Origin of the sequence: Curvibacter gracilis ATCC BAA-807 (assembly GCF_000518645.1) — a bacterium.
GTDB classification, from domain to species: Bacteria; Pseudomonadota; Gammaproteobacteria; order Burkholderiales; family Burkholderiaceae_C; genus Curvibacter; species Curvibacter gracilis.
Window position 1 is genome coordinate 1 of sequence record NZ_JADZ01000028.1, and the last position, 57,671, is coordinate 57,671.

Annotated in this window: 48 protein-coding genes (1 of these 48 running past the window's edge); 24 read left to right on the forward strand and 24 right to left on the reverse strand. The window is 66.9% G+C overall.

Annotated features, from left to right (window positions below; translation table 11 throughout):
* The 5 genes from L880_RS0119590 to L880_RS0119610 form a co-directional block, all read right to left on the reverse strand.
* A partial coding sequence (locus tag L880_RS0119590) for an electron transfer flavoprotein subunit beta/FixA family protein (RefSeq protein ID WP_027477178.1) occupies window positions 1-360 on the reverse strand: 360 nt, incomplete at its 3' end.
* A 231-nt stretch (window positions 361-591) separates the two neighbouring features.
* The gene (locus tag L880_RS0119595; protein WP_019574335.1) at window positions 592-918 is read right to left on the reverse strand and encodes a transcriptional regulator; all 327 of its coding nucleotides are present in this window, start codon (window positions 916-918) and stop codon (window positions 592-594) included.
* 39 nt (window positions 919-957) lie between these two features.
* The gene (locus tag L880_RS0119600; protein WP_027477114.1) at window positions 958-2,259 is read right to left on the reverse strand and encodes a mechanosensitive ion channel family protein; all 1,302 of its coding nucleotides are present in this window, start codon (window positions 2,257-2,259) and stop codon (window positions 958-960) included.
* A gap of 7 nt (window positions 2,260-2,266) precedes the next feature.
* The gene (locus L880_RS0119605) at window positions 2,267-3,070 is read right to left on the reverse strand and encodes an enoyl-CoA hydratase (protein WP_027477115.1); all 804 of its coding nucleotides are present in this window, start codon (window positions 3,068-3,070) and stop codon (window positions 2,267-2,269) included.
* A 16-nt stretch (window positions 3,071-3,086) separates the two neighbouring features.
* Window positions 3,087-4,040 carry a histone deacetylase family protein gene (locus tag L880_RS0119610; RefSeq protein ID WP_027477116.1) on the reverse strand — a complete coding sequence of 318 codons (954 nt, stop codon included), beginning with the start codon at window positions 4,038-4,040 and terminating at the stop codon, window positions 3,087-3,089.
* A 45-nt stretch (window positions 4,041-4,085) separates the two neighbouring features.
* Here L880_RS0119610 and L880_RS0119615 point away from each other — a divergent pair, with 45 nt between their 5' ends.
* From L880_RS0119615 to mltB, 4 genes are all read left to right on the forward strand, one after another.
* Window positions 4,086-5,006: an AAA family ATPase gene (locus L880_RS0119615; RefSeq protein WP_027477117.1), complete on the forward strand. Its 921-nt coding sequence runs from the start codon at window positions 4,086-4,088 to the stop codon at window positions 5,004-5,006.
* Window positions 5,003-6,016, forward strand: a complete 1,014-nt coding sequence (locus L880_RS0119620) for a DUF58 domain-containing protein (RefSeq protein ID WP_051443443.1) — start codon at window positions 5,003-5,005, stop codon at window positions 6,014-6,016. The genes L880_RS0119615 and L880_RS0119620 overlap by 4 nt, the downstream gene beginning before the upstream one ends.
* Complete coding sequence (locus L880_RS0119625) at window positions 5,989-8,073, forward strand: transglutaminase TgpA family protein (protein ID WP_051443444.1); 2,085 nt, start codon at window positions 5,989-5,991, stop codon at window positions 8,071-8,073. The genes L880_RS0119620 and L880_RS0119625 overlap by 28 nt, the downstream gene beginning before the upstream one ends.
* An 88-nt stretch (window positions 8,074-8,161) precedes the next feature.
* The gene (mltB, locus tag L880_RS0119630) at window positions 8,162-9,286 is read left to right on the forward strand and encodes a lytic murein transglycosylase B (protein ID WP_027477120.1); all 1,125 of its coding nucleotides are present in this window, start codon (window positions 8,162-8,164) and stop codon (window positions 9,284-9,286) included.
* 37 nt (window positions 9,287-9,323) lie between these two features.
* On the opposite strand, the gene L880_RS0119635 is transcribed toward mltB, so the two are convergent.
* The 4 genes from L880_RS0119635 to L880_RS0119650 form a co-directional block, all read right to left on the reverse strand.
* On the reverse strand, window positions 9,324-10,205 hold the full coding sequence (locus L880_RS0119635) for a pirin family protein (RefSeq protein WP_043330019.1): 882 nt from the start codon (window positions 10,203-10,205) through the stop codon (window positions 9,324-9,326).
* A 56-nt stretch (window positions 10,206-10,261) separates the two neighbouring features.
* On the reverse strand, window positions 10,262-10,585 hold the full coding sequence (locus L880_RS32945) for a putative quinol monooxygenase (protein WP_043330021.1): 324 nt from the start codon (window positions 10,583-10,585) through the stop codon (window positions 10,262-10,264).
* Window positions 10,585-11,331 carry an SDR family NAD(P)-dependent oxidoreductase gene (locus tag L880_RS0119645; protein WP_027477122.1) on the reverse strand — a complete coding sequence of 249 codons (747 nt, stop codon included), beginning with the start codon at window positions 11,329-11,331 and terminating at the stop codon, window positions 10,585-10,587. Before L880_RS0119645 ends, L880_RS32945 begins: the two co-directional genes overlap by 1 nt.
* A gap of 78 nt (window positions 11,332-11,409) precedes the next feature.
* Entirely contained in the window at window positions 11,410-12,171 is a 762-nt protein-coding gene (locus L880_RS0119650; protein ID WP_027477123.1) for an isochorismatase family protein, read from the reverse strand.
* 186 nt (window positions 12,172-12,357) lie between these two features.
* Between L880_RS0119650 and L880_RS0119655 the strand changes: the two genes are divergently transcribed.
* Entirely contained in the window at window positions 12,358-13,293 is a 936-nt protein-coding gene (locus tag L880_RS0119655; protein ID WP_245615260.1) for a LysR substrate-binding domain-containing protein, read from the forward strand.
* Here the strand turns inward: L880_RS0119655 and L880_RS0119660 are convergent.
* The 4 genes from L880_RS0119660 to L880_RS0119675 all read right to left on the reverse strand — a co-directional run bounded on the left by L880_RS0119660 (window position 13,278) and on the right by L880_RS0119675 (window position 21,719).
* Complete coding sequence (locus tag L880_RS0119660) at window positions 13,278-16,520, reverse strand: EAL domain-containing protein (protein ID WP_051443445.1); 3,243 nt, start codon at window positions 16,518-16,520, stop codon at window positions 13,278-13,280. The two genes, L880_RS0119655 and L880_RS0119660, sit on opposite strands and share 16 nt — an antisense overlap.
* Before the next feature lie 112 nt (window positions 16,521-16,632).
* Entirely contained in the window at window positions 16,633-17,592 is a 960-nt protein-coding gene (locus L880_RS0119665) for an alpha-E domain-containing protein (RefSeq protein ID WP_027477126.1), read from the reverse strand.
* Window positions 17,593-17,605: 13 nt separating this feature from the next.
* The gene (locus L880_RS0119670) at window positions 17,606-19,051 is read right to left on the reverse strand and encodes a circularly permuted type 2 ATP-grasp protein (protein WP_027477127.1); all 1,446 of its coding nucleotides are present in this window, start codon (window positions 19,049-19,051) and stop codon (window positions 17,606-17,608) included.
* 91 nt (window positions 19,052-19,142) lie between these two features.
* The gene (locus L880_RS0119675) at window positions 19,143-21,719 is read right to left on the reverse strand and encodes a DNA internalization-related competence protein ComEC/Rec2 (protein ID WP_027477128.1); all 2,577 of its coding nucleotides are present in this window, start codon (window positions 21,717-21,719) and stop codon (window positions 19,143-19,145) included.
* Window positions 21,720-21,982: 263 nt separating this feature from the next.
* Here L880_RS0119675 and L880_RS0119680 point away from each other — a divergent pair, with 263 nt between their 5' ends.
* From L880_RS0119680 to L880_RS0119695, 4 genes are all read left to right on the forward strand, one after another.
* Window positions 21,983-25,495: a transglutaminase family protein gene (locus tag L880_RS0119680; protein ID WP_027477129.1), complete on the forward strand. Its 3,513-nt coding sequence runs from the start codon at window positions 21,983-21,985 to the stop codon at window positions 25,493-25,495.
* Between the two features lie 97 nt (window positions 25,496-25,592).
* Window positions 25,593-28,226 (forward strand): circularly permuted type 2 ATP-grasp protein, encoded by a 2,634-nt coding sequence (locus L880_RS0119685; protein WP_027477130.1) that lies wholly within the window; start codon window positions 25,593-25,595, stop codon window positions 28,224-28,226.
* Between the two features lie 4 nt (window positions 28,227-28,230).
* Window positions 28,231-29,133 (forward strand): transglutaminase family protein, encoded by a 903-nt coding sequence (locus tag L880_RS32950; protein ID WP_043330023.1) that lies wholly within the window; start codon window positions 28,231-28,233, stop codon window positions 29,131-29,133.
* A gap of 112 nt (window positions 29,134-29,245) precedes the next feature.
* Window positions 29,246-29,701 (forward strand): RidA family protein, encoded by a 456-nt coding sequence (locus L880_RS0119695; protein WP_027477131.1) that lies wholly within the window; start codon window positions 29,246-29,248, stop codon window positions 29,699-29,701.
* Window positions 29,702-29,795: 94 nt separating this feature from the next.
* Here L880_RS0119695 and L880_RS0119700 read toward each other — a convergent pair whose 3' ends face one another.
* From L880_RS0119700 to L880_RS0119715, 4 genes are all read right to left on the reverse strand, one after another.
* On the reverse strand, window positions 29,796-31,544 hold the full coding sequence (locus L880_RS0119700) for a methyl-accepting chemotaxis protein (RefSeq protein ID WP_043330025.1): 1,749 nt from the start codon (window positions 31,542-31,544) through the stop codon (window positions 29,796-29,798).
* 155 nt (window positions 31,545-31,699) lie between these two features.
* Entirely contained in the window at window positions 31,700-34,042 is a 2,343-nt protein-coding gene (gene parC / locus L880_RS0119705) for a DNA topoisomerase IV subunit A (protein WP_027477133.1), read from the reverse strand.
* Entirely contained in the window at window positions 34,039-34,911 is an 873-nt protein-coding gene (locus L880_RS0119710) for a lytic transglycosylase domain-containing protein (protein WP_027477134.1), read from the reverse strand. Before L880_RS0119710 ends, parC begins: the two co-directional genes overlap by 4 nt.
* Window positions 34,889-36,868: a DNA topoisomerase IV subunit B gene (locus L880_RS0119715; protein ID WP_027477135.1), complete on the reverse strand. Its 1,980-nt coding sequence runs from the start codon at window positions 36,866-36,868 to the stop codon at window positions 34,889-34,891. The genes L880_RS0119710 and L880_RS0119715 overlap by 23 nt, the downstream gene beginning before the upstream one ends.
* A 122-nt stretch (window positions 36,869-36,990) precedes the next feature.
* Between L880_RS0119715 and L880_RS0119720 the strand changes: the two genes are divergently transcribed.
* From L880_RS0119720 to L880_RS0119750, 6 genes are all read left to right on the forward strand, one after another.
* Entirely contained in the window at window positions 36,991-38,202 is a 1,212-nt protein-coding gene (locus L880_RS0119720; RefSeq protein WP_027477136.1) for an MFS transporter, read from the forward strand.
* Between the two features lie 242 nt (window positions 38,203-38,444).
* Entirely contained in the window at window positions 38,445-39,260 is an 816-nt protein-coding gene (locus L880_RS0119730) for an SDR family oxidoreductase (protein WP_027477137.1), read from the forward strand.
* Between the two features lie 3 nt (window positions 39,261-39,263).
* Window positions 39,264-39,842: a class I SAM-dependent methyltransferase gene (locus L880_RS0119735; RefSeq protein WP_051443446.1), complete on the forward strand. Its 579-nt coding sequence runs from the start codon at window positions 39,264-39,266 to the stop codon at window positions 39,840-39,842.
* 67 nt (window positions 39,843-39,909) lie between these two features.
* A complete protein-coding gene (dapA, locus tag L880_RS0119740; RefSeq protein ID WP_027477139.1) occupies window positions 39,910-40,806 on the forward strand; it encodes a 4-hydroxy-tetrahydrodipicolinate synthase in 897 nt (298 codons plus the stop codon).
* A gap of 44 nt (window positions 40,807-40,850) precedes the next feature.
* On the forward strand, window positions 40,851-41,969 hold the full coding sequence (gene bamC, locus L880_RS0119745) for an outer membrane protein assembly factor BamC (RefSeq protein WP_051443447.1): 1,119 nt from the start codon (window positions 40,851-40,853) through the stop codon (window positions 41,967-41,969).
* A 117-nt stretch (window positions 41,970-42,086) separates the two neighbouring features.
* Window positions 42,087-42,860, forward strand: a complete 774-nt coding sequence (locus L880_RS0119750; protein WP_027477141.1) for an MBL fold metallo-hydrolase — start codon at window positions 42,087-42,089, stop codon at window positions 42,858-42,860.
* Between the two features lie 91 nt (window positions 42,861-42,951).
* On the opposite strand, the gene L880_RS35130 is transcribed toward L880_RS0119750, so the two are convergent.
* The 4 genes from L880_RS35130 to L880_RS0119765 all read right to left on the reverse strand — a co-directional run bounded on the left by L880_RS35130 (window position 42,952) and on the right by L880_RS0119765 (window position 47,011).
* Entirely contained in the window at window positions 42,952-43,218 is a 267-nt protein-coding gene (locus L880_RS35130; RefSeq protein ID WP_043330029.1) for a hypothetical protein, read from the reverse strand.
* Between the two features lie 254 nt (window positions 43,219-43,472).
* Window positions 43,473-44,012, reverse strand: coding sequence for a hypothetical protein (locus L880_RS0119755; RefSeq protein WP_051443448.1), 540 nt, complete (start codon window positions 44,010-44,012; stop codon window positions 43,473-43,475).
* A gap of 5 nt (window positions 44,013-44,017) precedes the next feature.
* Window positions 44,018-45,151, reverse strand: a complete 1,134-nt coding sequence (locus L880_RS0119760; RefSeq protein WP_027477143.1) for a cupin domain-containing protein — start codon at window positions 45,149-45,151, stop codon at window positions 44,018-44,020.
* A 108-nt stretch (window positions 45,152-45,259) separates the two neighbouring features.
* Window positions 45,260-47,011: a diguanylate cyclase gene (locus tag L880_RS0119765; protein WP_084461473.1), complete on the reverse strand. Its 1,752-nt coding sequence runs from the start codon at window positions 47,009-47,011 to the stop codon at window positions 45,260-45,262.
* Window positions 47,012-47,307: 296 nt separating this feature from the next.
* Between L880_RS0119765 and L880_RS0119770 the strand changes: the two genes are divergently transcribed.
* Window positions 47,308-47,832 (forward strand): FKBP-type peptidyl-prolyl cis-trans isomerase, encoded by a 525-nt coding sequence (locus L880_RS0119770; protein ID WP_027477145.1) that lies wholly within the window; start codon window positions 47,308-47,310, stop codon window positions 47,830-47,832.
* Window positions 47,833-47,903: 71 nt separating this feature from the next.
* On the opposite strand, the gene dut is transcribed toward L880_RS0119770, so the two are convergent.
* From dut to L880_RS0119785, 3 genes are all read right to left on the reverse strand, one after another.
* The gene (gene dut / locus L880_RS0119775; RefSeq protein WP_027477146.1) at window positions 47,904-48,350 is read right to left on the reverse strand and encodes a dUTP diphosphatase; all 447 of its coding nucleotides are present in this window, start codon (window positions 48,348-48,350) and stop codon (window positions 47,904-47,906) included.
* Window positions 48,351-48,379: 29 nt separating this feature from the next.
* Window positions 48,380-49,591, reverse strand: a complete 1,212-nt coding sequence (gene coaBC, locus L880_RS0119780; protein WP_027477147.1) for a bifunctional phosphopantothenoylcysteine decarboxylase/phosphopantothenate--cysteine ligase CoaBC — start codon at window positions 49,589-49,591, stop codon at window positions 48,380-48,382.
* A gap of 141 nt (window positions 49,592-49,732) precedes the next feature.
* The gene (locus tag L880_RS0119785) at window positions 49,733-51,256 is read right to left on the reverse strand and encodes a CoA-acylating methylmalonate-semialdehyde dehydrogenase (RefSeq protein ID WP_027477148.1); all 1,524 of its coding nucleotides are present in this window, start codon (window positions 51,254-51,256) and stop codon (window positions 49,733-49,735) included.
* 112 nt (window positions 51,257-51,368) lie between these two features.
* Between L880_RS0119785 and L880_RS32960 the strand changes: the two genes are divergently transcribed.
* The 8 genes in view from L880_RS32960 to L880_RS0119825 are tightly spaced (at most 47 nt apart) and all read left to right on the forward strand, a layout consistent with a single transcriptional unit that may run on beyond the window.
* Window positions 51,369-52,385, forward strand: a complete 1,017-nt coding sequence (locus tag L880_RS32960; RefSeq protein ID WP_043330031.1) for a LysR family transcriptional regulator — start codon at window positions 51,369-51,371, stop codon at window positions 52,383-52,385.
* Between the two features lie 45 nt (window positions 52,386-52,430).
* Complete coding sequence (locus L880_RS0119795) at window positions 52,431-54,077, forward strand: CTP synthase (protein ID WP_019574291.1); 1,647 nt, start codon at window positions 52,431-52,433, stop codon at window positions 54,075-54,077.
* A gap of 17 nt (window positions 54,078-54,094) precedes the next feature.
* Complete coding sequence (gene kdsA, locus L880_RS0119800) at window positions 54,095-54,949, forward strand: 3-deoxy-8-phosphooctulonate synthase (RefSeq protein WP_027477149.1); 855 nt, start codon at window positions 54,095-54,097, stop codon at window positions 54,947-54,949.
* Window positions 54,946-55,233, forward strand: a complete 288-nt coding sequence (locus L880_RS0119805) for a DUF1330 domain-containing protein (protein ID WP_027477150.1) — start codon at window positions 54,946-54,948, stop codon at window positions 55,231-55,233. The genes kdsA and L880_RS0119805 overlap by 4 nt, the downstream gene beginning before the upstream one ends.
* 47 nt (window positions 55,234-55,280) lie before the next feature.
* Window positions 55,281-56,564, forward strand: a complete 1,284-nt coding sequence (gene eno / locus L880_RS0119810) for a phosphopyruvate hydratase (RefSeq protein ID WP_027477151.1) — start codon at window positions 55,281-55,283, stop codon at window positions 56,562-56,564.
* Between the two features lie 31 nt (window positions 56,565-56,595).
* On the forward strand, window positions 56,596-56,871 hold the full coding sequence (gene ftsB, locus L880_RS0119815) for a cell division protein FtsB (RefSeq protein ID WP_019574287.1): 276 nt from the start codon (window positions 56,596-56,598) through the stop codon (window positions 56,869-56,871).
* 34 nt (window positions 56,872-56,905) lie between these two features.
* Entirely contained in the window at window positions 56,906-57,562 is a 657-nt protein-coding gene (pnuC, locus tag L880_RS0119820) for a nicotinamide riboside transporter PnuC (protein WP_027477152.1), read from the forward strand.
* Window positions 57,555-57,671: the 5' end (the start) of an AAA family ATPase gene (locus tag L880_RS0119825; RefSeq protein WP_027477153.1), read on the forward strand. The gene runs 564 nt beyond the window's last position; 117 of the gene's 681 nt are visible here — the first part of the coding sequence; it begins with the start codon at window positions 57,555-57,557; its stop codon lies beyond the right edge, outside the window. Before pnuC ends, L880_RS0119825 begins: the two co-directional genes overlap by 8 nt.

The following is a 57,671-nucleotide window of genomic DNA, read 5'->3' on the forward strand; positions in this document are numbered from 1 at the left end:
TTGCTTGCCCAGGATGATCAGGCCCGGTTGCTCCTTGGCCACCAGCGCGTTGAGCAGCTTGGCCACGGCCAGGGGCTGCAGTTCGAGGTCGGCGGGGGTTTCGACCAGGATGGCCCGGTCCGCACCGATGGCCATGGCCGTGCGCAGGGTCTCCTGGCACTGGGCCACGCCGCAGCTCACCGCGATCACCTCCGTGGCCACGCCTTTTTCCTTCAGGCGCACCGCTTCTTCGACGGCAATCTCGTCAAAGGGGTTCATGCTCATCTTGACGTTGGCGATGTCCACACCCGTGTTGTCCGACTTCACCCGGACCTTCACGTTGTAGTCCACCACGCGTTTGACGGGGACCAAAACCTTCATTGCTGCGGCTCCAAATTGATTGATTGAATTGACGTGCACGTAAACCAAATGATCCTATGCGGCGCAACGTCGATTGACTGAAATGGTTCTCGAAATCGAGTGCCCATCGCGACAAAGCACAAAAAAGTACGACCGTGCTTTTTTCGGATTATACAAGGGGAAGATTGACGTTACGTCAATCACCAAGTCAGATTGGAGGGGCTTTCAGAAAAGGGGCCCTGTGGGCCCCGGTCAGTGAGGCGGGCTGCCCGTGGCCTGGGCGGCTGCGGCTTCAATGGCGCGGCGGCCGGATTCGTCGGCGGCGTCGAACAGCCTCAGCAAGGCCTGCTGACGCGGGCCGGGCACCGAGTGCTTCACCGGCAGGCGCTCGCCCGTGATCACGTACAAAACATCCAGGCCCGAGCGGGCCCACACCGCCAGGGCCTCCGTGGCCACGTGCCCGGCGCCCGACTCCCAATTGAACATGGTCTTGCGGGTGACGGGCACCAGGGCGGCAAAATCGTTCTGGCTGAAGCCCAGCCGTTCGCGTTCTTCGCGCAGGCGTTGACCTGAGTTCATGAGAAACCTCCTGATGGATCCGGTGGCCCCCCAATGGGCTCAGCCCCCAGGCGACACTGCAGGGGCCACAGCAGTGGCCGACAACAACGCGGCAGCCTCGGGGCCTTGCACCCGCAGCACCCGCTGCGGATAGGGAATTTCGACCTTGGCCGCCCGCAGACCCGCCAGCATGGCCAGGTTGACGGCGGAGCGGATGTTGACCTGCCCACTGGCGGGATCACTGATCCAGAAATGCAGACTGAACTCCAGCCCGTCGGGCGCGAAGTTGACCAGGTAGGCCACGGGTGCCGGGTCGGCCAGCACCCGCTCTTGCGCCTTGGCCGCGTCGCACAGGATCTGCTGCACCTGGCTCACATCGCTGTCATAGCCCACCACCACGTTGGTCGTGAGGTTGAAGCGCAGATCCGCCGCCGACAGGTTCTCGACCCGCTGCGACACCATGGTCTCGTTGGGCACGATGGATTCGCGCCCATTGGTGGCCCGCAGCAGGGTGTAGCGCGTCTTGATGTCGGTGATCTTGCCCTCGAAGCTGTCGACCCGCACGTTGTCACCGATGCGCAGCGAGCGCTCCAGCAGGATGACAAAGCCACTCACGTAATTGGCCGCCAGCTTTTGCAGACCGAAACCCAGGCCCACGCCCACCGCACCGCCCAGCACCGACAGCGCCGTCAGATCGACCCCCACGGCCGACAAGGCGAACAGCAAACCCATGAGCAACAGCACGGCGCGCATGGCGTTGACGGCCACGCGCCGCATCGACAGGTCGCTGATGGCGTGGCTCAGCACCTTGCGCTCCAGGGTGGACGACACCCACAGGGCCACCACCAGCACCAGGCCCGAGCTCAGGCAGCCCTCGATCAGGGTGCGCAGGCTGATCGAGGTCTTGCCGAAGGCGAGGTGGATCGCATCCAGTTCTTCGAGCACCGAAGGCAGCAAATCGACGATCCAGAGCACCGCCGCCAGCCAGGCCACCCACGAGAACAGCCGCTCGACCAGGCGCATGGCCCCCGACTCTGGAAAGGCGGCCGACAGCACCCGGGCAAAAAAGCGGATCACCGCGAGCGACACCAGCACCGGGATCGCGATCTTGAGCAGAAAGACGCTCTGATGGTGCGCCACCACGGCCCGGGCCGCGTAGACCAGGGCCAGGGCCAGCGCAGGGAACAGCAGGCCATCCAGGGTGCGGCGCCCGAACCAGACGGAATCCCCCGCGGCCCGTGCCCGGCGCCCGGCCCAGAAAGAAACGCCAAAGGCCACCACCAGGCTGCCCACCAGGCAGGCCAATTCGATCCAGGCGCGCGAGGTCTGGAACTCGGCCTGCAGGTTATCCAACAAATCCATCAATGCTTCACTCTCCGGTAGGCACCCAGCGGGGCGCCCGTTTCTCTGCAAAAGCCTGCGCGCCCTCCTGGGCGGCAGGGTCCATCATGTTGAGGGCCATGGTCTGGGCGGCCAGCTGGTAGGCGGCCTCGACACCGGCTTCGCGCTGACGGTAGAACAAGGCCTTGCCCATCGCCAGCGCCGCCCGCGGCTTGTGCAGCAGGCTTTGCACCAGAGTCTCCACGGCCGCATCCAGTTCCGCAGGCGCCACCACCCGGTTGAGCAAGCCCTGGGCCAGGGCCTCCTGGGCGTCGATGAAATCACCGGTGAACAGCATCTCCAGCGCCTTCTTGGCCGACACATTGCGTGCCAGAGGCACGCTGGGGGTCGCACAGAACAGGCCATAGCGGATCCCGCTGGTGGCAAAGCTGGCCTCGGTGCTCGCCACGGCCAGGTCACACTGGGCCACCAACTGACAACCCGCCGCCGTGGCCATGCCCTGCACCCGGGCCAGCACGGGCACCGGCAGGCGCTGCAAAGACATCATGAAGCGGCTGCAACGGTCGAACAGGGCCTGGTGATCAGCCTGCGCCAGACCCGGCTCAGCCATGGCCTTGAGGTCATGCCCCGCACAGAAGGCCCGGCCGCTGGCGGCCAGCACCAGCACACGCAGGCCCTCATCGGCGGCGGCCGCATCGAGCGCGGCCTGCAGGGCGATCAGCATCGCCTCGCTGAGCACATTGAAGCGCTCCGGCTGGTTCAGGGTCAGGGTCAGCACACCGCGGGCATCGCGCCGGGTGAGCAGCAGGTCGGGTGGCGAGGCTTCAGGCATGTGGCAGACCCCGGGCTCAGATGTCGGCCAGCACCCGCACGTGGGCTTCCACGCTGCGAGCCAGGGCGGCCGGGTTGTAGCCGCCCTCCAGGCAGGACACGATGCGGCCCTTGGAGAAGCGGCGCGCGATGTCCTTGATGCGCAGGGTGATCCAGGCGAAGTCCTGTTCGGTCAGGCCCAGCTGGCCCATGTCGTCCTCGCGGTGGGCATCGAAGCCGGCGCTGATGAAGATCATCTCGGGCTTGAAGGCCTCCAGCCGCGGGATCCACATCATTTCGATGATCTCGCGCAGGTCCATGCCCCGGGTGTAGGCCGGCACGGGGATGTTGAGCATGTTGTCGGCCGGGTGCTGGTCGCCCGAGTAGGGGTAGAACGGGTGCTGGAAGAAGCTCACCATCAGGGCCCGCGGATCGCCCGAGAGGATGTTTTCGGTGCCGTTGCCGTGGTGCACATCAAAGTCGACGATGGCCACCCGCTGCAGGCGGTAGCGCTCCAGTGCGTAACGCGCCGCAATGGCCACGTTGTTGAAGAAGCAAAAGCCCATGGCCTTGTCGCGGCAGGCGTGGTGGCCCGGCGGGCGCACGGCACAGAAGGCGTTCTCGAGCTCGCCGGCCATGATGGCGTCGGTGGCCGCCAGGGCGGCACCGGCGGACCGCAGGGCGGCCTGCCACGTGAAGGCGTTGATGCTGGTGTCCTGATCGAGCTGGGCATGGGGCGGGCCACCGGCCTGGATCTCATCGACCAGGCGATCGGTCAGCCCGCGCAAGGCGGCGATGTGCATGCGGTCGTGCGCCAGCTCGACGTCGGCCAGGGCGGCCGTGGGGGCCTCGCGGCGGTCCAGCGCATCGCTGACCCCCGTCATCAGAAGGCGGTCCTCGATGGCGTCCAGGCGGGCCGGACATTCGGGGTGATCATGGCCCATCTCGTGTTTCCAGCAATCACGATGGGTGTAGTAACCGGTTTTGTTCACAGGCGATCTCGTGTCTCTCATATTTTTGGGATAACGTCTCGGGCCATGCACACTCAGCAAAAACTCAAGGCGCTGCAAGATCAGCTTAACACGGTGATTGCGGGCAAACCCGCGCAGATCCAGGACAGCCTGGCCTGCCTTTTGGCCGGTGGACACCTGCTGATCGAAGACGTTCCGGGGGTGGGCAAGACCACCCTGGCCCACGCCCTGGCCCGCACCCTGGGCCTGCAGTTTGCGCGCGTGCAGTTCACCTCGGACCTGATGCCCAGCGACCTGACCGGCGTGTCGGTCTACGAGCGCGGGCGCGAGGATTTCGTCTTCCACCCGGGCCCGGTGTTCGCCCAGGTGCTGCTGGCCGACGAGATCAACCGCGCCAGCCCCAAGACCCAGAGCGCGCTGCTCGAGGCCATGGAAGAACGCCAGGTGACGGTCGAAGGCCAGACCCGCCCCCTGCCCGCTCCGTTCTTCGTGATCGCCACGCAAAACCCGCACGATCAGTTGGGCACCTACGCCCTGCCCGAATCCCAGTTGGACCGCTTTCTGATGCGCATCTCGCTCGGCTACCCGGAGCGCGAGGCCGAACGGGCGCTGTTGGCAGGCCAGGATCGTCGTGACCTGCTGGAACAACTGCAACCTTTGCTGACACTGCCGGAGCTGCAATCGCTGCAGCAGCAGGTGTTGGCGGTGCACGCCGCCCCCTCCCTGCTCGACTATGTGCAGGACCTGCTGGCCGCCACCCGCAACGGGCGCTGGTTCATCCAGGGCCTGTCACCGCGCGCCGGCCTGGCCCTGCTGCGGGCCGCCAAAGCCCAGGCCCTGCTGTGCGGGCGCGATTACGTGGCCCCGGACGACGTGCAGGCGGTGCTGCCACAGACCACGGCTCACCGCCTGGTGCCGGTGAGCGAATCCGGCCGGGGTGCCCTCGAACAGGTGCGAGCCCTGCTGGAGGCCGTGCCCCTGCCATGAACACCCCCCTGGCAGCCTTGCCCGGCGGCTGGGCCCGCTTCAACCCTGCCAGCCAGGCCCGGGCCCGGTTCCGGCGCTGGTGGCAGGGGCGCCTGCCCCTGAGCGATCTGATGACGCTGAGCCAGCGCAACGTCTACATCCTGCCCACGCGCCCGGGCTGGATGCTGGCGGCCACCCTGCTGGTGCTGCTGCTGGCCTCGATCAACTACCAGCTCAACCTGGGCTATCTGCTGACCTTTTTGCTGGCCGGCTGCGCCGTGGCGGGCATGCATGTGGGGCACGCCACCCTGAGTGGCCTGTCGATGCGCCTGCAGCCCCCCGCCCCGACCTTCTGTGGCCAGGTACAGTCCCTGGAGGTGGTGCTGGACAACCCCCGCAAGACGCCCCGCCACGGCATCGGTCTGGCCGTGCTGGACAGCGCCGACTGGGTCTGGACCGACGTGCCGGCCCAGGGCCAGAGCGTGCTGCACCTGGCCTTCTGCCCAAGCCAGCGCGGCCTGCACAGGGTGCCGGTGCTGAGCGCGGAGACCCGCTTCCCCCTGGGCACCTTCCGGGTCTGGACGATCTGGCGCCCGGCCGCGCAGGTGCTGGTCTACCCGCGACCTGAAGCGGCCGCGCCCCCGCTGCCCCCGGGCCAGGCCCGGGACCAGGCCCCCGCCCTGGCGGCGGGCCTGACCCGCGGCCAGGAGTACGACGGTGTGCGCGCCTACCGGCGGGGCGACCCGATGCGCCAGGTGGTCTGGAAGAAGGCCGCCACGGCTCTGGCCACCGGCTCAGCCGTCCTGGTCAGCCGCGACAGCGCGCCGGCCCCCTTGCACGAACTGTGGCTGGACCACGCCAGCCTGTCGGCCCTGCCGCCCGAGGCACGCTGGTCCAGGCTGTGCGCCTGGGTGCTGGCTGCCGACACCCTGGGCCTGCATTTCGGGCTGCGTCTGCCCCAACGGGAGATCCCGCTCGGCACGGGCCCGGCCCACCGCCAACAATGCCTGGAGGCCCTGGCCCTGTGCTGAACCGCCCGCTCCCCACGTCCCAATTGCCGCGTGACAGCCGCGACACCCTCTTTTTGCTGGCCGTGGTGGCCTGGGTGGTGCTGCCTCATGCGGCCAACCTGCCGGCCTGGACCCTGCTGATGGCCTGCCTGGCCCTGGGCTGGCGGGGCTGGCTGGCCTGGCATGCCCGGCCGCTGCCGGCGCGCTGGTGGCTGCTGGGCCTGTTGCTGCTGGCCATGGCGGGCACCTTCTGGAGCCACAAGACCTTGTTGGGGCGCGATGCGGGGGTCACCCTGGTGGTGGCCCTGCTGGCACTCAAGACGCTGGAGATGCGGGCCCGGCGAGACGCCTTCGTGGTGTTCTTCCTGGGCTTCTTCACCATGCTGACCCACTTCTTCTTCTCGCAAAGCCTGCTGGTGGCGCTGGCCATGCTGCTGGGCCTGCTGGGCCTGCTCACCGCCCTCATCAACGCCAACCTGCCGGCGGGCCGGCCGCCGCTGGCCACCTCGGCCGGCCTGGCGCTGCGCATGACGGCCTGGGGGGCCCCCGTGATGGTGGCGCTGTTCGTGCTGTTCCCGCGGGTGGCCCCCCTGTGGGGCCTGCCGGCCGATGCGCAGGGGGCCCGCAGCGGCCTGTCCTCGCGCATGAGCGTGGGCGACGTCACCGAGCTGGCCCTGGACGATGCCATCGCCTTCCGTGTGCGCTTTCTGAATGCCAACGGCGCAGCACCCGAGCAAAGACAGCTGTACTTCCGGGGGCCGGTGTTCTCGAGCTTCGACGGCCGCGAATGGAAGCCGCGCCAGCCCGAGGAGCTGGTGAACCAGGTGCTTTACCGTCGGCCGCCCGCCAGCCTCAAGACCCAGGGCACGCCGGTGCCCTATGAAATGACCCTGGAGCCCAACAACCGGCCCTGGCTGCTGACGCTGGATGCCACCGTCGAGGCACCGCGCCTGGGCCCTCAGATCGCCTATGCCACGCCCGAGCTGCAATGGGTGATGGCCCGCCCCGTCACCGAATTGCTGCGCTACCAGGCCGTGGCCTACCCCGACTTCAGCTATGGCCCGACGGCCGGCGACCCCTTGCTGCGCCAGGAGACCGAGCTGCCCGCCGGCTACAACCCGCGCACCCTGCAACTGGCCAGCGAGATGCGCCGCGACCCGAAACTCGCGGGTGCTGACGATGGCGCCCTGGTGCAGCAGGTGCTGAACCGCCTGGCCACCGGTGGCTACAGCTACACCCTGGAACCGGGCCTGTATGGGCGCGACACCGCTGACGAGTTCTGGTTCGATCGCAAAGCGGGCTTTTGCGAGCATGTGGCGTCTTCGTTCGTGGTGTTGATGCGGGCCCTGGACATCCCGGCGCGGGTGGTCACCGGCTACCAGGGCGGCGAGCGCAACCCGCTCGATGGCTACTGGACCCTGCGCCAGAGCGATGCCCACGCCTGGGCCGAGGTCTGGCTGAACGGGCGCGGCTGGGTGCGCATCGACCCCACGGCGGCCATTGCCCCCGGGCGCGTCGGCTCCATGCAACGCCTGGTGGCGCCGCGCGGCCTGGTCGCCAGCGCCCTGGTGACCATGAGCCCAGGCCTGATGCAAAGCCTGCGAGGCCTCTGGGAGGCCACCAACAACCGCTGGAACCAGTGGGTGCTCAACTACACCCAGGGGCGACAGCTCGACCTGCTGCGCAAGCTGGGCTTCGAGGCCCCCAGCTGGGAAGACCTGGTGCTGCTCCTGGGCGGCTTGCTGGCCGCCTCGGCCCTGGGCGCCGGGGCCTGGCAGTTGTGGGACCGCCGCCAACACGACCCCTGGCTGCGTCTGCTGAACCAGGCCCAGACCCTGGCCCGGGCCCGTGGCCTGGAGACCCCAGGCGTGGCCACGCCACGCACCCTGGGCCGCCTGGCCCTGGAGCGCTGGGGCCCCGCCGGCCAACCCTTGCACGATTGGCTGTTGCAACTGGAGCGGCTGCGGTATGCACCGCCAGCACCACCGGCTTCGATCGGTCGTCCCCCGACGGCGAGCGCCTTGAAAGACCTGGAACGGCAATTGAGGCGCCTGAATTGGCCGACCCGTCCAACTTGATGTCATCGCCCGCAATTTTTGCGGCCCCGCTCGGCCACGACCCCTTGGGGTCGGCTTGACTGCTGTGACAATGACGATCATGCACGCAATGACCCGAACCCTGGCCACGCTGATCATGGCCAGTCTTCTCCCCACCCTGGCCATCGCGAGCCACGAGCCCAAGGCTGGCAAAAAGCACCATGCCAGTGCAAAAGCCACCAAAGCCAGCCAATCCAGCTCGGCCAGCCGCAAGAAATCCGAGGCGGTGGTGGGCACCACGCCCTATGCCCAACGCAGCGACGCCATGGCCTTTGCCGACGATGTGGCCGACCGGCGCCAGCTGGACCGGGTGGCGCTGCGCGACGCCCTGGGCCAGGCCCGGCTGTTGCCCGGCGTGCCCAGGCTGATGCTGCCCCCCAGCAGCCCCAGCGCCAAGAACTGGCAGGCCTACCGGGCGCGCTTCGTGGAGCCGGTGCGCATCAACGCCGGTGTGGCCTTCTGGCAGCGCCACCGTGACACCCTGGAGCGGGCCGAGCGCGAATTTGGCGTGCCGGCCGCGGTGATCGCGGGCATCCTGGGGGTGGAGACCCTGTACGGGCAGCACATGGGCAACTACCGCGTGATCGACGCGCTGGCCACCCTGGCTTTCGACTTCCCCGCCGGCCACCCGCGCGCGGCCGAGCGTCAGGCGTACTTCCGCGGTGAGCTGGAGCAGTTTCTGGCCTACCACCAGCGCAGTGGCACCGATGCCCTGCAGCCGCGGGGCAGTTACGCAGGCGCCATGGGCATGCCGCAGTTCATGCCCAGCAGCTGGGCCCGCTACGCGGTCGATTTTGACGGCGACGGTCGCATCGACCTGTTCAACAGCCCGGCAGACGCCATCGGTTCGGTGGCGAACTACTTCAAAGGCTACGGCTGGCAGACCGGTTTGCCGGTGCGCTATGCCATGCACTTCGACCCGGAGCGGCTCGACAAGGAAGCCCTGCTGCTGCCCGACATCCTGCCCACCTTCAGCCCCGCCCAGTTTGCGGCCAAGGGGGCCGTGCTCGACGAGGGCCCAGTGGCGCCGGGCACCAAGCTGGCCTTGATCGAGCTGCACAACGGGGGCGCCCAGCCCAGCTATGTGGCCGGCACCGACAATTTCTACGTGATCACCCGCTACAACTGGTCCAGCTACTACGCCATGGCGGTGATCGAGCTGGGCGAGGCGATCCAGGCAGCGCTGCCACGCTGAGGACGACAGCGCCCTCCCCCGGAGCGCGCGGCCGTCGTCAGGAGGGCATGACCAGTTGGCCGAACTTGCCCGCCTGAAAGTCGCGGATGGCCTGCTGCATCTGCTCGACCGTGTTCATCACAAACGGGCCCTGCTTCACCAGGGGCTCACGCAGAGCGGGGCCGCTGAGCAAGGCAAAGTGCAAGGGGGTCGAGCCCTGGGCCTGCAGCTGCAAGGTCTCCTGGGCGGTGGCCGACTCGGCCGGCAATTGCAGGCCCAGGCCATGCTCGGCCTTCAGGCTGCGCTGCTCGCCGCCGGCCGACAAGGCCAGTTCGCCCGACACCACATAAAGCAGGCCACCCCAACCGCGCGGCAAAGCGTGCTCGAAGCGGGCGCCCGGCTGAACAAAGCCGTCCAGCAGGGTGAAGGGTTCGGGCAACTGGTGGGTGGCTGGTGAGGCCACACCCTGGCTTTCGCCGAGCACCACCCGCACCCGCACCCCAGGGGAGCGGATCTCGGGCACGTCGGCGGGCTCCAGGTGCACGGCAAAAGGTGCGTGGCCCTTCTTGGCCGCCGGCAGGTTGACGAAGATCTGCAGCGCGTGCACGTGCGGGTTGGCCCCCTCGGGCTGCTCGGTGTGCACCGCGCCGCGGCCGGCAGCAAACCAGTGCAGCGCACCCGGGTGGATGGGCCCATTGTTGCCCATCGAGTCGTAGTTGACATGGGGCGAGGTGGAGTCCTCGAACATGTAGGTGACCGCCGAGATGCCCGCATGCGGGTGGGGCTGGAAGGTGGGCGAGGTCATGTGAAAGTGGTCCACCATCACCACCGGGTCGATCAGGCCCTGAAACGCATCCTCAGGCAGGTGCTTGGCCGTGAAGCCCGAGCCGATGCGCATGTCGTGGCCGGCCACGGGCTTGGAAATTCTCAAGGAACTCATGAAGGACTCCAGTCAGATTCGAAAGCAGAAGATCGCAGCAGCAGCGCCCGGCAGCATCAGGTCTGGCGCGCCAGGGCCTGCCAATGCCGGATCGGGCGCACGCCATCCAGCCAGGGGTCGATGCGTTCAAAGTAAGGGTCGTAGTAAGCCTTCTTCAATTGCACCTCCTGCACGAACTCGCGGCTGGGCCAGACCTCGTACAGCAGCAACTCGTTGGGCTCCTCGGCATTGGCCAGCACATCGAAGCCCAGGCACACGCCCTCTTGCAGGATCAGTTGGCGCAAGGCCAGCAGCTCGCGCAGCAGGTCGTCCCGGCAGCCGGGCTTGATCCGCAGGGTCACAGTGATGACCCAGGGCTGGGCGGCATCGCCGGGCTGCATCACAGGGCGTCGGTGAGGCCACCGTCCGTCAGCAAGGTGCGCCCGGTCACCCAGCGGGATTCGTCGGAGGCCAGAAAGGCCACCACGTCGGCCACATCTTCGGGCTCGCCGATGCGGCCCAGCGGGGTGGCGGCCATCACCGCTTCGCGGCGTGCCGGCGGCGTGGCGGCCGTCATGTCGGTGCGCGTCATCGAAGGCGCCACCGCATTGACGGTGATGCCACGCGGGCCCAGCTCCTTGGCCAGGGCGTTGGTCAGCACCGACACGGCCGCTTTGCTGGCCGCATACAGACCCGATCCGAGCCGGGGCTGGTAAATGAGGTTGGTGGAGAAGTTCACGATCCGGCCGCCGCGCAGGGGGAAATGCGGCAAGGCGTTCTGCACCATGTAGATCACGCTGTTGAAGTTGACGTTGAAGGCCCGCGCCACGCTGGCGGCGTCCATCTCGGCCAGGGTGCGCATCTCCAGCATGCCGGCACAGTTGACCAGCGCATCGACCTGGCCGAAGCGCTCCACGATGCGGGTCATGGCGGCCTTCACGCTGGCTTCGTCACTGACATCGGCCGCATAGGCCTCGGCGACGCCGCCGGCGCCACGGATGCGCTCCAGCACCTGTTCGGCGGCCTGGGCGTTGTGCTGGTAGATGATGGCCACGGCCAGGCCTTGGGAGGCCAGCTTGACGGCAACGGCCGCGCCGATGCCACGCGAGCCACCGGTGACGATGGCGATTCTGGGAGAGGCTTGCATATCGGGGTCCTGGACCGGGGTCCTGTCGAGCCGAAGCCCGCTGCGTGCGGGCTTCGGCCTCTTCGTGGGCGGGTTGGCTTACTTCTTGGCGGCCGAGCTGGTCACCTGCCACACCAGGGTGGCAAACGGCATGTCGAGCGCGCCATAGACGTCATGGGCCTTGGGATCGTTGTTGTCACCCAGCATCTCGACCGCCACGCTGGCGTAGTCCATCACCGGGATGCCAGCGCCGGCCAGACGGGCCAGACCGGCCGTGCGCTTGGCTTCGGAGAAGGTGCCCGAGGCATCGAGCACCACACGGGCGTCGTAGCCGGCCGCCTTGGCCGACAGTGCCGGGTAGGTGGCACAGATCTCGAACGACACGCCGGCCACCACCAGCTGCTTGCGACCGGTCTTGGCGACAGCCGCCACCACGCGGGGGTCTTCCCAGGCGTTGATCTTGGAGCGGACGATGGGTTGCACATCGGGCACGGCGGCCAGCAGTTCAGGGATCACCGGGCCCCACATGCCGTCGGTCATGGTGGCGGTGAGCACCACCGGCACGCCCAGGATGCGGGCCGCCTTGGCCAGGGCCACCACGTTGTGCTTGAGGTCCCCCACAGTGATGTCGCGCACGCCGGTGTACAGGCCCACCTGGTGGTCGGTCAGCAGCAGCACGGTGTTCTCGCGGCTGAGCAGGTTCAGGTAGGCATTCTGGGCGTTGGACATGGCGTTGCTTTCTTTGCTGGAGGAGGTGGTGGCAGCCGTTGCAGGCAGAGCGGCAGCGGCCATGCCAGCAGCCAGGGGGGCCAAGGCGACGGCGCTGACTGAGCCCGTGCCAAGAAAATGTCGTCGATCCATGCTGTTTTCCTGTGAGGTTGAATGAACAGGGCTGGACTGTGAAAGATTTCAGGCCATAGAAAAAGGCCCGGCCTGATAACGTAAAGTTCCACATATAGAACGATCTTCAAAAATCATCCTTTTCATTGGAACAATAGAACAAATCTGTCATATATGATCGATATGAGTGTCGAGTGGAACGATTTGTTGCTTTTTTTACAGGTCGTGGAGCGCAAAGGTTTCACCTCTGCCGGAGAAGCCCTGGGCATTCCCAAGTCGCGCCTGTCGCGCCGGGTCACCCTGCTGGAGGCGCGCCTGGGCACACGCTTGCTGCAGCGCAGCTCGCGCAGGCTCAGCCTCACCGATGCCGGTCAGGCCCTCTATGCCCATTGCCAGGTGATGTTGAAAGAGGCCGAGGCCGGGATTGCCGCCGTGCAGCAACGCAGCACCCGCCCCATGGGCAAGGTGCGGCTGAGCCTGCCGGTGGGCTTGTCAGAAATGATCGCAGGCACCTTGCTGCCGCGTTTTCTGCAATGTTTTCCCGATGTCCAGGTGGTGGTCCAGGCCACCAACCGCAGCGTGGACCTGATCGCCGAGCAGGTGGACGTGGTGGTGCGCGGCGTGGGCACGGCGCTGCGGCTGGACACCTCCAGCCTGGTGCAGGCCTGTGTCTGCACCGTGCCCTGGAGCCTGGTGTGCAGCCCCGCCTATCTGGCCAAGATCGGCCCCCTGACAAGCCTGGGCGATCTGGAGCAGGCCGATCTGCTGCTCTACACCCCCAATGATGAAGGCGACACCGAACTGCGCCTGATCGACGATCAAGGCGTGGTCCACACCCTGCCCATGCCGGTCCGGTTGCAAAGCGACAACCTGGGCGTGCTGCGCCAGGCGGCGCGCAGCGATCTCGGCCTGTGCGGACTGCCCAGCTACCTGTGCGCCCAGGACCTCGCCAGTGGACAGTTGGTCAGTGTGCTGCCGGGTTGGCGACCCATGGCCGGTCATCTGGTGGTGCTGTTCCCGAGCCGGCGCGGCCTGGCCCCCGCGGCCCGGGCACTGGTCGATTTCCTGAAAACCGAATTGCCAATGCTGATGACCAGCGAAGCGCCCCGCCCTCGCGCCGCCCCCCTTCAGCCCAAGGGCTGAAGACGGCGCCGCTCCTGCGGCACCGGGCGGTCGGCCAGCCACACCGGAAACTGGGCCGGGGGCATGGGCCGGGCAAAGTGATAGCCCTGCAATTCGTCGCAACCCAGGGCCTTGAGCAGTTCACTGGCCTCGCCGGTTTCCACCCCCTCCGCCACCACCACCAGGCTCAGGCTGTGGCCCAGGGCGATGATGGCGCGGACGATGGAGAGATCGGCAGGGTCGGTCAGCAGATCGCGCACAAAGGACTGATCGATCTTGAGCTTGTCGATCGGGAACTGCTTCAGGTAGGCCAGGCTGGAATAGCCGGTGCCGAAATCATCGATCGACAACAACACCCCCAGGGCCTTGAGGTTCTGCAGCAGGCGGCCCGAAATCGCCGCGTGCTCCATCAGTTGCGACTCGGTCAGCTCCAGCTCCAGCCGGGCCGGGTCCACCCGGTTGGCCCGCAGGCAGCTCTGCAGGTGCGAGACCAGTCCCTCGTCCGTGAGCTGGGCGGCCGACAGATTGACCGACACCACCAGCGGCGGCAACCCTTCATCGGTCCAGCGGGCGATCTGCTCACAGGCCTGCTGGATCACCCACTGCCCGATCGGATGGATCAGGCCGGTCTCCTCGGCCACAGGGATGAAGCGCGCCGGCGACACCGAACCCAACACCGGGTGCTGCCAGCGCAGCAGCGCCTCCAGGCCCACCACGGCCAGGGTGTTGGCATCCACCCGTGGCTGGTAGTGCACCGAGAGTTCCTCGTGGGCCAGCGCCTGACGCAGGTACTGTTCGATCTCCTGGCGCTCCCGGGTGCTCTGGTCGATCTCGGGGCTGAAGAAGCGCGCCGTGTCGCGACCTGAAGATTTGGCCTCGTACATGGCCGCATCGGCCTGGCGCATCAACTCGTCCAGATCGGTGCTGTCGTCGGGGTAGATGGCCATGCCCACGCTGCACGACACCTGCAGGCTGTGCCCCTCGACCGGATGGGCCTGACGGATCAACGGGATCAAGCGGCGCTCGACCACGGAGCGCACCTCGTCCCCATCGGTCACGCCACGCATGATGACCACGAACTCGTCCCCGCCCAGCCGGCTCACCGTGTCACCGCCCCGCACGGCCTGGGTCAGGCGGTGGGCCACCGAGCGCAGCAGGCCGTCGCCGATGTGATGGCCCAGCGAATCGTTGATGTTCTTGAACCGATCCAGGTCGATGAACAGCACGGCCACCCGCCCGCCCGACTGCTGCGCCGCACTCAGGGCCTCGCCCAGGCGGGTGATGCACAAGGAGCGGTTGGGCAGCTCGGTGAGCACATCGTGCTCGGCCAGGAACTGAACCCGGGCCTCGGTGCGCTTGCGGTCGGTGATGTCGACCGAAATGCCGATGTAGTGCGACACATCGCCCTGGCGCGAGGCATCCCGCACCGCGGAAATCATCAGCCAGGCGGGGTAGCTCTCACCCGAGCGCCGGCGGAAATGCACCTCGCCCTGCCAGGCATCGCGGTCCCCGAGCAAGGCCGGCAGGCTGGCGGGCCAGTGGTCCACCTCGCCGGGCAGGATCAACTGGCTGAGCTGCTCCCCGATCACCTCGTAGTAGTCGTAATAGGTGCTGCGGCAGAAGGCCTTGTTGACGCTCAGGATGCGCTGACGATCATCCATGATGATGATGCTCTCGGACGAGGCCTCGAACACCTTGGCCCACAGCTCCAGGCGCTGCTCCATGAGCTTGAGCATGTTGATCGGGGTGAAGGCCGTGAGCACCGCATCCTGCCCCTGGAACTGCAGGCGCCGTGCCGACAGCACGGCCCATGAGGGTGTCTCACCGCCCAGCCAACGCACCTCGAACTCGTCCACCGCGCCCTGGTCGGCCAGGCGCTGGAAGAAGCGGGCCCGCACGCCCGGCTCCAGCCCGGTGGCCCAGGGGTCGTCGATGCGCCCGGCCAGCCAGGGCTGGGCCGGTGCATTGGCATGCAGCACCTGGTGCCGTGGTACCGAGGTCACCACCATGGCGATCGGAATCGCCTCCACCATGTCCTGCTGGGTCTGGGCCGCACGGGCGCTGGCGGCCAGCTCTTGCTGCGTCAGCCGCTCGCGGTCCAGCTGGGCCAGCATGTCGTTGAAGGCGGTCACCAACTGCCCGATCTCATCGCGGCTGTGCCAGAGCGCACGGCGGCTGTGGTCGCCGGTGCGGCTCACCTCGTCGGCCACCTCGGCCAGTTGACGCAGGGGATGGGAGATCAGACGCGCCACGGTATAGACCAGGCTCAGGATGCACCCCAGCAGCAGCAAGGCCGTGCCCAGGTGCAGCCACATGCGCAGGAACAAGGCATCGACCCGCTTGTGAAGCATGCCGTCCAGCGCGCCCAGCACCTGGGTCCAGGCCTGGTCCAGTCGCAACAGGGTCTGGCCATAGCCATCGCGGAAGGCCGCCAGATCGGGCGGTGGCGGGCCGCTGTCGTCGGACAGCGCGCGCACCACCGACAGCAGCGCCTGCAACTGCTGCTGCAGCTGCATGGGCGAATCACCCAGCGCCTGTTGCAGCGGAAGCTGGCCCGCCGCCAGTGCCTGTTGGTAGTCTGCGGCGATGCCCAGCGAGACGGCATCGAGCCGCCCGGCCAGGATCAGCAGCTCGGTGCGCCGCCGGCCCGAGCGCAGGGCCTGCTCCGAGACCCCATCCAGGGCCTGGGCCGTGTCGTGCAGCACCTCGAGCAACTCAGGGAAACGCAACACCCCCAAGGACATGGCGTAGTAGCTGTCCAGGTCGGGGTCGAGGATGAGGTTGGACTGGTTGCCCACCATGGTGAGCAGCTCACGCCCCTGCCGGGCCACGGTACCCAGCAGCTTGCGCGACTCGGGCTGGGCCTGAGCCGCTGCGAGGGCCTTCAGCCAGGCGGCACTGAGGTCTGCCGACCCCAGCGATTCGTCGTGCTGCAAACGCAATGCGTCAAACGCCAGCAGCCGGGCCTGCCACGCTTCGACGGGCACGCCGGCCGAGCCCGCGCTGCCAGGGGCCGCATCACGGAAAGGCGGCAGCAGCAGATCGCGCACCACCGCGCTGTAACGGGTGCCCACGATCTCCTTGCGGGCGAAATCGATGGCGAGGTATTTTTCGTGGATCAGGATGCCGGAGACATAGATCACCGCCGTCAGGTCCAGCAGGTAGATCAGGGTGAGCTTGCGCCCGACGCTCAAACGCCCCAGCCAGCCTATCAAGGGCTTCAACAGTCTCACCCACGAACCTCCCATGTCAAGAACGGCATAAGCGCCTCAAACCCCGGCCAACGCAGCCATGAGAGACCGGCCCAGCGCCTTGCCGGACCAGGGCCTCACGACGGAGCCCCGCAGGGCTCGCCCGCCATCAGGCCGCCGCCGGGATCAGGAAGTCGCGGCTGATGCGCGCCCCCAGCTCATTGACCCGGTCCAGGAACTGGGTCAGGAAGGCATGCAGCCCGGTGGCCAGGATCTCGTCGATGCGGGCATATTGCAGATCGGCACGCAGCTTGCCGGCGCGCCGCCGCGTCTCGTCCGACTGGTCGTTGGACACCATCTCCAGGTTCTGCACCACCTCATTGAGGCTGGCATGCAGCGAGCGCGGCATGTCGGCGCGCAGGATCAGCAACTCGGCCACGCGCTCGGGCTTGATCACGTCGCGGTACACCTTGCGATAGATCTCGAAGGCCGACACGCTGCGCAGGATCGCGCTCCAGTGGTAGAAGTCGTACTCCTGATCCTTCTCGCTGGCGGCCCCGAAGAAGTCGCTCTGCACGGCATGGAACTTCACATCGACCAGGCGGGCCGTGTTGTCGGCCCGCTCCAGGAAGGTGCCCAGGCGCATGAAATGCAGCGCCTCGTCCATCAGCATGGTGCCCACGGTGACGCCACGCGACAGGTGCGAACGGAACTTCACCCACTCGAAGAACTGGCCGGGGTCGCGCTCGAAATCGCCCTGACGCAGCATGCGGTTCACTTCCAGCCAGGTCTGGTTCTGGATTTCCCAGGCCTCGGTGGTGAGCGAGCCGCGCACCGCACGGGCGTTCTCACGCGCCGCACGCAGGCAGGACATGATGGACGACGGGTTGTCCTCGTCCTTGACCATGAACTCCAGCACGCGTGCAGGCGTCACCTCGCCATACAAGGCCTGGTAGGACGGCAGCAACTCGCTGATGGACAGCAGTCCCTGCCAGCCCACCTGGGCCACGGCGGCCGACTGGGGCAACAGGGAGGTCTGGTAATTAACATCCAGCATGCGGGCCGTGTTCTCAGCCCGCTCGGTGTACCTGGACATCCAGAACAAATGATCAGCGGTTCTCGACAGCATTCAGTATCCCCTCTCAAACTTCCAGAATCCAGGTGTCCTTGGTGCCACCGCCTTGCGACGAGTTGACGACCAGAGAGCCTTCCTTCAGGGCCACGCGGGTCAGGCCGCCGGGCACCATCTGCACCGTCTTGCCCGACAGCACAAAGGGGCGCAGGTCAATGTGGCGCGGTGCGATGCCGGACTCAACGAAGGTCGGGCAGCTCGACAGGCTGAGCGTGGGCTGGGCGATGTAGCCACTGGGGTTGGCCAGCACCGCGGCGCGGAACTCTTCGATCTCGGCCTTGGTTGCGGCCGGGCCGACCAGCATGCCGTAGCCCCCCGCACCGTGCACCTCCTTGACCACCAGGTCCTTGAGGTTGTCCAGGGTGTACTGCAGCTCGTCCTTGTTGCGGCACATGTAGGTGGGCACGTTGTTCAGGATCGGCTTTTCGCCAAGGTAGAACTCGATCATCTTGGGCACGTAGGGGTAGATCGACTTGTCGTCGGCCACGCCAGTGCCCACGGCATTGCAGATTGCCACGTTGCCGGCACGGTAGGCATTCATGAGCCCGGCGCAGCCCAGCGTGGACGTGGGGCGGAACACCTGCGGGTCGAGGAAATCGTCGTCCACCCGGCGGTAGATCACATCCACCCGCTTGAGGCCGCGGGTGGTGCGCATCCACACGAAGTCATCCTTCACCAGCAGGTCCTGGCCTTCGACCAGCTCCACACCCATCTGCTGGGCCAGGAAGGCATGCTCGAAATAGGCGCTGTTGTACATGCCGGGCGTGAGCACCACCACCGTGGGCTCGGCCGTGGCCGGTGGGGCCGAGGCACGCAGGGTTTCCAGCAACAGATCGGGGTAATGCGCCACCGGGGCCACGCGGTGCTGGCTGAACAGGTCGGGGAACAGCCGCATCATCATCTTGCGGTCTTCGAGCATGTAGCTCACGCCGCTGGGCACGCGCAGATTGTCTTCGAGCACGTAGTACTCGCCGTCGCCATTGGCATTGGGGGCCCGGACGATGTCGATGCCCGAGATCTGCGAGTAGATGTTGTTGGGCACATCGACACCCATCATCACGCTGCGGAACTGGGCGTTGTTCAGGATCTGCTCGGCCGGAATGACGCCGGCACGGATGATGTCCTGATCGTGGTAGACGTCATGGATGAAGCGGTTCAGGGCGGTGACCCGCTGGACCAGACCTTTTTCCATCGACTGCCATTCGTGCGCCGGGATGATGCGCGGAATCAGGTCGAAGGGGATCAGGCGCTCGGTGCCCGCACCGTCCTCATCCTTGGCGCCATAGACCGCAAAGGTGATGCCGACGCGGCGGAAGATCATCTCTGCTTCTTCACGCCGGGCTTTCATCATCTCGGCCGGCTGTCGTGCCAGCCAACGCTCATACGCCTCGTAGTGGGTTCGCACGGGGCTGCCCGCGATGGGCAAACGGGTGTACATCTCGTCAAATTTCAGCATGGACCATCTCCTGCTTTCAGCATAGCAATTTCCGGGCCCAATCTGCACTTGTTTTGTGCACGGCACCGATCCAAATGGCAAATTTTTCGCATCAAGGTAACAGCGGCCAATGCCAGTAGCGGCGGTCCAGGCTGCGCTGGCAGGCCCAGCGGGCTGGCTCGGCGCTGGACCAATGCACCGCGCCACACTCCGGCGTGGACACCCAGGCGATGTCCAGTGCGGCATAGCGGGCCATCACCCGCTCGGCCGGGTGGCCGAAGCGGTTGCGGTACCCGGCCTGCACCACCGCCACCGACGGCTGCACGGCCCGCAGGAATTCCTCGCTTGACGAGGTGGTGCTCCCATGGTGCGGCACCAACAGGAAGTTGGCCCGCAGGGCCGCATGGCGCGCCAGCAAGGCCCGCTCCTGATCCCGCTCGATGTCACCCGTCAGCAAAGCGGTGTGCCCCAGCGCATCCTCGACGCGCAGCACACAGCTGAGTGCGTTGCTGCGCGCCCCGGACACGACATCCGCCGCAGCGGGATGCAGCACCTCGAAGTGCACGCCGTCCCAGACCCATCGCTCACCGGCCACACAAGGTCGGGCAGCATGTCCCGCCCATGCCTCCAACCCTTGCCATGAGGCACGCAGGCTGGCCTGGGGGTAGGCCTGCAACACCGCAGACGCCCCGCCGGTGTGATCGGTGTCCCGGTGGCTCAGCACCAGGGCGTTCAAGCTGGCGCCTTGTGCCCGCAGCAAGGGCACCAACACCCGCTCGCCGGCATCACTGCCGGGTGAATACCGGGGCCCGGCGTCATACAACAGCTGCCTCGTGGCCGTGCGCAGCCACACGGCCGTGCCCTGCCCCACGTCCACGGCCAGCAACTCAAAGCGCCCTGGCGCAGGCCCGGGCACCTGCCACAGCAGCACCGGCACCAGCAAGGGCAAGCCCAGGCAGCGCCAGGCCACAGGCCAGGGGCCGACGCACAGCACGCCGCCCAGCCCCCCTGAAAAAACCGCCCAGACCGGTGCAACGGCCGTCGACCAGGTAGCCCCCGGCCATTGCGCCATCCACTGCAGGCCCCACAACAACAGTTGCAATGCCTGCTGAGCCAGCCCCCACAGCGGCGGCAACACGCAGCCCAGCAGCGCCAGTGGCGTGACCACCACCGTCACCCAGGGCACGGCCACCAGATTGGCCACCAGGCCCACCACCGACACCTGGCCGAAGAGCAACAGGCTCAGCGGGGCCAGGGCCAGGCCCAACACCCCCTGCTCGCGCAACAGACCCAGCCCCAGGCCAAGCGCCTTTCGAGGCAGCGCCACGGCCGGCGCCACCGGGCTTGCGGCTCGCCCCACATCCGTGGCGAACAGAATGCCCACCGCCACAAAGCTGAGCCAGAAGCCCGGTTGCAGACAAGCCCAGGGGTCCCACAGCAAGACCACGGCCACAATCATCGACCACAGGCTGGGCCAGGGCCAGCGCCGCCCGCCCCACTGCAGGGCACAGACCAGCACCAGCATGCCCACGGTGCGCTGGGCCGGAATGCCCCAGCCACAAAACACCGAATAGCCCAGGGCCACCAACACCCCAGCCCAACGGCCCAGGACCGGTGCCGGGCACCACAGACAAGCCCGCCCCCAGGGCCCCGGCCAACGCGCCGTCTGACGCCAGAGCCAGCCCAAGCCCCGCGCCGACAACCAGGCCAGCAGGGTGATGTGCAGCCCCGAGATGCTCATCAGGTGCGCCACGCCGGTCTGCCGGAACAGCAACCAGTCTTCGCGGCGGATGGAACGCTGATCCCCGGTGACCAAGGCCACCACCACCCCGACCCCGGGGCCGGCAGCAGCGCCCAGGGTCAAGAGAATGGACTCACGCACCCGATGGCGCAGACGCTCGATCGGGTAGGCTGCGGTGCTCGCCAGCAGGCGAGGCGCCTGCGCCATCGAGCGGGCTCGCACCCAGCCCGTGGCCAGGATGCCCTGCTCCCAGAGCCAGAGTTCGTAGTCAAAACCCCCAGGGTTGCGAGCGCCATGCACACGCTTGAGGCGCACGGTGAACCGCCATCGCTGGCCTGGCACGGGCGCCTCAGACCCTGCGGCTGGCGCATTGACATCCGCGCCCGCCGCGGCCAGCCCATCGACCAGATCACGCTCGCCATCCGCGTCGTCATCACCCCGAAGGCTGGCCGGGTGTTGCAGCGGGTTCCAGCCCAGCAGCAAATCGGCCGGCACGGCCACCGGCCGGCCCAGCAGGGTGGCCGATTCCACCTGAAGGACAAAGCGCCACCCCCAATCCCCTGACTGCGGCAGGCTGGCCACCCGCCCCACGAGCACCAGGTCGCGCCCTTCCAGTTCGGGCGCCAGTGCCTGCTGCAACAACAGGGCCGCCCGCAGCCCCGCACCACCCCAGGCCACGGCGCCCGCCAGAGCTCCCACCAGCGCCAGCCAGACCCAGCCAGCACGTCGTTGCATCAGGACCACACCCGCCAACGCAGCCAACCCGAAGCACAGCACCGCGCCGTATAGAACGGATGGCATCAGCCAGGCTTGCCGGACCTGCAGCAGGGTGCCGCCCAGCACCCCCAGCCCCAGAGCCCCCCAGCCACGCCAGGGCAGGCGCCAGCGGGCGCCAGCCTCACGCCCCAGGCGCAGCGACGCAGACTCATGCCGAGACATCCAGCTCATGAGGCATCCTAGGCACACCCTGCGCCGGCCGAACCTGCCCACCCGTGGCGGCTGCGCATTTGCCGCCCCCTCGGCACGCTCAGTCCGGCCGCTGATCCTGCCCGCCTCGGAAACTGGGGCGACAGGAGTGCATCAGATCAAAAGAAGTGGGCCAACACCCCCGAATTGACACACACAGTGGCGCGGCTCTTGCTAGGATGATCCTTGAGGCCGCCAACCCGAGGCGGCCGTTTCCCGGCACATTTGCCAGAGAGACAAGACGAATGTCGATCCACGCTGCACTGAACCACGTCACCCACTACCGCTATGACCGGCCCGTCAACCTGGGCCCCCAGGTGGTCCGGCTGCGCCCGGCACCGCACTGCCGCAGCAAGGTCATTTCCTATTCGCTGCGCATCGAACCCGAAAACCACTTCATCAATTGGCAACAAGACCCGTTTGCCAACTACCAGGCCCGCCTGGTCTTCCCCAACCCCACCACCGAGTTCAAGGTCACGGTCGACCTGGTGGTCGAGATGGCGGTGTACAACCCCTTCGACTTCTTCCTGGAGCCCGCGGCGGAGAACTTCCCGTTCCAGTACGAAGAACTGGTCAAGCAGGAGCTGGCGCCCTACCTTGCGACCGAGCCCGCCACCCCACTGCTGAAAAAGTACCTGGCCGAGATCGACCGCAGCGAGTGCCGCACCATCGATTTCCTGGTGCGGCTGAACCAGAAGCTGCAAAACGACATCCGCTACCTGATCCGCATGGAACCCGGCGTTCAGACGCCCGAAGAAACCCTGGGCAATGCCTCGGGCTCGTGCCGTGACTCGGGCTGGCTGCTGGTGCAGTTGCTGCGCCACTGCGGCCTGGCAGCGCGCTTCGTGTCGGGCTACCTGATCCAGCTCAAGCCCGACGTCAAGGCCCTGGACGGCCCCAGCGGCACCGAGGTGGACTTCACCGACCTGCACGCCTGGTGCGAGGTCTACCTGCCCGGCGCGGGCTGGATCGGCCTGGACCCCACCTCGGGCCTGCTGGCCGGTGAAGGCCACATTCCACTGGCCTGCACGCCGCAGCCCTCGGGGGCGGCGCCGGTTGAAGGGGCGGTGGACAAGTGCGAGGTCGAATTCAGCCACCACATGGAAGTCACGCGCATCTACGAATCGCCGCGCGTCACCATGCCCTACACCGACGAGCAATGGGCCCGCGTGCTGGCCCTGGGCGAAGCGGTGGATGCCGAGCTGGTGGCCGGCGACGTGCGCCTGACCCAGGGTGGTGAGCCAACCTATGTGGCCACCGACGACCGCGAAGGCGCCGAATGGAACACCGACGCCCTGGGCCCCACCAAGCGCGCCTACGCCACCGAGCTGGTGCACAAGCTGCGTGACGAATATGGCCAGGGCGGCTTTCTGCACTTCGGCCAGGGCAAGTGGTACCCGGGCGAGCAGTTGCCGCGCTGGGCCCTGTCGATCTGCTGGCGCGCCGACGGCCAGCCGGTCTGGAACAACCCGGCCCTGTTCGCCGACGAACGTGTCACCGCCCACTACACCGCCGCCGACGCCCAGCGCTTCACCAGCACCCTGGCCGGCAAACTGGGCATGACCGACAAGTACATCGAAGCAGGCTACGAAGACACCTGGTACTACCTGTGGCGCGAGCGCCGCCTGCCGGTCAACGTCGACCCCTTCAACTCCAAGCTCGACGACGAGATGGAGCGCGTGCGCCTGCGCCGCGTGTTCGACCAGAAGCTCGACTCGGTGGTGGGCTATGTGCTGCCGCTGGATGTGAACCCCGACGCCGACAACCCGGCCATGGTCGGCCCACGCTGGCAGACCGGGCCCTGGTTCTTCCGCGACGAACGCATGTACCTGATCCCGGGCGACTCGCCCATGGGCTACCGCCTGCCCCTGGACTCGCTGCCCTGGGTCAGCAGCGCCGAGTACCCCTACATGGTCGAGACCGACCCGATGGCCCCACGCTCGGCCCTGCCGGCCGCCCAGGCCCTGCACAGCCGCTACGCCGGCGGCAGCACCGACCTGCGCGGCGTGCCCTATCTGGCTGGCACGGCCAGCCCGGGCGAAGCCCAACGCCGCGCCCAGGGCCTCGGGTCCGGCCAAGGTGAGGCTGCTGGTGTCGGCGATGCCGAAGCCGCCACCCGCACCGGCCAGCCCCAACCGGGCCGTTGGGAGATGGCGCCTGCCCGCGGCACCTCGGCCCACTGGATCACCCGCACCGCGCTGTGCGTCGAAGCCCGCAACCCGGCACGCGCCAACGGCCCCAAGGTGGAAGCCGCCAGCGTCAAATCCAGCCTGCTGTACGTCTTCATGCCCCCGCTGTCGCGCCTGGAAGACTACCTGGACCTGCTGGCCGCCATCGAGGCCACGGCCGAGGAACTTGGCGTGCAGATCGTGCTGGAAGGCTACCCGCCGCCACGCGACCCCCGTCTGAAGCTGCTGCAGGTCACCCCGGACCCGGGCGTGATCGAGGTCAACATCCACCCGGCGCACAACTGGAAGCAGTTGGTGCAGCACACCGAGTTCCTGTACCAGGCGGCCTTCGAATCGCGCCTGACGGCCGAGAAGTTCATGACCGACGGCCGGCACACCGGCACCGGCGGCGGCAACCACTTTGTGCTCGGCGGCGCCACCCCGGCCGACAGCCCGTTCCTGCGCAAGCCCGAACTGCTGGCCAGCCTGATCCTGTACTGGCACAACCACCCCTCGCTGAGCTATCTGTTCTCGGGCATGTTCATCGGCCCGACCAGCCAGGCCCCGCGCGTGGACGAAGCCCGCAACGACCAGCTCTACGAACTCGAGATCGCGCTGCGCGAAATCGAGCGCAACCGCGAGCTCTACGGCCAGGACATGCCGCCCTGGCTGGTGGACCGCACGCTGCGCAACATCCTGGTCGACGTCACCGGCAACACCCACCGCAGCGAGTTCTGCATCGACAAGATGTACTCGCCCGACAGCAGCACCGGCCGCCTGGGCCTGCTGGAACTGCGGGCCTTCGAGATGCCGCCGCATGCCCGCATGAGCATCGCCCAGCAACTGTTGCTGCGTGCCCTGATCGCCCGCTTCTGGAAGCAGCCCTACAAGGCCCCGGTCACCCGCTGGGGCACCCAGCTGCATGACCGCTGGCTGCTGCCCACCTTTGTGCGGCAAGACTTCAACGACGTGATGGCCGAGATGCGCCAGGCCGGCTATGCCTTCGATGACGCCTGGTTTGCCCCGCACTTCGAGTTCCGCTTCCCGCTGGTGGGCAGCGTGCAGTCCATGGGCATCGAGCTGACCCTGCGCAACGCACTGGAACCCTGGCATGTGATGGGCGAGGAAGGCTCGGCCGGCGGCACGGTGCGTTACGTCGACTCGTCGCTGGAGCGCATCGAGGTGCATGTGAGCGGCTTCAACGATGCCCGCCACGTGGTCACGGTCAACGGCCGGCCGTTGCCGCTGCAGCCCACCGGCGTCGAAGGCGAGTTCGTCGCCAGCGTGCGTTACAAGGCCTGGAACCCGCCCTCGGCCCTGCACCCCAGCATCGGCGTGCATGCGCCCCTGGTGTTCGACATCGTCGACAGCTGGATGAAGCGCTCGGTGGGAGGCTGCCAGTACCACGTGGCCCACCCGGGCGGTCGCAATTACGTGACCTTCCCGGTGAATGCCTATGAGGCCGAAAGCCGCCGTCTGTCGCGCTTCTTCCGCATGGGTCACACCCCGGGCACGCTGCATGTGCCCGAAGCCACCGTGGGCGTGCCGGGCAGCCGTGAATTCCCGTTCACGCTGGACCTGCGGCGCTGAGTTGCCCTGATGTTTCGTGAAATCGTCCTGCCTCAACAGCATGACGGTTTCATGACTTGCATCAGTTCAACAAGCCGCTCATGGGACAATACCGCCCGTGGAACCAAGCTCCCCCCTCTCGTCAGAACCCTCCGACACCCGCCCGCCCCTGCAGGCGGGTGATCTGGTGCTGCCCGCCACCAGCGGCCATTTCGACGAATTGCGCGGCCAGGAAGCCCAGGCGGCCGAGCCGGGCGAAGCGGGCGACGACACCTCCACGCTACCCGGCTTCACCGGCCCCTGGAGCGACTTCTTCAAACACCTGGGCAGCGAAGGCCTGGCCGATCTGGACCACCGCGAGGCCAGCCTCAAGCGCCAGATCCGGGACAACGGCGTCACCTACAACGTCTATGCCGACGCCTCGGGCCCACAGCGGCCCTGGTCGCTGGACCTGTTCCCCCTGATCATCAGCCCCGAGAGCTGGCAACAGATCGAAGCCGGCGTGCTGCAGCGCGTGCGCGTGCTCGACCGCGTGATGGCCGATGTCTACGGCCCCCAGCACCTGTTGTCCAGCGGCCTGCTGCCGGCCGCCCTGGTGCAGGGCCACCCCGGCTATCTGCGCGCCATGAAGGGCGTGAAGCCGGTGGGTGGCAGCCACCTGCACATTGCCGCCTTCGATCTGGCGCGTGGCCCCGACGGCAACTGGTGGGTGGTGTCCCAGCGCACCCAGGCCCCCTCTGGCCTGGGCTACCTGCTGGAAAACCGGCTGGCCGTGTCGCGCCAGTTCCCCCAGGCTTTCGAGGCCATGCAGGTGCAGCGTCTGGCCGCCACCTACCGCGCGCTCATCGAAGGCCTGAAGGCCATGAGCCCGGCCGGCGCCGATTCCCACATCGCCCTGCTGACCCCCGGCCCCTACAACGAAACCTATTTCGAGCACGCCTACCTGGCGCGCTACCTGGGCCTGACCCTGGTTGAAGGCAGCGACCTGACCGTGCGCGACCAGCGCCTTTACCTGAAAACCCTGCAGGGCCTCAAGCCCGTGCATGGCCTGCTCAAGCGCCTGGACGACGAGTTCCTCGACCCGCTGGAGCTGCGCCCCGACTCCACGCTGGGCGTGCCGGGCCTGCTGCAGGCGATCCGCGCCGGCAATGTGCTGGTGGCCAACTCACCGGGATCGGCCTTCCTCGAGTCGCCGGCCCTGCTGGGCTTTCTGCCCGCTCTGGCGCGGCACCTGCTCAACGAGGAACTGCAATTGCCCGCCTTGCCCACCTGGTGGTGCGGCGAGCGCGCGGCCCTGGAAGACGCACTGCCCCTGCTCGGTGAATCGGTGATCAAGCCCACCTACCCGGCCAGCGCCGGACGGCACTGGTTCGAATCGGTCTCGGGCCCCACGCTGTCTCAGCGCCAACTCGATGAATGGGCGGGCCGCATCCTGCGCCAGAGCGACGAGCACACGGTGCAGCAGCGCCTGCCCCTGTCGCAGATCCCGGTGTGGCGCCAGGTCAAGGGTGAGGGCCGGCTGGCCCGCCGCTCGGTGATGCTGCGTGTTTTCGCTGTGGCCGACGGCCCGGGCTCCTGGCGCGTGCTGCCGGGCGGCATGGCGCGCATTGCCAGTGCCAATGCCGAAATCGCCTCGATGCAGCGCGGCGGCAGCAGTGCCGACGTGTGGGTACAGACCGAGGGGCGCGTGGACAGCACCAGCCTGCTCAACCCCCATCCGGGCGTGGCTGCCGTGGTGCAGCGCAAGCGCCTGGTCACCAGCCGTGCGGCCGAGAACCTGTTCTGGCTGGGCCGCTACACCGAGCGCACCGAGAACACACTGCGCCTGGCCCGCCTCACGCTCGCCTGCCTGAACGGCGACGATCAGTCTGCTCAGCCCCTGCTGGCCTGGCTCAGCGACATGGCCGTGCTCGGCGGCCTGGTGCTGCCCAGTGTGCCCCCGGCCACCCAGGCCCGCCGCGTGTTCGAGCGCTCGCTGATCGACGGCCTGGACAAGACCGGCCACGCGAACAGCGTGGGCTTCAACCTGCGTGCCTTGCGGCATGCAGCCTCTGCAGTGCGTGAGCGGCTGTCGCAAGAGCACTGGAACGTCATCACGCAGGCCGAGGAAGAGTTCTTCAACCGCTGCAAGGCAGCGGCATCGAGCGGCGCCATGGGTTCGGCCGATGCCCTGCAAACCCTGGAGATCACCAGCGGCCATCTGGCGGCCATCACCGGTGGCCAGACCGACCGCATGACCCGCGACGATGGCTGGCGCCTGCTGTCCATCGGGCGCCACATCGAACGTCTGGCCTTTCTGGCCTCGGCGCTGTCGCTGGGCCTCAAGGCAGGGGCCCTGCACGACGATGCCGGCTTCGAGGCCACCTTGGCGCTGTTTGACAGCACCATCACATTCCACGCCCAGTTCCAGCAAAGCCGCGAACTGCCCGCCCTGCTCGATCTGCTGGTGATGGACCGCGACAACCCCCGCTCGCTGGCCTGGGTGGCCCAGACCCTGCGCGGTCGGCTGGCCCGCCTGGCCGGCAGTGCACCGGGGCAACTGAGCACCCTGTCGCTGCTGATCCCCAACCCCGACATCTGGAGCCTGGAGCAGCTGTGCAGCGAAGAGGCGCACCTGGAGCCCAGCGACACCCAGCCGCCGCTGGCCGAGCTGTTGGCCCTGTGCACCAGTGCGGCCTACAACATCTCCGACGAAATCAGCGCCCAGTACTTCACCCACTCGGGTGAGGCACGGCAAAGCCTGGGAGCCTGAAGCCATGCGACTCGGCATCACCCACGAGACCCGCTACGACTACAGCCCCCAGGTGGAAACCGCCCAGCACATGGCGCACCTGAAGCCCCTGCAGACGGCCACCCAGACCCTGGTCAGCCACCGGCTGGAAATCCAGCCCGAGGCCGCGCAGACCAGCGAAACCCGTGACGTGTTCGGCAACGCCCGTGCCTTCTTCTCGCTGCAGACCGCCCACGACGAGCTATGCGTGCTGGCCCACAGCGTGGTCGAGACGCACGAGCCCCCGCAACCGCCCCTGGGGCCCGACGGCAGCCTGCCCTGGGAACAGGTGCGCGAACGCTTCCGCTACCGCGCCGGTGGCCGCTACGACCCGGCCGCCGAGTTCGTGTTTCCGTCGGTCTATGTGCCGCGGCACGACGATTTTCTGGCCTATGCCCGCCCGAGCTTCGGGGCCGGCGTCAGCGTGCTCGACGGGGCCCAGTCACTGATGCAGCGCATCTTCGAAGACTTCACCTACGCCTCCAACAGCACCGAGATCAACACCCCGGCCGTGGAGGCCCTGGCCCAGCGCAAGGGCGTGTGCCAGGATTTCGCGCACATCATGATCGCCTGCCTGCGCGGGCTGGGTCTGCCAGCCCGCTACGTCAGCGGTTACCTGCTGACCACGCCGCCACCCGGCCAGCCGCGCCTGGTGGGCAGCGATGCCTCCCACGCCTGGGTGGCGGTGTATTCACCCGGCGAAGATGGCGGCCTGGGCCAATGGTTCGACTTCGACCCCACCAACAACCGCTCCCCGGGTGAAGACTATGTGACCCTGGCGATCGGCCGCGACTACGCCGATGTGTCGCCCATGCGCGGGGTGATCCACGGCGGGGCCAACCACCGCCTGAACGTGGCCGTGACGGTTGAGCCCTTGGATATTCAATAACTTCTTTTCAAGACGCAGAAGGCCGGCTCACGGTGCGGCTGCGGCGGCAAGACGGCACAATGCGTCTTTCGGCTTCGGCCGGCCCGCCCAACCCTTCTCAGGACGCCTTTTCATGAGCATTTACGACAAGCTGCAAGCGCTGAACATCCAACTGCCGCCCGTGGCCGCCCCGGCTGCGGCCTATGTGCCCTTTGCCCAGACCGGCAATCTGGTCTTCCTCTCGGGCCACATCGCCAAGAAAGACGGCAAGCCCTGGGTCGGTCAGTTCGGCCGCAACATCGGTACGGAAGAAGGCAAGGCCGCTGCCCGTGCCGTGGCCATCGACCTGATGGGCACCCTGCACGCCGCCGTGGGCGACCTGAACAAGGTCAAGCGCATCGTCAAGGTGATGAGCCTGGTCAACTCCAGCCCCGACTTCACCGAACAGCACCTGGTCACCAATGGCGCCAGCGAACTGCTGGGTGAAGTGTTCGGCGAACGCGGCGCCCATGCCCGCAGCGCCTTCGGCGTGGCCCAGATCCCGATGGGTGCCTGCGTCGAGATCGAACTGATTGCCGAGATCGAGTAAACACCGATTCCGATGCGCCCCAGACAAAAAGCCCGGCATCGCCGGGCTTTTTGTTTGCGCTCTCAGTCAAAGGGGCAGCATCCGCGAAAGCCGCTCAAAAACTTTCCCAGTCGTCCTGGGCGCCGGCGGCTGCAGCGGTGGCCAGGCGGGGCGCAGCGGGCGCCGGGGCCTTCGGGGCCTTGGCGGCCGACAAGGCCGGCGCTGGGGCCGACCGGGCCACGGGCTTGGCGGGCTGGGGAACCTGAATGTGGGGGGCCTTGGCCGGCGCGGTGCGCAGCGGGGCCAGGCTGACGGCCTGCCCGGCCACCTTGAAGGTGGCCACCACCTGGGCCAGCTGCTCGGCCTGCTCGCGCAGGCTTTGCGCGGCGGCGGCGCTCTGTTCGACCAGGGCGGCGTTCTGCTGGGTCATCTGGTCCAGGCTGGCCACGGCCTGGTTCACGTGGGCGATGCCGCCGCTTTGCTCATTGGCCGCGGCGGTGATCTCACCGATCATGTCGGTCACGCGGCGCACCGAACTCACGATGTCGCCCATGGTCTGGCCCGCATCGGTGACCAGGCGGGTGCCGTTTTCGACCCGCTCGACCGAGGCGCTGATCAGGGTCTTGATCTCGCGGGCGGCTTCGGCACTGCGCTGCGCCAGGCTGCGCACCTCACCGGCCACCACGGCAAAGCCACGGCCCTGCTCACCGGCGCGGGCGGCTTCGACCGCCGCATTCAGGGCCAGGATGTTGGTCTGGAAGGCAATCCCGTCGATCACGCCGATGATGTCGGCGATGCGCTTGCTGCTGGTCTGGATCTCGTCCATGGTGGACACCACCTGCTGCACCACGGCACCGCCTTTTTCGGCCACCAGCGAGGCACTGGCGGCCAGGCTGCTGGCTTGCTGGGCCGACTGCGCGCTGTGCTGCACGGTGTTGGTCAGGTTGTCGAGTGCCGAGGCGCTCTGCTGCAGATTGCTCGAGGTCTGCTCGGTGCGCATCGACAGGTCGTTGTTGCCGGCGGCGATCTCGCTGCTGGCCAGGGCGATGCTGTCGGTGCTCTGGCGAACCCGCGACACGGTCTGGGCCAGCGATTGGCTCATGGCCACCAGCGAACGCAGCAACTCGCCGAATTCGTCCTGCCGATCCGTTTCCAGCGTGCTGCTCAGATCGCCTTCGGCGATGCGGGCCGCCAGGCGGTTGGCCTGGCTCAGCGGCTTCACGATGCTGCGGATCAGGCCGTAGGCGCCCCACAGGATGGCGATCACGATGAGGGCGATGCACACCGCGGCCACCTTCACCGTGAACAGGCGAGACTCGCCAATGCGCTGCTGGCTTTCCTGGGCATGCTGGTGCTGCAGCGTGACAAAGTCGTTGAGATCGCCCAGGTAGGTGGCCAACGCTGTTTTGAAAGGGCCATTGGCCAGTTGGACCACCTCGTCGGCCTGCCCTGCGGCCCGCAGTTGGCGCCCCTGCTCACGCAAATCCAGCATCACCTTGCGGCTGGCCGCGATCTTGGCCAGTTGGGCCTTGTCTGAGGGCTCATCGGCCACGGCCTCGATGGCCTTCTGCAACTCGCCAATCTGCGCCGTGGTGTTGGCGATCGCCTCCTTCAAGGCCACGGCCAGTGCAGGATCGGCGCTGAGCAAAATGGAGTAGGTGCGCGCCGAATTGGCCTGGGTCAGGCCCGCCCAACGCGTGGCCTTGTCGATGCGCGCCGCATAAGCCGCCGTCTGGCGGTCGCTCTCGGCCTGGACCGCCGCAGAGCGGTAGGCCGAGAAACCGATCACGCCCAACAGGGCCCCGATGATCAAGGCCACCGCCAGCCACAACTTGGTGGCCATCTTCAAATTGGCAATCTTCATGTTCCGCTCCTCAGAGTCCGGTGAGCCGACCTTCCGGTGAGCATAGACCCAAGAATCAGACAGATGGCCATGCCAAGGTGAAGATCGGGGTTTACACCTTGTTAACAGTAGCGATTGTAATCATATTTATCGAAATTTATTGATAAATACCAATTTCACTCAATTCTTGTGATCACTTCGGGTTTGAAGCCCAGATCGGCCGCCTTGCCCTTGCGCCCGCGCAGGGCACGTGCGTTGTTGAGCGAGCGGATCTCCAGGGTCTCGTCCCGGGCCTTGCCACCGCGCCCGGTGCCGGCGATGCGGATGCTGCGGGTGTAGGCCGCAGCACCGGCCAAGGTGTCTTTGGGCTCGAGGTCGATCAGCATCAGGCCACGGCCGCCCTTTTCCATGTTCTTGAGTTCGCTGATCTCAAAGGTCAGGATGCGGCCACCGGTGGAGGCGCACACCACATGGGTGGCCGGCAGCAGCGCTTGAGAGCCACTGCTGTGGGCCACGTGCGAGGGTTTGCACACGGTCTCGCCTTCGCCCAGCGTGACAAAGGCTTTGCCGCTCTTGTTGCGCGAGACCAGGTTTTCCAGGGTGGCCAGGAAGCCGTAACCGCCTGAGCTGCTGAGCAGCACCGTGGCCTGGGCCGGTCCGGCAAAGTAGTGGGCCGGCTGGGTGCCGGTTTCGAGTTCGATCAGGGTGGTGACGGGCTGACCATCGCCCCGCGCACCCGGCAGGGTGGACACCGGCACCGAGTACACGCGCCCATTGCTGCCCAGCACCACCAGCAGGTCGACCGTGCGGCATTCAAACGTGCCATAGAGGCCGTCGCCGGCCTTGAAGGCAAAGCTGCCGGGCTCATGACCATGACCGTTGCGGGCACGCACCCAGCCCTTTTCGGACACCACCACGGTGACCGGCTCGTCGATCACCTTGACTTCGGCCACGGCACGCTTCTCGGCCTGGATCAGCGTGCGGCGCGGGTCGGCAAACTGTTTGGCATCGGCCTCGATCTCCTTGATCATCAGGCGCTTGAGCGAGCCGGGGTTGGCCAGGATGTCTTCGAGCTTTTGCTGCTCGCCACGCAGTTCGGACAACTCCTGCTCGATCTTGATGGCCTCCAGCCGCGCCAACTGGCGCAGGCGGATTTCAAGAATGTCTTCAGCCTGCCGGTCCGACAGCTTGAAGCGGGCGATCAGCGCGGCCTTGGGCTCGTCGCTGTGGCGGATGATGGCGATCACCTCATCGATGTTGAGCAGCACCAGTTGCCGCCCTTCCAGGATGTGGATGCGGTCCAGCACCTTGTCCAGGCGGTACTGTGAACGGCGCTTGATGGTGCCCTGGCGGAACTCGATCCACTCCTCGAACATCTGGCGCAGCGACTTCTGCACCGGGCGGCCGTCCAGGCCGATCATGGTCAGGTTGATCGGTGCGGTGGTCTCCAGGCTGGTGTGGGCCAGCAGGCTGGTGATCAGCTCGGGCTGGCTGATCTTGCTGGTCTTGGGCTCGAACACCAGGCGCACCGGGGCATCCTTGCTGGATTCGTCGCGCACCGCGTCCAGCACGGCCAGCACCGTGGCCTTGAGCTGGGTCTGCTCCTGGGTGAGGGCCTTCTTGCCGGCCTTGACCTTGGGGTTGGTCAGCTCTTCGATCTCTTCGAGCACGCGCTGGCTGCTGACGCCGGGCGGCAGCTCGGTCACCACCAGTTGCCACTGGCCGCGCGCCAGCTCTTCGATCTTCCAGCGGGCCCGCACCTTGAGCGAGCCGCGACCGCTGCGGTAGGCGTCGGCAATGTCGGTGCTGCTGCTGATGATCTGGCCGCCGCCAGGATAGTCGGGGCCGGGCACCAGGGTGAACAGTTCGGCTTCGCTCAGCTGCGGATTGCGGATCAAGGCCACGCAGGCGTCGGCCACCTCGCGCAGGTTGTGGCTGGGGATCTCGGTGGCCAGGCCCACGGCGATGCCACTGGCGCCATTGAGCAGGGCAAAGGGCAGGCGCGCCGGCAGGTGCGTGGGCTCCTGGGTCGAGCCGTCGTAGTTGGGGATGAAATCCACCGTGCCTTCGTCGATCTCGTCGAGCAGCAGGCTGGTGATCTTGGACAGGCGCGCCTCGGTGTACCGCATGGCGGCGGCACCATCGCCGTCACGGCTGCCGAAGTTGCCCTGGCCGTCGATCAGCGGGTAGCGCTGGTTGAAATCCTGCGCCATGCGCACCAGGGCGTCGTAGGCGGCCTGGTCACCGTGGGGGTGGAAGCGGCCCAGCACATCACCCACCACGCGCGCGCACTTGACAGGCTTGGCCGCCGTGTTGCCGCTGAAGCCCAGGCCCATGCGGTCCATCGAATACAGGATGCGGCGCTGCACGGGCTTTTGCCCATCGCACACATCGGGCAAGGCGCGGCCCTTGACCACGCTGAGGGCGTATTCCAGGTAGGCGCGCTGGGCGTAGCTGGCCAGGCTCAGGCCGTCATCACTCTCGCCGGAAGCTAAATCTAGGGTCGGTTGGTCACTCATGGGGTCTCGATGGCAGACGGTTGCGGGGGCGCGAACGACAACTCGTTCAGGCCCGGGGAAAGACGGGGTTCAATCATGTTGGCGCGGCCGATGGCGCCGCCGGGCACCGGCAGCCACTCCAGGCGGGGCCGGGCCTGGCTGCGCCGCTGCTCCAGCACCTGCGGCGGCGGCTTGAGCAGCGCATAGAGCTGGGTCACGGTGCGCACATAGTTCTGGGTTTCACGGATGTTGGGCACCTGCTGCCCGGCGCGTTGCACCGCGCTGACGCCTGCGTTGTAGGCGGCCAGGGCCAGCTCGAGCCGGTTGTCGAACAGGTCCAGCAGATGGCGCAGGTAACGGGTGCCGGCCTGCAGGTTGATGCGCGGGTCGGTCAGCCGTTTTTCGATCGGTTGGCGGGCATCGCCCACCACACCGTATTGCTCGGCCGTGGGCGGCATCACCTGCATCAGGCCGACGGCGCCGCGTGGCGACACCGCATTGGCATCAAAGCCCGACTCGGTGGCGATCAGGGCCTGCAGCAGCTCGAAATCGACCCGGTGCAACTGGGCGGCCTCGCGCATCTGCAGCTTGACGCGCTTGTAGCCCGGCGACACCTCGAAAAAGGCCAGCAGCCGGGGCTGCAGCGTGGGCACGGCCACCGCACGCGGCGTGTCGGCCCGGGCCGGCTCGCCCTCTTGCGCGGCATTGCCCCGGTAGAACAGCTCGTAGCGATCGTCCAGGCGCTCGGCCGCAAAATGCGGCGTGCCCCGGGCGTCCACATAGCCCCACACCTCGGCGCGGGCCGGCGCCAGCCAGCCGGTGGCCAGCCCCAGGGCGATCAGCAGCAGCCGGGCCAGGCGGCGCGGCTCAGATGTCGATCTCGACCGCATCGCCATGCAGTTCCATGAGCTCGCGACGCGCCGCGGCCTCGCCCTTGCCCATGAGCTTGGTGATCAGGCCCTCGGTGTCGGCAAAGCTCTGGTCGCCCAGTTTGACGGGCAGCAGTCGACGGGTGTCGGGGTTGAGCGTGGTGTCCCACAGCTGCTCGGCGTTCATCTCGCCCAGGCCCTTGAAGCGGCTGATGGTCCAGCTGCCTTCGCGCACGCCTTCCTTGCGCAACTTGTCGAGGATGGAGGCCAGTTCGCCCTCGTCCAGGGCATACACCTTGGAGGCCGGCTTCTTGCCACGCGCCGGGGCATCGACGCGAAACAGCGGCGGGCGCGCCACGAACACATGGCCGGCCTCGATGAGCTTGGGAAAGTGGCGGAAGAACAGCGTCAGCAGCAGCACCTGGATGTGCGAGCCGTCCACGTCGGCGTCGGACAGGATGCACACCTTGCCGTAGCGCAGGCCCGACAGATCAGGGCTGTCGTTGGGGCCATGCGGATCGACCCCGATGGCCACCGAGATGTCGTGGATTTCGGTGTTGGCAAACAGGCGATCGCGCTCGACCTCCCAGGTGTTGAGCACCTTGCCACGCAAGGGCAGGATGGCCTGACTCTCCTTGTCGCGGCCCATCTTGGCGCTGCCGCCGGCCGAGTCGCCCTCGACCAGGAACACCTCGTTGTGGCTGATGTCACGGCTTTCGCAATCGGTCAGCTTGCCGGGCAGCACGGCCACGCCCGAGCCCTTGCGCTTCTCCACCTTCTGGCCTGCACGCTGGCGGGTCTGGGCGGCCTTGATGGCCAGCTCGGCCAGCTTCTTGCCGTATTCGACGTGCTGGTTGAGCCACAGCTCCAGCGCCGGCCGCACAAAGCTCGACACCAGGCGCACCGCATCGCGCGAGTTCAGGCGCTCCTTGATCTGGCCCTGGAACTGAGGGTCCAGCACCTTGGCGCTGAGCACATAGCTGGCCCGCGCAAACACGTCTTCGGGCAGCAGCTTGACGCCCTTGGGCAGCAGCGAATGCAGCTCGATGAAGCTCTTGACGGCATTGAACAGGCCATCGCGCAGGCCGCTGTCGTGGGTGCCGCCATTGCTGGTGGGGATCAGGTTGACGTAGCTCTCGCGCACCGGCTGGCCTTCTTCGGTGAAGGCCACGGCCCAGGCCGCGCCCTCGCCGTCGGCAAAACTGTCGTTGCTGCCGTCGGCAAAGCCCTCGCCTTCGAACAAGGGGATCACCGGGTCGGTGTTCAGCGTCTGCATCAGATAGTCGCGCAGGCCGCCTTTGTAGAGCCAGTTCTGGCTTTCCTTGGTCTTTTCGTTCACCAGCGTGACCGACACGCCGGGCATCAGAACCGCCTTGCTGCGCAGCAGGTGGGTCAGCTCGCCCATGGGCAGGTTGGGCGACTCGAAGTACTTGGCATCGGGCCAGACCCGCACCGTGGTGCCCTGCTTGCGGTCGCCCTCAGCGGCACCGCCGGCCGCGCGGGTGACCAGGGGTTCGATCACGTCGCCGGCCGCAAACACCAGCTTGGCCACCTTGCCTTCACGGTACGAGGTGGCCTCCAGACGCACGGCCAGGGCGTTGGTGACGCTCACCCCCACCCCGTGCAGGCCCCCCGAGAAACTGTAAGCCCCGCCCTTGCCCTTGTCGAACTTGCCACCCGCATGCAGGCGGGTGAAGACCAGTTCGATCACGGGGGCATTTTCCTCGGGGTGCAGGCCGAAGGGGATGCCGCGGCCATCATCTTCCACACTGACCGAGCCATCGGCGTGCAGGGTGACCTTGATCTTCTTGCCGTGCCCGGCCAGGGCCTCGTCGGCGGCGTTGTCCAGCACTTCCTGAATGATGTGCAGCGGGTTGTCGGTGCGGGTGTACATGCCCGGCCGCTGCTTGACGGGTTCAAGCCCCTTCAGGACGCGGATCGAGCCTTCGGAATATTCGGTCGTAGGTTTGACTGCCATGGCGCGGATTGTAGTGCGCAGAGGCGCCCAAACTGGATGCGCATACAGGAAGCGAGTGCGGAGCTTTGTCACGGTCCCCGGGGTGATCTGCAAGCAAACGTTGAATTGGCTACATTTCCCGCATGAGTTCACAACCCAAAAATCTATCGATGGCCCAGGTTCTGATCTGCGGAGCGGCCATCGTCACGCTGTCGATGGGCATCCGCCATGGCTTTGGCCTGTGGCTGCAGCCCATCACCCAGGACCAGGGCTGGCCTCGCCAGACCTTTGCCTTGGCAATCGCGATCCAGAACCTGTCCTGGGGCCTGTGCGGCATCTTTGCCGGCATGGTGGCCGACCGGCTGGGCGCCTTCAAGGTCTTGCTGGGCGGGGCTCTGCTGTACGCGCTGGGCCTGGCTGGCATGGCACTGTCGACCAGCCCGTTGACTTTCGCGCTGACGACCGGCGTGTTGATCGGCGCGGCCCAGGCCGGCACCACCTATGCCGTGATCTACGGCGTGCTGGGCCGGCAGATCTCGGCCGAGAAGCGCTCCTGGGCCATGGGCGTGGCCGCCGCGGCAGGCTCGTTCGGACAGTTCCTGATGGTGCCCGTGGAAGGGCAGCTGATTGCCCAGCTGGGCTGGAAAGAGGCCTTGCTGACCCTGAGCCTGATGGTGCTGATGATCGTGCCCCTGGCCTTCGGCCTGCGCGAGCCGGGATTTCAGGGCGGCGCCCCGGTCAAACGCCAGCAGACGATTGTTCAGGCCCTGGCCGAGGCCTTCAAGTACCCCAGCTTCCAATTGCTGATGGCGGGCTATTTCGTCTGCGGCTTCCAGGTGGTGTTCATCGGGGTGCACATGCCCAGCTACCTGAAGGACAAGGGCCTGTCGCCCCAGGTGGCCAGCTATGCGCTGGCCCTGATCGGTCTGTTCAATGTGTTCGGCACGTACATCGCCGGCAGCCTGGGCCAGCGCATGGCCAAGAAGAACATCCTGGCCTTCATCTACTTCGCGCGCGCCGTGGTCATCAGCATCTTCCTGCTGGTGCCGCTGTCGCCCGCCAGCGTGTATGTGTTCGCGGCCGTGATGGGCGCGCTGTGGCTGTCCACCGTGCCGCCCACCAATGCCACCATCGCGCAGATCTTCGGCGTGCAACACCTGTCCATGCTGGGGGGCTTTGTCTTCTTCAGCCACCAGATCGGCTCTTTCATGGGGGTCTGGCTGGGTGGCTACCTGTATGACCGCACGGGCAGCTATGACATCGTCTGGTACCTGTCCATTGCCCTGGGCGTGTTCGCCGGCCTGGTGAACCTGCCGGTGCGCGAAGCCCCCATCCAACGGCCTGCCATGGCCTGAACGCGGGGTCATGCAAGCCACCCCACCCCAAGCAAGGGCACCGCACACCTGGCGCTCCCGCGCTGCGCATGCCCTCGCCTGGGTGCTGGTGGCGGGCCTGTTGGCAGCGGTGTTTGCCCTCTATGCGCAAGGTGATTTCTTATTGACACTCGCCAACCAGCTCTGGGCCTGTTTCTGAGTGCATCCGATGGATGCCGGGCCTGGGCGATGCCAATGAATCAGAGGGGAAAGAGGGGAACAGGATGAAGACCATGGTTGTGACCGGTGCCTCCGACGGCATCGGGGCCGAAGTGGCAAGACAGCTGGCGCGCCAGCACGGCCGGGGCCTGGCCCTGGTGTTGGCCGCGCGCAGCGCCGCCAAGCTCAACGAAGTGGCCCTGCAATGCGCCAGCCATGGTTGCGACACCCTGGTGGTGCGCACCGATGTGTCGGACGAAGAAGCCTGCCGGCACCTGATCGAAGCCACGGTGGCGCGCTTCGGCCGCCTGGATGTGCTGATCAACAACGCCGGCATGTCGGCCCATGCCTTGTTCGAAGACGTGGCCGACAACGACCTGCACTGGTATGAAGACCTGATGCGCATCAACCTCTGGGGCAGCGTGTGGTGCACGCATGCCGCCCTGCCGCATCTGAAAGCCACCCAGGGCAGCATCGTGGCCGTGTCCTCGCTGGCCGGGCTGGTCGGCGTGCCGGGTCGCACCGCCTACAGCGCCAGCAAATTCGCCATGACCGGCTTCTTTGAGGCCCTGCGGGCCGAGTTGCGCCACAGCGGCGTCAGCGTCACCACCGCCTACCCCGGCGTGGTGGCCACCGACATCCGGGCCCGTGGCTACAACGCCCAGGGCAAGGCGGCCGGGCGCAGCGGACTCAAGGAGGACAAGGCCATGACCGTCGAGGAATGCGCGCGCCTCATCCTGCGCGGCCTGGCCCGGCGCGATCGGGAAGTGGTCATGAGCCTGCAGGGCAAGCTGGGGCGCTGGCTGAAGCTGCTGGCCCCGGGCCTGGTCGAAAAGATGGCCCTCAAGGCCTTGCACGACGACGTGCGCCCCGGGCATTGAACGATGGCGCCCCCCCTGCTCCACAACACCCATGGCTCAGGCCAGGCCTCTGAGTGGGTGCAACGCTGGAGCCACCTGGTGCAGCCCGGTGGCCGCGTGCTGGACGTGGCCTGCGGCGCAGGCCGCCATGCGCGCTGGTTTGCCGCGCGCGGGCACCCACTCACCCTGGTCGACCGCAACGCCGAGGCCCTGTCGGCCCTCACCGGCCTGGGCGAGGTGGTGTGCGCCGACATCGAAGGCGGCCCCTGGCCCTTCGCAGGCCGTGTGTTTGATGCCGTGGTCGTCACCCACTACCTGTGGCGCCCCCTGATGCCCACCCTGCTGGCCAGCCTGGCCCCGGGCGGGGTGCTGATTTACGAAACCTTTGCCCAAGGCAATGAGACCGTGGGCAAACCCGCCCGGCCCGACTTTCTGTTGCAAAACGGCGAACTGCTGCGCCATTGCGCCCCGCTGCGGGTGGTGGCCTACGAGGACGGTTTTCTGCCCGAGCCGGCGCGTTTCATGCAGCGCATCGTGGCGATTCGCGAGGCCGGACAACCCGATGCAGGTCTGCCGCGTTATGCGCTGAGCGCCCTGCCCTGAGCCCCGGCCACGCCCGGGGGCCCGGCAGCCTAGTTAGAATGCTCTTTTACCGTTTGAGACTGCGGACATGACCTCCCCAACCGGCCCTATTACAGGCAGCATCGTCGCCCTGGTGACTCCGATGCACGAAGACGGCAGCGTGGACTACCCCACGCTGCGCAAATTGATCGACTGGCACATCGCCGAAGGCACCGATTGCATCGGTGTGGTGGGCACCACGGGTGAATCACCGACGGTCAACGTCGAAGAGCACTGCGAGATCATTCGCGTGTCGGTGGAGCAAGCCGCCAAGCGCGTGCCCATCATGGCCGGCTGCGGCGCCAACTCGACGGCCGAGGCCATCGAGCTGGCCAAGTTCGCCAAGGGCGTGGGCGCCGACTGCCAGCTGCAGGTCGTGCCCTACTACAACAAGCCGACCCAGGAAGGCCAGTACCGCCACTTCAAGGCGATTGCCGAAGCCGTGGGCGACCTGCCCACCGTGCTGTACAACGTGCCCGGCCGCAGCGTGGCCGACATGGCGCACGACACCGTGCTGCGCCTGGCCCAGGTGCCCGGCATCGTCGGCATCAAGGAGGCCACCGGCAACATCGAACGCGCCCAGTGGCTGATCCGCGAAGTGCCCAAGGGCTTTGCCGTCTACTCGGGCGATGACCCGACCGCCGTGGCCCTGATGCTGTGTGGTGGCCAAGGCAACATCAGCGTGACCGCCAACGTGGCACCGCGCCTGATGCACGAGCTGTGCGTGGCGGCGATCGCCGGCGACGTGAAGCGCGCCATGGAGATCCAGTTCAAGCTGATGCCGGTGCACAAGCACCTGTTCGTTGAAGCCAACCCCATCCCCGTCAAGTGGGCCATGAAGCGCATGGGTCTGTGCGGTGGCGCGATGCGCCTGCCCATGACCGAGCTGACACCGGCCAACGAGCCGGTGGTGGAAGCCGCCCTGCGCGCTGCCGGCCTGATCTGACCGCCGTCGACCGACACCCTATTCCTGCCTTGGAAGGACTTCCCGTGACCCCAACCACACGACTGGGCCCTTGCAGCCTGCTCAGCCTGCTCAGCCTGTCTGTCGCCCTCAGCGCCTGCTCGTCGCTGGAGAGCGACAAGATCAACTACAAAAGCGCCACCAAGGCGCCCACGCTGGAAGTGCCACCCGACCTGACGCAGTTGAGCGGTGACACCCGCTACGCCCTGGGCGGCGGCAGCAGCGTCTCGGCCACCGGCTTCCAGGCGGCCATGGGCAAGCAACCCGTGTCGGCCATCCAGACGGCAGCCAGCAGCCTGGGTGATGTGCGCGTGGAGCGCTCGGGCAACCAGCGCTGGCTGGTGGTCAAGCGCTCGGCCGACCAGCTCTGGACCCCGGTGCATGACTTCTGGGTGGAAAACGGCTTCAGCCTGGTGACCGAGGACTCGCGCCTGGGCATCATGGAAACCGACTGGGCCGAAAACCGCGCCAAGCTGCCCCAGGACTGGATCCGCAACACCCTGGGCAAGGTGATCGACTCCCTGTACGACACCGGCGAGCGGGATCGCTTCCGCACCCGCCTGGAACGGGCTGCCGACGGCAGCACCGAGATCTACATCAGCCACCGCGGCATGGTGGAAACCTACACCACCAACAACAAGGACACGGCCCAGACCGCCTGGCAACCCCGCCCCGCCGACCCAGAGCTGGAAGCCGAGTTTCTGCGCCGCCTGATGGTCAAGCTCGGCGGTGGTACGGCTGAACAGGCCCGCGCCCAGACCGCTGCAGCGGCCCCCGCACCGCTGGCCCGCGCTGCCCAGGTCAACAACCTGCCGGTGGTGCAAATGGACGAAGGCTTCGAACGCGCCTGGCGCCGTGTCGGCCTGACCCTGGACCGCACCGGCTTCACGGTGGAAGACCGCGATCGCGCCAAGGGCCTGTACTTTGTGCGCTACATCGCCCCCAACCCCGACAAGAAGGAGCCCAGCTTCATCGGCAAGCTGTTCAGCAGTTCGGACACCAACACGGCCCCCGTGAAGTACCAGATCGCCGTGCGCAGCGAAGGCAACAACACCACCGTCTCGGTGCTCGATGCCAATGGCGCACCGGAAACCAGCAGCACGGCGCAGCGCATCGTGAAGGTGCTGGTCGACGACCTGAAATAAGACCCTCCGGCCCTCAGGTCGGCACGACAGCAGGGCAGGTCCGGGTGACCTGCCCTTTCTTTTGTCTGCCGCCCGGGTCCGGGGCGGGCAAAGCGCCTCAGCAACTTCATTCTCCCGATGCGATTCAAGAATCTGGCCAGCGGCAGCACGGGCAATGCCACCGTGGTGGAAGCGGGCCAAGGCAGCGACTGTCGCCGGCTGCTGGTGGACTGCGGGCTGGGCATACGCCAGCTGGAAGCCCGGCTGGCCCAGGCGGGCCTGCTGGTCAGCGAGTTGCACGGCCTCTTCATCACCCACGAACATTCAGACCACATCGGCTGCGCCCTCAGCCTGTCGGCCAAACACCATGTGCCCGTCTGGATGAGCGAAGGCACCTGGCTGGCCCTGGGCCAGCCCGACCTGGGGGACTGCCTGCGGCTGGCGCGCGATCAGCAGGTGATCGATTTCGGCAGCATGAGCCTGCACCCCTTCACCGTGCCACACGATGCGCGCGAACCCCTGCAACTGCGCTGTGAAGATGGCCAGTCGCGCCTGGGCCTGCTGACCGATCTGGGCCACATCACCCCTCATGTGCTGGCCCAGCTGGCCGGTTGCCAGGCCTTGTACCTGGAAGCCAACCATGACGCCGAGATGCTGAGCCGCTCGCGCTACCCGGCCTTTCTCAAGCGGCGCATCAGCGGCCCCTGGGGCCACCTGGAGAACCAGGCCAGCGCCCAGGCCCTGGCTCAACTCAAGCACCCGGCACTGCGCCATGTGGTCGCGGCCCACCTGAGCGAGCAGAACAACGAGGCCAGCCTGGTGCGGCAGACGCTGGCCCAGGCCCTGGACTGGCCCGAAGAAGCCATCGGTATCGCCAGCCCGACGCTCGGCTCGGATTGGTACAGCCTCTGACAGGCGCCAGCCAAGGACCGGATTGAGCCCACCCAAAAGGGACGGACGAAAAAAAGCCACCCGAAGGTGGCTTTTTTGAAGCAATGAGAAATTACTTCTTGGCAGCAGCGTCTTCAGCGGCCTTCTTGGCAGCGTCAGCAGCGGCGTCGGCAGCGGGAGCAGCCGGGGCAGCAGCAGCGGCCGGAGCGGCAGCAGCAGCGTCAGCAGCCGGGGCGGCCGGAGCAGCAGCAGGAGCCTCAGCCGGAGCGGGGGCGGCAGCAGGAGCCGGTGCCGGAGCAGGAGCCGGTTCTTCCTTCTTGCCACAAGCGGCGAGGGCGGCGGCAGCGATCAGGGTCGCCAAAACGAGCGATTTCTTCATTTCAAGTTTCCTTGTTGGACAGAGAGAATTCCGTTGCGTCAGACCATCCCTACGAACGGCTCTGACTGAGCGTGCGCTGCTTTAGCCGCGCTTTTTCACTCAAATTGAAATTATAGAAGGGAAACGTCAATCCCAACAAATACTGACAAGCGGAAATCAGTCGCCTTCTGTATCTGCCACGTAAAGTTGAAGGTTGACTTCTGAGCAGAGGCAAACGCCTCGCGGCCCATGCAAAACCCAGATCTTATCGGCGCTCACAAACCCAGCGTGGAGGCTGGGAAAGCCGGTGAACCGCGGCGCCAGCACTCGTCCAGCAGCTCGCGCAGCGCCACCCGCCGCTCGGGCAAGGCGCTGCAGATGCCGGTGCTGCGCTGCAGATCCAGGCGCTGCAGGGCCCAGGCGGGCGACCACAGGGCGCTGGGCCATTCCGACACGGATCGGCTGCGGCAGGCCCGGGCCTCGATCAGGTGATCCCAGGTCTGACGCCAGTGCACAAAGCGGTGGTGACGCCGCTTGAGCTCTTCATAGGAGGTGGCCAGCAGCAGCATGCGGCGTCCGCCGCGGGACCAGCCCGACAGTGACTCGATCACGCTGCGCTCGCCCAGCGGCCAGTCCTCGAAGTTCTCGTCACACAGGAACAGCTCGCGCCAGCCTTCACGGGCGGCCGCAGCCAGGGCCTGTCGGATGCGCTCGGCAAAGGCCTCACGCCCCTCGAAGCGGCCTTCGAAGGGCCACACCGGCACCGCCCCGGCAGGGGGAGTGCTTGGCTGGTCTGGGGCCTGATCGCCAGCCATGCGACTCACAAGCCGGTGGGCAGGGGGTGCAGCCAGCCGGCCTCGCACCACTCGGTCAACAGGTCGCGGGCCCCGGCACTGAGCCGGGCCACATCACGCCCGCCCAACACACGCAGGCTGGCCAGTTGACGCATCAGCGTGGCGTCACGCCCGGCGGCACGGAAGCCTTCGCCATTGATGAAGATGTGGCGCTCGTCGTGCAACATGCGGGTGCGGCGATCCAGCCGCACACCGGCCGACACGTCCGCCTCGTCGCTGGCCGCCTCGAACCAGACCTGGGGCTTGGGGTCGGTGAGGGCTTCGCCGATCACACGGGCCAGGGCGTCGGGGTCGTTGAGCACGCGCTGCAAGGCATCGGCAGCAAATTCATGCAGGCCTTCGGGAATGGCCGCAGGGTCGGCCACAGCGGGCTGACTGGCGTCGCGGTACAGGTTCTCACCGGCCAGATCATCGGCATCCTCGGCCAGGCGCTGCAAAACCTCGCGGGCCAACTCGCCCCGCTTGGGCGAGCGAAAGCCGATCGAGTAGGTCATGCACTCGCCTTCGGCGATGCCATCGTGGGCGTAACGCGGCGGCAGGTAGAGCATGTCGCCCGGCTCCAGCACGTACTCCTCTTCGGGCTCGAAATTCGCCAGCACCTTGAGCGGCGTGTCGTCGCGCAGGCTCAGGTCGGTCTGGCGGCCGATGCGCCAGCGGCGCTTGCCGTGCGCCTGCAGCAGGAACACGTCATAGCTGTCGAAATGCGGCCCCACCCCGCCGCCGTTGCTGGCGTAGCTGATCATCAGGTCGTCCAGCCGGGCGTCAGGCACAAAGCGAAAGCCCTGCATCAGGTGATGCACGGCTTCGTCGTGCAGGTCCACGCCCTGCACCAGCAGGGTCCAGTCCGGCTGGTTCAGGGCCGGCAGGCTGCGCCGGGCAAAAGGGCCGGAGCGCACATCCCAACCCGGGTGGGTCTGGCGCACCAGACGCGACTCCACGTCCTCGCGCGAGGCCAGTTCGAACAGCTCGGAGCGGTCCAGCAGAGGCTGGAAGCCCGGCACGGCCTGGCGCACCAGCAAAGGCTTGCGCTGCCAATGGCGCTTCATGAATTGCTGCGGGCTGAGGCCGCCGAGCAGCGTGAGGGGTTGGGTGATGTCCATGAGAAAAAAAGCTCCGGTCGGGCCGGATGGTTGCTCCAAGTGGCGCGATTCTCCTACGGAACCGGCCTGGCGTTCCGTGACGCGCCGCAAGGAACATCCATGGCCGCCTCAGTGGGCGGCAAAGGCATAGCCGCTGCCGAGGCGCTTGGCCTGGTACATGGCCTGGTCGGCTGCCAGCATCAGCTCCTTCAGGGCCCGCCCGTCACCGGGTGGCAAGGCCACGCCCACGCTGACGCCCACCTGCACACGGGCCTCGCCCAAGACCATGGGCTGCGAGACCGCCTGCACCAGGCGCCGCGCCAGGGCCTCCAGCTGGGCCAGATCCAGCACCTGGGCCAGCAACAGCACAAACTCGTCGCCACCCAGCCGGGCCACCACATCCGATTCGCGCACGGCGCCGCGCAGGCGCGCCGCCACCTCGACCAGCACCCGATCCCCCACCTCGTGCCCCAAGGTGTCGTTGATGGGTTTGAAGCGGTCCAGATCGATCATCAGCACCGCCTGCTGCCCGGGGCGGGTCAGCAAAGCCGTGGCGGCCTGCTCCAGCCCGTGGCGGTTGGCCAGACCGGTCAGGGGGTCGGTGGCGGCCACCAGGGCCATCTGCTCGGCATGGATGCGCAGTTCGGCCCGCTGCATCTGCAGCTCGCGCACCCGGGCGCTGAGGGCCAGGGCAAACACCACCGATTCGGCGCACACGCCGAACTGCAGGCCATTGGCCAGCCAGAACGGCAGATTGAACCAGCCCCAGCTGATGGCCACGGTGAGAAGCACGAAGGAAAACAGCACCAGGCGCCCTGCCAGGTACCAGAAGGCCGGCCGAAAGCCGCCGCGCCAGCGCACGAAGGCCAGGCCGGTGAGCAGAAGCACGCCCGCCACGGCCGAGGCTTCGAGGATGTTCTGAGCCAGCTCCAAGCTACCCGCCACACCACCGAGCAGAATGGCCGCGGCGCACAGCAGCAAACCCGCCGCCACGGCGTCCAGCCAGCGCCAGCGGGTCGGCGCCCCATCCGACAGGAATGCAGCCCCGAACAAGGCACTGAAGCCCACCCACAGCGCCGGGGCCAGCACGTAGCTGCGCTCGATCCACCAGGGCGAATCGGGCCAGAGGTAGTGGGCCGTGTGGCCGTTGTAGGTGGCCAGGGTCAGAAAGGCGGCCACGCCGGTCAGCACGTAATAGGCCGTGCTGCGGTCGCGCCAGCCCCGCACCAGGGCCAGGTTGTAGAGCACCAAGGCCAGCAGCACGCCATAGCAAAGGCCGTCGAACAACAGCTTCTGCGGCCGGGCGGCGAGGTAGCGGGCGGTGTCCCAGATCTGCAGGTTCAAGGTCTTGGCCGTGTTGGTCTGCACCCGCAGGTAGACGGTGTAGACACCCGGCGCAGGCAGCCTGAGGCGCTGCGCATAGCGCTCGCTGGCCAAGGGTCGGCTGTCATAGGGCTGACTCAAGCCGGTGTAGACCGGGGGTGCCAGGGCCTCACCGGCCTGATTGAAAGGGCCATGAAAGGCCAGGGCATGCATGGCCGTGCTCGGGAACAGCAGCAGCCAGTCGCCCTGCGCCTCCTGCTGCCGCACCTGCACGCGCAGCCAGAGCACCTGGTGGTCGCCCAGCGTGCGCAGCACCTGACCGGGCTGGGTGAAGCCCTGCGAAGCCTGCACGGCCGCCAGATCGGCCTGGCCGCTCGGGTCGGCCAGCACCTGCACCTGGCCGGTCAGTGATTGGCCCTGCGGCAGGTTCTCCAGCAGAAGCGGCGCAGCCAGGCCAGGCCAAGGGACGGTCAGCAGCCACAGCACAGCCAGCACACTGCGGCCACGCCAGCCCAGCAGGCCCCCGAGCCCGGACAGAAAAGAAAAACCCTTGAACATGCACAGATCAGCTGGTGGAGGGGATGGCCCTGTGGTGGACGGTCATGGCGAAGGCGCGGAATGCACGCCACCTGCGCCGCTCGTCATGGTAGCCCCGCCTCATGGCAGGCGTGCGAAATCCCCAGGCTGGTCACGCCTTGCGCGCCGCCATCAGGCCTGTCGCATACACTCGGGCCCTCGACGCCGGTCGCGCTCCCTGCCCTGCAGTGCTTGCAGGGCCAGCGCCCCCGGCCCCGGGCCGCCCGCAACGAGCCCGCCCCATCCCCCTTTTCACCGCATCTATCAAGGCGGACGCCATGGAAATCACTGAACAATGCGTGGTCGCACTGACCTGGACCCTCACCGACACCCTGAACGAAGAACTCGACGTGCTCGACGAGCCGGTTGACTTTCTGGTGGGCGGTGACGATCTGCTGAAGAAAATCGAAGAAGTGCTGCAAGGCCATGAGCCCGGCGCCAGCGTCAAGCTGCAGATCGAACCCGAAGAAGGTTTTGGCGAGTACAACGAAAACCTGATCTTCCTGGAGCCGCGTTCGCTGTTCCCCAAAGAGCTGGAAGAAGGCATGACCTTCGACGGCACCGCCCTGCCCGCCGGCTGCAACCCGGACGCACCGCGCGACGCGCTCTACACCGTGACCGAGATCTACCCCGAGCACGTGGTGCTCGACGGCAACCACCCTTTGGCCGGCATCGCGATCCGCCTGCACCTGAAGGTGCATGCGGTGCGCGAGGCCACCGAAGAGGAAATCGGCAGCGGCACCGCCGGCACCGGCTTCTTTCGCGTGCAGCCGATGGCACCGGGCAACCAGCAACTGCACTGAGCCCACCAAAAAAAGAAAAGCCCGCAGCCAAACCGGCCGCGGGCTTTTTTCATGCCTGCAGGGCGAGCGGTTCAGCCCTTGCCGGTGGAACCGTAGCCACCTTCGCCACGCTGGGTGGGCGGAAACTCGGTCACCACGTTGAAAGTGGCCTGCAGCACCGGCACGATCACCAACTGGGCGATGCGCTCCATGGGCTCGATGGTGAAGGCCACATCGCTGCGGTTCCAGGCGCTGACCATCAACTGGCCCTGGTAGTCGCTGTCGATCAGCCCGACCAGATTGCCCAGCACGATGCCGTGCTTGTGCCCCAGGCCCGAGCGCGGCAGGATCATGGCGGCATAACCCGGATCCTTGAGCCAGATAGCAATGCCCGTGGGCACCAGCTGCCAGGCGTTGGGTGCCAGGGTCAGCGGCTCAGCCAGGCAGGCGCGCAGGTCCAGGCCGGCGCTGCCCGGGGTGGCATAGGCCGGAAGTTGCTCCGCCATGCGCGGATCGATGATCTTGACGTCGATGTTCATTGGGTAAATTCAACAGCCTTCGACAGGCTTCAACAGGCCTTGCGGCGGGAAATCTCGGCCACCAATTGACGCGCCAGCGCCAGCTTGGAAGCCCGGGGCAGTTCCTGGACGCCATTCGCATCCACCAGCAGCAGCTGATTGTCGTCCTGCCCGAAGGCCGTGGGCCCGATGTTGCCCACCAGCAGCGGCACACCCTTGCGCGCGCGCTTGGCCTGGGCGTGGGCCACCAGGTCGTGGCTCTCGGCCGCAAAGCCGACGCAATACAGGCCCCCGCTGCGGGCCCGATCGCCCTGGGCCACGGTGTGCAGGATGTCGGGGTTCTCGACAAAGCTCAGTTGGGGCGTCTGGCCCGAGCCGTCTTTCTTGATCTTCTGGTCACTGGCGCTGGCTGGACGCCAGTCGGCCACGGCCGCCGTGGCAATGAACACATCGGCCTGCTCGCTGGCCGGCACCGTGGCGGCCAGCATGTCGCGCGCCGACACCACGTTGAGGCGCCGCACCCCGCGCGGGGTGGGCAGGTGCACCGGGCCGGCGATCAGCGTGACCTCGGCCCCGGCCTCGCGGGCAGCCCGGGCAATGGCAAAACCCATCTTGCCCGAGGAATGGTTGGTGATGCCGCGCACCGGGTCGATGGCCTCGAAGGTGGGGCCCGCCGTGACCAGCACCCGCTGGCCGCGCAGCGTCTTGGGCTGAAAGAAGGCAATCACTTCTTCGGTGATCTCCAGCGCCTCGAGCATGCGCCCGTCGCCGGTTTCGCCACAGGCCTGGTCTCCCCGCGCCACGCCCAGCAGCACAGCCCCGTCGGTCTGCAACTGGGCCAGATTGCGCTGCGTGGCCGGGTGGGCCCACATCTCGCGGTTCATGGCCGGGGCCACCAGCAGGGGCACGCGTTCGATCGGGCGGGCCAGGCACAGCAGGCTCAGCAGCTCATCGGCCCGGCCCTGCACCAGGCGGGCGATGAAGTCGGCGCTGCAAGGCGCCAGCACGATGGCATCGGCCTCGCGGCTGAGGTTGATGTGGGGCATGTTGTTGGCCTCGCGGCCATCCCACTGCGAGGTGTAGACCGGCCGGCCCGACAGGGCCTGCATCGTGACCGGCGTGATGAACTGGCAGGCGGCCTCGGTCATCACCACCTGCACCGTGGCGCCCTGGCGGATCAGCTCGCGGCAGAGTTCGGCCGATTTGAAGCAGGCCACCCCGCCGGTGAGGCCGAGCACAATGTGTTTTCCCTGGAGGTCCATGGTGACAAGGGCCCGGCGGAGCGGGCCCGGTTGGCAAAGAATGCGGCAATGTAGCAGACTGGCAGCGCCCTTCGGGTCACACGGGCGGCCATCAAAAAGGCCACCCGAAGGTGGCCTGCGCGTGGAGTGGACGACTGCCGCTTACTTGGCGGTCGGCATCACGAACTCGGCGCCCTTGCCGATGCTTTCGGGCCAGCGCTGCATCACGCTCTTTTGCTTGGTGTAGAAGCGCACGCCCTCTTCGCCATAGGCGTGCATGTCGCCGAACAGGCTCTTCTTCCAGCCGCCAAAGCCGTGCCAGGCCATGGGCACCGGGATCGGCACGTTGATGCCGACCATGCCCACCTGGATGCGGCGGCTGAACTCACGGGCCACGTTGCCGTCGCGGGTGAAGCAGCTCACGCCGTTGCCGAACTCATGGTCGTTGATCAGCTTCACGGCTTCGGCAAAGTCCTTGGTGCGCACACACGAGAGCACGGGGCCGAAGATTTCTTCCTTGTAGATCTTCATGTCGGGCGTGACATGGTCAAACAAGGTGCCGCCCAGCCAGAAGCCCTTGTCGCAGCCGGGGCCGGCGACCTTGCCGTCGAAGTTGCGGCCGTCCAGCAGCAACTGCGCGCCTTCCTTCACGCCGGAATCGATGTAGCCGCTGATGCGGGCATGGGCCGCGCCGGTGACGATGGGGCCCATTTCGGCGTCCAGGTTCATGCCGTCGAGCACCTTCAGGCTCTTGGCACGCTCCAGCAGCTTGGGGATGACCTTGTCGGCCACATCGCCCACCAGCACCGCCACCGAGATGGCCATGCAGCGCTCGCCTGCCGAGCCATAGCCGGCGCCGATCAGGGCGTCGACCACCTGGTCGATGTCGGCATCCGGCATCACCACCATGTGGTTCTTGGCGCCGCCCAGGGCCTGCACGCGCTTGCCATGGTGGGCACCGGTTTCGTAGATGTAGTTGGCGATCGGGGTGGAGCCGACAAACGACACGGCCTTGACATCGGGGTGCTCGAGCAGCGCATCCACGGCTTCCTTGTCGCCCTGCACCACGTTGAACACGCCGTCCGGCAGGCCGGCCTGCTTGAGCAGATCGGCCATGAACAGGCTGGCGCTCGGGTCGGTCGGGCTGGGCTTGAGCACGAAGGTGTTGCCGGCGGCGATGGCCACCGGGAACATCCACATCGGCACCATCACCGGGAAGTTGAAGGGGGTGATGCCGGCGACCACGCCCAAGGGCTGGCGCATCGTCCAGTTGTCGATGCCGGTGGACACCTGCTCGGTGTAGTCGCCCTTGAGCAACTGGGGAATGCCGCAGGCGAACTCGATGATGTCGATACCGCGGCTGACTTCGCCCTGGGCGTCGGTGAACACCTTGCCGTGCTCCAGCGTGATCATGCGGGCCAGGGTGTCCTTGTGCTGGTTGACCAGCTCGAGGAACTTGAACATCACGCGACCGCGGCGGATCGGCGGCATGTCGGACCAGGCCGGGAAGGCGGCCTGCGCGGCGGCCACGGCGGCGGCCACGTCGGCCGTGCTGCCCAGCAGCACCTGGCGGGCCACTTCACCGGTGGCGGGGTTGTAGACCGGCTGGCGGCGGGTGCTGACGCCTGCCGTGGCGGCGCCACCGATGTAATGACCGACGTCGGCGGAAGAAAGGGTCTGGCTCATGGTGCCTCGCTGTTGAAAGAGTGAAATTCAGAGCTGCAGTCTAGGCAGCCCCCCAGCCCCTGCCTAGCACCGGCCGCTGAACTCATTGTTCGGATTGGTGAACAATACAGCCATGGACGACCAAATAATCCACACCCTTTGGGGGCACCTGCATTGGCTGGGCGTGCTGGCCCAGCAAGGCAGCTACACCGCCGCCGCCGCCCGGCTGGGCGTGAGCAAAGCGGCCATGAGCCAGCGCGTGTCGGAGCTGGAAAAGCTCGCCGGGGTGCCCCTGGTGCAGCGCACCACCCGCAGCGTGCGCCTGACCGAGGCCGGTCAGCGCCTGGTGGACGACACCAAAGCCCCCTTTAACGCCATCGCCCACAGCTTTGCCAGCGTGCGCGATCTGGCCGGCACCCCGCGCGGTCTGTTGCGCCTGACCGCCCCCGTGGCCCTGGCCCGCCAGCAACTGGTGCCCCGCCTGGCCACTTTTTTGCAGCAGTACCCCGAGGTGCGGCTGGAACTGGACATGTCAGACCGCATGGCCTCGCTGGCCATGGAAGGGCTGGACCTGGCGATCCGCCACAGCGACCACGTGCCGGAAACCCACGTGGCCTGGAACCTGTGCCCCACCCGCTCGGTGCTGGTGGCCAGCCCCGCCTACCTGGCCCGGCGCGGCACGCCCAGCCACCCCGAAGACCTGCGCCAGCACGACTGCCTGCATTACCCGCGCCGTGGCGACACGCCCACCTGGACCTTCGAAACGCCCACCCCCCAAAGCCCCTCCGGCGCACCCGGTTTGCCTGGCGAGCGGGTGACTGTGCCGGTGGCCGGCCCCCTGGCGGCGAACAACAGCGAGGCCCTGCGCGATGCCGCCCTGGCCGGCATCGGCATCGCCCTGCTGCCCGACTTCAGCGCCCAGGCCGGCCTGCGCGACGGGCAACTGGTGCAGGTGCTGGCCCACTGGGCCAATGCCGGCCCGTTTGCCCGGCAGCTGTACGCGATTCGCCCTTATTCGGCCCACGTGCCCAGAGCCGTCAGCGCCCTGGTGCAGCACCTGCGACAATCGCTGGCTGGCGGGTTTGCGCTGCAGACCCCAGCCAAGTCACCCCTGCTGCATGAAGGTGTCGCACCGGCGGCACCTTTATAATCTCCGTTTACCACCTCCCGGGACAACTGCTCCCGACCCCCCGACATGACCAAATTTGTCTTCGTCACCGGCGGTGTGGTGTCTTCCCTGGGCAAGGGAATCGCCTCAGCCTCCCTCGCCGCGATCCTCGAATCGCGAGGCCTCAAAGTCACTCTCATCAAGCTCGACCCGTACATCAACGTCGATCCGGGCACCATGTCGCCGTTCCAGCACGGCGAAGTGTTCGTGACCGATGACGGCGCCGAGACCGACCTCGACCTGGGCCACTACGAGCGTTTCATCGAAACGCGCATGAACAAGGCCAACAACTTCACCACCGGCCGGATCTACCAGTCGGTGCTCGAAAAAGAACGCCGTGGCGACTACCTGGGCAAGACCGTGCAGGTGATCCCGCACATCACCAACGAGATCCAGGAATACGTCAAGCGCGGCGCCGGCATCGGCACCCCGGATGAAGTCGACGTGGCCATCGTCGAAATCGGCGGCACCGTGGGCGACATCGAGTCGCTGCCCTTCCTGGAAGCCGCACGCCAGATGAGCCTGCGCATGGGCCCGAACAACGCGGCCTTCGTGCACCTGACCTATGTGCCCTGGATCGCCGCCGCCGGCGAGCTCAAGACCAAGCCCACCCAGCACACCGTGCAGAAGCTGCGCGAAATCGGCATCCAGGCCGACGCCCTGCTGTGCCGTGCCGACCGCCGCATCCCGGAAGACGAGCGCGCCAAGATCTCGCTGTTCACCAACGTGCCCGAATGGGGCGTGATCTCCATGTGGGACGTGAACACCATCTACAAGGTGCCCCGCATGCTGCACGAGCAGGGCCTGGACGGCCTGATCTGCGACAAGCTGCGCCTGAACACGCCGCCGACCAAGCTCCAGCGCTGGGACGACCTGGTGTTCGAAACCGAAAACCCCAAGGGCGAAGTCAAGATCGCCATGGTGGGCAAGTACGTCGATCTGTCCGACAGCTACAAGTCGCTCAACGAGGCGCTGCGCCATGCGGGCATGAAGAACCATGTGGCGGTGAAGATCGACTACGTCGACTCCGAAACCATTACCCCGCAGGACGTGAAGCGCCTGGGCCAGTACGACGCCATCCTGGTGCCGGGCGGCTTCGGCAAGCGCGGTGTCGAAGGCAAGATCTGCGCGGCCCAGTACGCCCGCGAGCACAAGCTGCCCTACCTGGGCATCTGCCTGGGCATGCAGGTCGCCACCATCGAATACGCGCGTCACGTGGCCGGACTGACCGATGCCAACAGCACCGAATTCGAACCCGACTCGCCGCACCCCGTGATCGCCCTGATCACCGAGTGGAAGGACGCCGACGGCACCATCAAGAAGCGTGACGAGAACTCCGACCTGGGCGGCACCATGCGCCTGGGCGCCCAGAGCTCCGACGTGACGCCCGGCACCCTGGCCCACAAGATCTACGGCGACGTGGTGACCGAGCGCCACCGCCACCGCTACGAGGCCAACGTCAACTACCTGGACCAGCTGCGCGATGCCGGCCTGGTGATCTCGGCCCTGACCCAGCGCGAGCACCTGACCGAAATCGTCGAGCTGCCGCAAAGCGTGCACCCCTGGTTCATGGGCGTGCAGTTCCACCCTGAGTTCAAATCCACCCCCTGGGACGGCCACCCGCTGTTCAACGCCTTCATCAAGGCGGCACTGGACCACAAGACTGCGGCCTGAACGGCCTGGGAAACACCATGAAACTCTGCGGCTTCGACATCGGTCTTGACCAACGCTTCTTCCTGATCGCCGGGCCCTGTGTGGTCGAGTCCGAGCAATTGCAGATGGACACCGCCGGCACGCTGAAGGAAATCACCTCGGCGCTCGGCATCCCCTTCATCTTCAAGAGCAGCTACGACAAGGCCAACCGCTCCTCGGGCACCAGTTTCCGGGGGCCGGGCATGGAGCGCGGCCTGGAGATCCTGGCCAAGGTGAAGAAAGAGCTGAACGTGCCCATCCTCACCGATGTGCACAGCGAAGCCGAGATCCCGGCCGTGGCCGCCGTGGTCGATGTGCTGCAGACGCCGGCCTTCCTGTGCCGGCAGACCGATTTCATCCGCGCCGTGGCCCAGTCGGGCAAGCCGGTGAACATCAAGAAGGGCCAGTTTCTCGCGCCCCACGACATGAAGAACGTGATCGACAAGGCCCGCGCCGCCGCCCGCGATGCCGGCCTGCCCGAAGACAGCTTCATGGCCTGCGAGCGCGGCGCCAGCTTCGGCTACAACAACCTGGTCAGCGACATGCGCAGCCTGGCCATCATGCGCGAGACCGGTGCGCCGGTGGTGTTCGACGCCACCCACAGCGTGCAGCTGCCGGGCGGCCAGGGCACCAGTTCGGGTGGCCAGCGTGAAATGGTGCCGGTGCTGGCCCGTGCCGCCGTGGCGGTGGGCGTGGCCGGCCTGTTCATGGAGACCCACCCCAACCCCAGCGAAGCCCTGAGCGACGGCCCCAACGCCGTGCCGCTCAAGCGCATGAAGGCCTTGCTCGAGACCTTGCTGGCGTTGGATTTGGTCACCAAAAAGAATCCCTTCCTGGAGGCGGATTTCGCATGAGTGCGTACATCATTGCCAACGTCACGGTCACCAACGCCGCGCAGTACGACGAGTACCGCCAATGGTCCACCGCCGCCATGCAGGCCCACCAGGCCGAAGTGTGCGTGCGCGGTGGTCAGGTCGAGGTGTTGGAAGGTGACTGGGCGCCCGAGCGCCTGGTCATCCTGAAGTTCGCCAATGTGGCTGCTGCCCGGGGCTTTTATGATTCGCCCGAATACGGGAAGGCCCGTGCGGCCCGCGAGGGCGCGGCCATCATGCGCATGATCGTGGTTGAAGGGGTCTGAGCCCCCTGACTGCAGACCGTTTTTGTTTTGTATTGAAAGAAGACAACATGAGTGCAATCGTAGACATCGTCGGCCGTGAAGTGCTGGACAGCCGCGGCAACCCCACCGTCGAATGCGACGTTCTGCTCGAATCGGGCGTGATGGGCCGCGCCGCCGTGCCCTCGGGCGCCTCCACCGGCAGCCGTGAAGCCATCGAACTGCGCGACGGCGACAAGTCGCGCTACCTGGGCAAGGGCGTGCTCAAGGCCGTCGAGCACATCAACACCGAGATCTCCGAGGCCGTGCTGGGCCTGGACGCCTCCGAGCAGGCCTTCCTGGACAAGACCCTGATCGACCTGGACGGCACCGACAACAAGAGCCGCCTGGGCGCCAACGCCATGCTGGCCGTGTCCATGGCCGTGGCCCGCGCTGCCGCCGAGGAATCGGGCCTGCCCCTGTACCGCTACTTCGGCGGCATGGGCGGCATGCAACTGCCGGTGCCGATGATGAACGTCATCAACGGCGGCGCGCACGCCAACAACAACCTCGATCTGCAAGAGCTGATGATCATCCCGGTGGGCGCCCCCACCTTCCGTGAAGCCGTGCGCTACGGTGCCGAGGTGTTCCACGCCCTCAAGAAGATCATCAACGACAAGGGCATGAGCACCGCCGTGGGCGACGAAGGCGGCTTTGCCCCCAGCGTGGCCAGCCACGAGGCCGCCATCCAGCTGATCCTCGAAGCCATCGACAAGGCCGGTTTCGTGGCCGGCGAACAGATCGCCCTGGGCCTGGACTGCGCCGCCAGCGAGTTCTACAAGGACGGCAAGTACCACCTCGAAGGCGAAGGCCTGGTGCTGTCGGCCGAAGAGTGGACCAACATCCTGGCCACCTGGTGCGACAAGTACCCCATCATCAGCATCGAAGACGGCATGGCCGAAGGCGACTGGGACGGCTGGAAGCACCTGACCGAACGCCTGGGCAAGAAGGTCCAGATCGTGGGTGACGACCTGTTCGTGACCAACACCAAGATCCTGAAGGAAGGCATCGACAAGGGCATCGCCAACTCGATCCTGATCAAGATCAACCAGATCGGCACCCTGACCGAAACCTTCCAGGCCATCGAGATGGCCAAGGTCGCCGGCTACACCGCCGTGATCTCGCACCGTTCGGGCGAAACCGAAGACTCCACCATTGCCGACATCGCCGTGGGCACCAACGCCGGCCAGATCAAGACCGGTTCGATGAGCCGCAGCGACCGCATCGCCAAGTACAACCAGCTGCTGCGCATCGAAGAAGACCTGGGCGACATCGCCGTCTACCCGGGCCGTGCTGCCTTCTACAATCTGCGCTGACCACCACTGCGCATGATGTGCTGATACCGCCATGGGCCTTCGCCTGCTTCCGCTGATCCTGCTGGCCATGTTGGGCCTGCTGCACGCCCAGCTCTGGCTGGGCCGCGGCAGTATTCCCAACGTCGCCAGCCTGCAACAGAAGATCGACGAGCAGCAGGCCCGCAACGCGGCGGCCCAGCGCATCAACGACCAGCTCGCCTCCGAGGTCAACGACCTCAAGGAGGGGCTGGCCATGGTCGAAGAACGTGCCCGCATCGAGCTGGGCATGGTCAAGCCCAACGAGATCTTCGTCCAGATCACCAAATAAGCGCCCGGCCTGATGGCTGCGGCGCCTTTTCTCCATGGATGCCCTGTTCACCACCGCGTTTGAACTCTGGGGCGCCTCCACCAGTTGGCTTGAGGTCGTCGCTTTCGGCCTGGCACTCGCCATGGTGGCCTGCAATATCCGCGAAATCCACTGGGGCTGGCCGCTGGCCATGCTGAGTTCGGCCCTCTACCTGCTGCTGTTCTGGCGCAGCCGCCTGTATGGCGATGCCCTGCTGCAGGCCTTTTTTGCCGTGTTGGCCCTGTGGGGCTGGTCGCAATGGCTGCAAGGCGGCAAAACCTCAGACGGCGGCGCCCCCCGCCAGGCCCTGCGCATCAGTTCGCTGAGTGCACGCGGGCGCCTGGGCGTGGTGCTGGCCTGTGCCGCCCTGTGGCCGCTGACAGGCTGGTTTCTGCAGCGCTACACCGACTCCGACGTGCCCTTGTGGGACGCCTTCCCGACCGCCGCCAGCCTGGTCGGCCAGGTGCTGCTGGGGCGCAAGCTGACCGAGAACTGGCTGGTGTGGCTGATCGTCAACCTGGTCTGCATCGGCCTGTTTGCCTACAAGGGCCTGTGGCTGACCACCGTGCTGTACGCCCTGTTCAGCGCCTTGAGCGTGGTGGGCTGGCGGGCCTGGAGACATCAGCAGGGGCCGCAAGGCCAAGCCCAGACAGCGGGCCAGGCCCATGGCTGAAACCGCGCTGCGCGTGGCCCTGCTGGGCGCTGAAAGCACCGGCAAGACCGCCCTCAGCCTGGCGTTGGGCCAGGCCTTGAACGACTGCGGCATCGCCTGCGCCGTGGTG

Bases quoted from the DNA above. Each gene is read 5' to 3' on its own strand.
- L880_RS0119625 (WP_051443444.1), top strand. From the start codon at position 5,989: ATGCCTGGAGGCCCTGGCCCTGTGCTGAACCGCCCGCTCCCCACGTCC.
- L880_RS0119720 (WP_027477136.1), top strand. From the start codon at position 36,991: ATGAGTTCACAACCCAAAAATCTATCGATGGCCCAGGTTCTGATCTGC.
- L880_RS0119600 (WP_027477114.1), bottom strand. From the start codon at position 2,259: ATGGATTTGTTGGATAACCTGCAGGCCGAGTTCCAGACCTCGCGCGCC.
- L880_RS0119785 (WP_027477148.1), bottom strand. From the start codon at position 51,256: ATGAGCCAGACCCTTTCTTCCGCCGACGTCGGTCATTACATCGGTGGC.
- kdsA (WP_027477149.1), top strand. From the start codon at position 54,095: ATGAAACTCTGCGGCTTCGACATCGGTCTTGACCAACGCTTCTTCCTG.
- L880_RS0119650 (WP_027477123.1), bottom strand. From the start codon at position 12,171: ATGGATCGACGACATTTTCTTGGCACGGGCTCAGTCAGCGCCGTCGCC.
- L880_RS0119770 (WP_027477145.1), top strand. From the start codon at position 47,308: ATGGAAATCACTGAACAATGCGTGGTCGCACTGACCTGGACCCTCACC.
- eno (WP_027477151.1), top strand. From the start codon at position 55,281: ATGAGTGCAATCGTAGACATCGTCGGCCGTGAAGTGCTGGACAGCCGC.
- dut (WP_027477146.1), bottom strand. From the start codon at position 48,350: ATGAACATCGACGTCAAGATCATCGATCCGCGCATGGCGGAGCAACTT.
- L880_RS0119635 (WP_043330019.1), bottom strand. From the start codon at position 10,205: ATGAGTTCCTTGAGAATTTCCAAGCCCGTGGCCGGCCACGACATGCGC.
- L880_RS0119660 (WP_051443445.1), bottom strand. From the start codon at position 16,520: ATGGGAGGTTCGTGGGTGAGACTGTTGAAGCCCTTGATAGGCTGGCTG.
- L880_RS0119730 (WP_027477137.1), top strand. From the start codon at position 38,445: ATGAAGACCATGGTTGTGACCGGTGCCTCCGACGGCATCGGGGCCGAA.
- L880_RS32945 (WP_043330021.1), bottom strand. From the start codon at position 10,585: ATGCAGCCCGGCGATGCCGCCCAGCCCTGGGTCATCACTGTGACCCTG.
- L880_RS0119760 (WP_027477143.1), bottom strand. From the start codon at position 45,151: ATGGACATCACCCAACCCCTCACGCTGCTCGGCGGCCTCAGCCCGCAG.
- L880_RS32960 (WP_043330031.1), top strand. From the start codon at position 51,369: ATGGACGACCAAATAATCCACACCCTTTGGGGGCACCTGCATTGGCTG.
- L880_RS0119735 (WP_051443446.1), top strand. From the start codon at position 39,264: ATGGCGCCCCCCCTGCTCCACAACACCCATGGCTCAGGCCAGGCCTCT.
- L880_RS0119675 (WP_027477128.1), bottom strand. From the start codon at position 21,719: ATGAGCTGGATGTCTCGGCATGAGTCTGCGTCGCTGCGCCTGGGGCGT.
- L880_RS0119795 (WP_019574291.1), top strand. From the start codon at position 52,431: ATGACCAAATTTGTCTTCGTCACCGGCGGTGTGGTGTCTTCCCTGGGC.
- L880_RS0119605 (WP_027477115.1), bottom strand. From the start codon at position 3,070: ATGCCTGAAGCCTCGCCACCCGACCTGCTGCTCACCCGGCGCGATGCC.
- L880_RS0119710 (WP_027477134.1), bottom strand. From the start codon at position 34,911: ATGCGGTCGAGATCGACATCTGAGCCGCGCCGCCTGGCCCGGCTGCTG.
- L880_RS35130 (WP_043330029.1), bottom strand. From the start codon at position 43,218: ATGAAGAAATCGCTCGTTTTGGCGACCCTGATCGCTGCCGCCGCCCTC.
- L880_RS0119620 (WP_051443443.1), top strand. From the start codon at position 5,003: ATGAACACCCCCCTGGCAGCCTTGCCCGGCGGCTGGGCCCGCTTCAAC.
- L880_RS0119595 (WP_019574335.1), bottom strand. From the start codon at position 918: ATGAACTCAGGTCAACGCCTGCGCGAAGAACGCGAACGGCTGGGCTTC.
- L880_RS0119695 (WP_027477131.1), top strand. From the start codon at position 29,246: ATGAGCATTTACGACAAGCTGCAAGCGCTGAACATCCAACTGCCGCCC.
- L880_RS0119615 (WP_027477117.1), top strand. From the start codon at position 4,086: ATGCACACTCAGCAAAAACTCAAGGCGCTGCAAGATCAGCTTAACACG.
- mltB (WP_027477120.1), top strand. From the start codon at position 8,162: ATGACCCGAACCCTGGCCACGCTGATCATGGCCAGTCTTCTCCCCACC.
- L880_RS0119665 (WP_027477126.1), bottom strand. From the start codon at position 17,592: ATGCTGTCGAGAACCGCTGATCATTTGTTCTGGATGTCCAGGTACACC.
- L880_RS0119765 (WP_084461473.1), bottom strand. From the start codon at position 47,011: ATGTTCAAGGGTTTTTCTTTTCTGTCCGGGCTCGGGGGCCTGCTGGGC.
- L880_RS0119750 (WP_027477141.1), top strand. From the start codon at position 42,087: ATGCGATTCAAGAATCTGGCCAGCGGCAGCACGGGCAATGCCACCGTG.
- L880_RS0119805 (WP_027477150.1), top strand. From the start codon at position 54,946: ATGAGTGCGTACATCATTGCCAACGTCACGGTCACCAACGCCGCGCAG.
- ftsB (WP_019574287.1), top strand. From the start codon at position 56,596: ATGGGCCTTCGCCTGCTTCCGCTGATCCTGCTGGCCATGTTGGGCCTG.
- L880_RS0119670 (WP_027477127.1), bottom strand. From the start codon at position 19,051: ATGCTGAAATTTGACGAGATGTACACCCGTTTGCCCATCGCGGGCAGC.
- pnuC (WP_027477152.1), top strand. From the start codon at position 56,906: ATGGATGCCCTGTTCACCACCGCGTTTGAACTCTGGGGCGCCTCCACC.
- L880_RS0119715 (WP_027477135.1), bottom strand. From the start codon at position 36,868: ATGGCAGTCAAACCTACGACCGAATATTCCGAAGGCTCGATCCGCGTC.
- L880_RS0119755 (WP_051443448.1), bottom strand. From the start codon at position 44,012: ATGGCTGGCGATCAGGCCCCAGACCAGCCAAGCACTCCCCCTGCCGGG.
- L880_RS32950 (WP_043330023.1), top strand. From the start codon at position 28,231: ATGCGACTCGGCATCACCCACGAGACCCGCTACGACTACAGCCCCCAG.
- coaBC (WP_027477147.1), bottom strand. From the start codon at position 49,591: ATGGACCTCCAGGGAAAACACATTGTGCTCGGCCTCACCGGCGGGGTG.
- parC (WP_027477133.1), bottom strand. From the start codon at position 34,042: ATGAGTGACCAACCGACCCTAGATTTAGCTTCCGGCGAGAGTGATGAC.
- L880_RS0119680 (WP_027477129.1), top strand. From the start codon at position 21,983: ATGTCGATCCACGCTGCACTGAACCACGTCACCCACTACCGCTATGAC.
- L880_RS0119645 (WP_027477122.1), bottom strand. From the start codon at position 11,331: ATGCAAGCCTCTCCCAGAATCGCCATCGTCACCGGTGGCTCGCGTGGC.
- L880_RS0119700 (WP_043330025.1), bottom strand. From the start codon at position 31,544: ATGAAGATTGCCAATTTGAAGATGGCCACCAAGTTGTGGCTGGCGGTG.
- dapA (WP_027477139.1), top strand. From the start codon at position 39,910: ATGACCTCCCCAACCGGCCCTATTACAGGCAGCATCGTCGCCCTGGTG.